Raw genomic sequence first — 57,671 nt, 5'->3', positions numbered from 1 at the left:
ATGTTTCAAATCTAATAAAACCATCCGTTTAAAGAAAAATTTTCATCAAAAATATGTATATTTTATATTATTTTTAATGAAAGTTATTTTTAAATTAAAAGACAATAATTTATATAAGTTTATTTGGTTTGCTTTTACGGAATTATCAACGGTTTATTCCGCCGTATGGACGTAATTTTCCCATTTTTGGATGACTTCTGACATATCCTGCGGGATTTCGGATTCGAAATACATCTCCTTTCCGGTCACCGGGTGGGTAAAACCGAGGGATTGGGCGTGGAGGGCCTGTCTGGGTAAGATTTTGAAGCAGTTTTGGACAAAAGCTTTGTACTTGGAAAACTGCGTCCCTTTGCGGATTTTGTCTCCTCCGTAAAAAGCATCATTGAAAAGCGGATGGCCGATGTGTTTCATATGTACCCTGATTTGATGCGTTCTGCCGGTTTCCAGCTGGCAATTTACCAAGCTGATATACCTCAGTCTTTTAAGTACCGCCCAGTGGGTGACGGCACGTTTGCCCTGGCTACCATCGGCATAGACTTGCATGATTTTCCGGTCTTTAATGCTCCTGCCGATGGGTAAATCCACCGTTCCGGAATCCTCTTTTGGCTCTCCCCATACCAGAGCCAGATAAGTTCTTTTAATGCTATGGTCGAAAAATTGTTTAGCCAGATGGGTCATTGCCTTTTCGGATTTGGCAATCACCAGGAGCCCACTGGTATCCTTATCAATCCGGTGCACGAGGCCCGGCCGTCCGGAATTGCCGGGAAGTTCCGGCAACTGGTTGAAATAGTACACCAGACCATTTACCAAGGTGCCTGTCCAGTTACCATGCGCCGGGTGGGCCACCATTCCCGCAGGTTTGTTCACCACCAAAAGATGGTCATCTTCATAGATGATATCCAAAGGCATTTTCTCAGGAAGCACCTCGGTTTCCTTCCGGGGCTGGGCCATGATCAACGTGATGACATCGAAAGGCTTGATTTTGTAATTGGCTTTTACGGGTTCGCCGTTTACCCGTACAACACCCTCCTCTATACCTTGTTGCACTTTGTTGCGGCTGGCATTGGCGATTTTTTCCGTGATGAACCGGTCCACTCTCAGGGGTTTCTGCCCTTTGTCCACTTCGAGCCGATAATGTTCAAACAGGGATTCCTCCTCGGGTAATTCTCCTTCTATTTCTTCTGACATGACACAAAATTAGGATTTGATTCAAAACTATTTGATATTTTTGGTCAAAATCCAACTTTTGTAGTGTCGAAATATTCAGAAACGGACTGCTATCAGAACATTGAACTGCCTTTGAATGGAGGCAGGGTCATTCCGGTGACCATAAAGCGTTTGGATCTCCTGCATCCGGACATTCAGGGGAACAAGTATTATAAACTGAAATACAACCTTGAAGAAGCCCGCCTCTCGGGGCATGATACCCTGCTGACTTTTGGGGGAGCCTATTCCAACCATATCCATGCCACTGCCGTTGCCGCGAGGGAAGCGGGAATGAAGGCGATCGGCGTGATCAGGGGCGAACCGGCTTTTCCGCTGAATCCCACGCTCTCCACGGTACAGGCATTGGGCATGCATCTGCATTATATCAGCAGAGGGGATTACCGGCAAAAAAAAACCGGAAAGATTTTGGATGCCTTGAAAGCAAAGTTTGGAAGGTTCTATCTGCTGCCCGAAGGGGGAACCAACCATCTGGCCATCAAAGGATGCGAAGAAATCCTCAATCATGAAGACAAGCAGGCCCTCTTTGTAGCTGTCCCCATTGGAACGGGCGGGACATTTTGCGGGCTGGTTTCTTCCGCTGAGCCGGGTCAGACAATAATGGGTTTTTCTTCCTTAAAGGGGGAATTTATCCGAAACGAGGTTCAGGAGCTTCTCCAGGTTTACAGCATCCGGCCCCGATGCCAGTGGGAAATATATACCCGATACCATTTTGGGGGATATGCCAAATTCACCCCGGAGCTGCTTGGTTTTGTGAAAAGCTTCAGGCTAACCACCGGCATCCCGCTGGACCCCATCTACACCGGTAAAATGATGTACGGTATGCTGGATTTGGCCGAAAAGGGCCGTTTCGTAGAAGACAGCCGGATTTTGGTGCTGCATACCGGCGGGTTACAGGGTATACCGGGATTTAACGAGCGATTCGGTACCAACTTATGACAACTGCGTTGCTTCCGCTTAAACTGACCGGACTGCATCCACACGGTTCAGGATGTTTTCAAAATCCAAACTGTCCCATTTGTGGGAGATCATCGGGTCCCGCATGACTTCATCCATGATTTGTTCCTGTAACTTGCCCTGGGCGTAAGCCTCCGAGTAGCTCATATCCGTAAAGGTGACCATGCTGTAAAGCGGAACCCATTCGTCAGGAAACAGCTCATGGAGCTTGGCCTCTATTTTTTTTCTGATCAAAAATTTGGGATCCGCCATGCTGTCGCTCATTTCCACAAAGTTCTCCATGGCCAGTGTGGAAATGGCGTCTGTATCGGGTTTCCTGATTTTCTGGAATTTTTCAAATACGAGATCCCAGGAAAATGTTCCGAACTTTCCGATCAGCTCATCCAAAATATTGCAGTCCTCAAAACCACAGTTCATCCCCTGTCCATAAAAAGGGACGATGGCATGGGCAGCATCGCCAATCAAAAGGCAATTGTTGACTGTCCAGGGATAGCATTCCGTATTGATCAGTGCAGCCGTGGGATTTCTGTCATATTCTTCCGCCAGGTCAGGCATGAGGTGATAAGCATCGTTGAAATAGGTCTGGAATATATATTCAGCATCCTTGCCATCATGAATTTTCTCGAAACACACCTTATATCCCTCAAAAGGCAAAAACAGGGTACAGGTAAATGATTTGTCCAGATTAGGCAGGGCGATCAGCATGAACCTGCCTCTGGGCCATATATGAAGTGCCTCCGGATCCATGGCAAACCCGCCATCGGCGGTAGGGGGAATACGGAGTTCTTTGTACCCGTGGGAGATGTATTCCTGCTTATAGTTGAACCTTGTTTGACATTCAAAAGCATTTCTTAAAGAGGAATGGGCACCGTCTGATCCGATGATAACCTCTGAGGATATGTCTTTGGTGCTGCCATCCGCCAGTAAAAAACGCACCCGCTTGTTTTCAACATCTACGGTCTCCACTTTGTGGTTAAAAAAGATATTAGCGCCACAACGGTCTGCTTCTTCCAACAAAATCTCATTGAAAGTGTTTCTGGAGACGGAGTAGATGGCCTGGTTATCCTTTCCATAGGGCTGAAAATACGTGTTGCCATGCTCATCATGCATTCGCCGGCCATACATGGGTAAGGTGTAAGGCATGACTTTTTCTTTGAGTCCGGCTTTCTCCAGGGCCTTCAAACCCCTGTGGCTTAGCGCCATATTGATGGACCGGCCTTCGGCAGCTAATTTATCTTTTCGCCAGTCCCTTCTTTTTTCATAGATAGCTACATCAAGTCCGCGCTTTTTTAGGTATACCCCCATCAAAGAACCGATCAGTCCAGCACCCAATAGGCTTATTTTGTCATTCATGACGTTCCAGTTTAGTAGGTTTTCAAACGAACTCCCTTAAGGAAATTTCTAAAATCCCGGCAAATTTATAAATATCTGTGAAACTGTTGTAAAGAGGAACAGGCGCCAACCTGATTACATTTGGATTTCGCCAATCTCCGATGATACCCTGCCGGTAAAGTGCATCAAAAACCGCTTTGCCACCTTTATGGATCAGGAGGGAAATTTGACATCCTCTTTCTTTTGGTAATGAAGGAGTTATGATCTCCAATATACCGCCATCTCCACTGATTTTACGAATTAAAAACTCCAAGTAACCGGTTAATAGTTCACTCTTTTTTCTTAAATTTTCCAAACCGGCTTCTTCAAAGATTTCCAGGGAAGCCTGATGAACCGCCAGCCCGAGCACATGGTCATTGCTTAACAGCCACCCATCTGCTCCCGGCATGGCTTCGAAATCCTTATCCATCAAAAAACGGGTTTCCTCATTGTGGCCCCACCACCCTGCAAATCTGGGCAGATCACTGCGATGGGCATGTCTTTCATGTACAAAAATCCCGGAGATGTTTCCGGGTCCTGAGTTCAGGTATTTATAGCTGCACCAGGTAGCAAAGTCCACGCCCCAGTCATGAAGCTGAAGCGGAACGTTGCCAATGGCATGGGCCAGATCAAAGCCGACCGGAATGCCTTTTTCCGCTGCGGCTTCGGTGATGGCCCGCATGTCAAACCACTGCCCGGTATAGTATTGGACACCGGACATCATCACCAGGGCAAGCTCGTCGGCATGAAGGCGGAGGGAACGCAGGACATCTTCCGTACGCAGGATGTGTTCGCCTTTTCTGGGTTGGACTTGAATGATGGTGTCTTTGGGCTGGAGTCCGTGGAAACGGGATTGGGACTCCAGAATGTACCGGTCCGAAGGGAAGGCGCCTGGTTCGGTAAGTATCTTTGTCTTCTTCCCCTTCGGTTGATAAAAAGAAACCAAAAGCAAATGGAGATTCGTGCTGAGGCTGTTCATCGCTACCGTTTCCAGCTCTTTGGCTCCCAACAAACCGGCCAATAGGGGTTTAGAGCGTTTCCTGGCATACAGCCAAGGGTTTTCTCCCATAAAATGCCCCTCAACCCCTTTTTCTGCCCAGGAGCGCATTTCGGATTCCAGAAAGGCAGCCGCTGTTTTGGGCTGCAGTCCGAGGGAATTGCCACAAAAATAAATGGCCGGCTGGCCATTGACTTCCGGAATATGAAAACGTTCTTTGAATTTCCGCAAAGGATCCTCATTATCCATCCGGCCTGCAAATTCCGCCGTGTATTCAAACGGGGTTTCCAATTTGGGTTTAGGATTTTCGTTGATGATCACTTTGTCATCACTGTTCCACATACGCTGCATTTGGTGTTGGCCGGGTTGCTCCAGAAGCGCTCCATGATGGGCGGAAGTTGGTTTACGATATCTGTTATCACCTCATATTCTTCATACAACTTGTTCCCGCAGTTTTCGCAGTGCCAGATAAAACCATCTTTTTCCCCGGGTTTTCTGTACCGCTCGAATACCAATCCGATGGTATTGGCAGGTCTCCGTGGGCTATGGGGCACCCTTGGAGGCAAAAGGAACATTTCCCCTTCTTTTATCGGGATGTCCCGGACCTGGCCTTCGTCTACCACTTTAAGGGTAATATCCCCCTCTACCTGGTAAAAAAACTCTTCCCCCTCATTGTAATGAAAGTCTTTCCGGGAATTGGGTCCGCCCACAACCATGACGATAAAATCATCATTGTTTTTATACAATTGCTGGTTTCCGATAGGAGGCTTCAGCAGGTGCCTGTTTAAACTGATCCATTTGGGGAAGTTGATGGGTGGGGATATGGCCATGACTGTGTTGGTTGATTGTGATACAAATTACACATGAATAGGCCAAAATTATAAAAAAAGGATAAAAGTTTTGGAAAACCCGGGCCAATTTGCCCAACATAAAAAGAATCCGGCCCCCAATCAAAACCGGGACCGGACTCGAAAAAAGTTAGCTTTGGTATCTTTACTCTACTTCTTCTTCCGTAGTTTCCATTTCAAGTTCCACAGGATCCAACACTGTGATTTCACCCCGTACCGCGGGTACATTCAACAGGGTATCCCCCAGGTAAGGTGCTTTGGGATGGATTTCTATCCGGTATTCACCGGCCTCCAGGCCCCTGAGCACAAAATCCCCATTGTCGTCTGTAAAAGTAGCAAGGGTATCTACACCCTTAATGCCATAAATGACCGGTTCTGCTTCGAGGGGAAGTACGGTGCCCTTGATCGTAGCGGACTCTTCCGCCACTACCCTGAGTACCGGCTTAAGAATGTATTGACCGGAATTCCCCGCTTTCACTATGGATTTGGCCGCGTCAAAATCAATAACGAGGTCATACTGAATGCCGGCCATCAGCTCTTTGTTAAGCTGCAGTTTCAGACCACTTTGCTGGGCGCTGGGGGTTTTCAAATCGATCCGGTTTCCGTCCTGCATGATATAATTGTCATCTCCCAGGATCAATCTGATTTGGGAAATTTTGCCGGCAGGAACTTCGGTTGACCCCAAATAGACCGCGTTGCCTCCTGTTAAAGTCAACAAGTCAATTCTTTTTTCATCCGCTTCATTGTTTATGCTGATCCAGGCAGTTTCATTTGCATCATTGCCTTTTCCAGGACGTACTTCTACCGCCAACACCTCTACCCATACCTCATCATAGTCTGCGGGAGCATCGATGAGGGATACATTTAACCGGGCATGCCCCTCCATAATCCCTTCCTGATCATTACAGCTCACCAAAAAAAGAAGGGAAAGCAACCCCGACATCCATAGATTAAAATTCATTAGTTTCATAACTGCAATCATTTAAAGTTTATAGGGTACAAATAAAATACCTGAACATGAAGTTAAAATGAAGAAGCCTTCCGGCCCTCCGGTATTTCCTTCAACTTCTTGATAATCAGCAAATACTTTGCCTCAATGGTCAAGGTTAGAAAAATGGAAGACGACCGCGGTGCCCTTCTTGCCGGAGTGGATCCGCACATCAACACCCAAAAATGAAGCGATTTTATAAATGATCTGAAGGCCATAGCCGGAACTTTCCTTTTGGGCATCCTTTAAAAATACCAGACCGGATTCAACCTGCTCCATCAAAGCCGGTGAAATGCCTCTGCCCTCATCGATGACTTCAACTTTATAGCCTTTGGCAATAGGCGCTCCGGACAAGGTCACCTTCATTCCCTCTTCGGAGTATTTTATCGCATTTGACAGCGCGTTTTGGACCATGATCATGCACAGGGATTTATTGCTGTTTTTAAAGTCAAAACCACCATCCAGTTCCAGCTTCAGACGGATGGACCTGTCATCGGCTATGGCCTCCCATTCTTCAAACAACGCTTTCAGCAAACCGTCCAAGGATACCGTTTCCGATTTTACGTATTGGGCATTGTTGACTTTTGATAAGAGCAGCAGCGCATTGATGGTTTTTTTGAGTTTTTGGATGGTCTGTTGCATGTCCATCAGCCGTTCCATCTCCTGCTGACTGAGGTTTTCATCGCCAAAAAAAGCTTCGATTTTGGTTTGGAGAATGGATACAGGGGTTTTGAGCTCATGGGAAGCATGGGAGATAAACACCCGTTCCTGGTTGAAGGCTTTCTGTATCCGCCAGATCATCTCGCTGATGGCCTCGTCCAGTATTTTGAAGTCCTTGGTAGTTGTTTTGACGGGTTGGTGAACAAACTGCTGCGGCTCCCTGATGTGGGATATTTTGTCCCGGATGATGCGGTTGAAGGGTTGGATCAGCCACTTGTTGAATACGTTGTCCAAAAAAAAGGAAAGCACAATAAATCCCAACAGCAGGGCCAGCATGATCCTGAAAATCAGACCTGAGATGTTGTTGATGGTCTCCAGGCTTTTTCCGATTTCCATGAGGAAGTAGTCGTCCTCAAAGGCAAAAACATAGGCGCAGACCCGGTAGGAGACAGTGATGTTGTCAAGGATTCTTTCCTCATTGAAAATGCTGTCCAATGGGAACGGTTCTTCTAATTTTTCCAGTAGCACATACTCTTCCCGGAGAATGTTGTAGCTGCCAAATCCACTTAAGCTGTCCTCTTCACTGAAAAAGCCACCCATTCCCTCATGGCTGATGATGGTCAGGATCTGGTCCCTTTTATTTATAAGTTCAGCATCGATGTTTTTCAGCGCAAAATGTTTGAGCAGAAAAGGCCCCGTCATTAAAAAGAGCAAAAGGATGATTCCCTTTGCCAGCAAGTTATACAAAAGCATTTTGGTGGACAGGTACATTTTTGCTCAGGTTTTGACTTTATAACCCACTCCTCTTACGGTTTCCAGCCAGTCCACTGAAGCATACCTGCCCAGTTTTTTGCGGATGTTTTTGATATGCACATCAATATAGTTGGATTGATAATCGTCCTCTACGTGGTCCCCCCATATATGCTCAGCAAGCTGGAATCTATTGATTACCCGGTTGGGGTGGATCAGCAGGAAATGGAGCAGGCTAAACTCTTTGTTGGTCAGGCTTATTTCTTCGTTTTTGTGGGTCACGGTCCGGCTGCCGAGGTCCAGCACAAAATCCCCAAGCTTGATTTCTTCTTTGTTCCACCCGCTTTTTCTTCTCAGGATGGCCTGCATCCTGGCTTTTAATTCCAGCAGGGAAAAAGGTTTTGAAAGATAGTCATCTGCCCCTCTTTCCAGACCGAGAACCCTGTCTTTGATATCAGACCGGGCAGTAAGAATGATCGTGATGGACTGTTCTTGGTGGGCTTTGATCTCATCCAGCAGACTTATCCCGTCGCCGTCAGGCAGGCCAAGATCCAACAGGATAAAATCATATTGGTTTACGGCAATTTGCTCTGAAGCGCCTTTATAATCGGCTTCCCAATCACAGATGGTTTGTCCCTCCTCAAGGTAGCCAATGACTTCCTTGGCCAACAGCTTTTCGTCTTCCACTAAAAGTACTCTCATATGGATCTAACGCATTTTTTTTATGGGGAGGGAATAGGTCAGCTGACCGCCAAAGATAAACCTTCCTCCCGATTCATCAAATTCGGGCGTGTTGACGGGATGGACATACCTGTACTGGAATTCCATTCCCCAACCGTTCCATTCCAAATTAAGCGGAAGCATAATTTCCCAAGTCAAAAACCTTAAATTTTCCAGTTCACTAGCAGCATCCAGCAGGTTTTCACCAAAACCGCCCAGGTGGTAAAACCGGCTGGTGCCCCACATGAAGGAGAAGGCGGGTTCAAAAGAGACGGTGATGGTTTTGAACAGTCTTTGGTCAAATTCAAAATACCGGGAATGCTGCGATGAGATAAATACATCGGTTTTGTCGTTGAACAGTCCCTGGAGTTGCAGTGTGGAGTAGAGGTAATCCCAGTCCAAACCGAACGTGCCCTGAAGAAATCCCATATTTTGTATTCCTGTGACTTCACTGCTTCCCGAAACCAGAAACTGCGAATAACTTACATTGAGGTCTGTTTTGGCAGACAGGTCTGTCTGATATCCCAAAGAGAGGGCATACTGATAAGGGATTTCAGGCTCAAGGAATCTGAATGCGGAAACATTAAAATACAAACCCGTATGAAAGTAATACATGACATCCGTGCTGAGGGTAGGAATAGTCTGGCCAAAGTCCCGGCCCATAAAAGTAAACCTGTCATTGAATTTTGCATTGAGAAGGATAAAGTCATAGACCTCCTGCTTTTGGCCGTTGTCTGTGGTATCACCGGTTTGTGACCAAACCTTGGCCGGAACAAGTGGCAGTACCCAGCAAACAATCCAAAACATCGAGCGGTTTTTTCTATATACTTTCCCCAGGGTTCTCCTCATAGGCACTTTTCTATTAGAAATCAGTTGAACTATTTAGAGCCCGCCGGGTTTTCCGGGAGGATTCGGAACATTCCCCGGACCCGGACGGTTAGGCCGGGGCTTGTTGGGCCGCACCACCGGTGGCGTGGGTCGGGCAGACGGGACCGTGATGCCGGGTCTTCCGGGATTGGATGGCCTTCCTGATTGGCTTGGTCGGATATTTCTTGCATTATTGGATACTTCTGCGCCTGTCTGGCCGTTTGCCCTTCCCCTCTCAGCACCCTCCGATACACTTCCAGCCTTGGTATTGACCAATGACCTTCGTCTGGCCGCACTGCTGATACTTATGCCTTTTTGCTTTCCCCCCTCTTGGGTAGTGCCCATGTTACTTATCCCAGCACCTGTTTGGGCTGCTTCAGGATGGGTCTTTTCAACCACAGGGATTTCTTTTTGGGGCTTTTTTTCAGCCTGCCCAAAAGCCAAGGTTGTCGAAAACAGAAGCATGAATAACAAGATCGTCTTGCTCATGTATCAAATAATTTTATCCGCTGTATGTTGCTATAGCAGATTATGTTGTACTTAAAGGTAAAATAAATAACTCAAAATGAAGAATGAATGAAGAAATCCTTCACTTTTTAGCCAACGGATATGTTTGTTGATTCAAGAGATTTTTAATAACCTGTTGTGATGTCCTGAGAGACCGGCAGGAAGCGTCCCGGCTCTTATTGGATCAAGAAGCCGGGATGACTTTTCTTTTTCCAGGATGGCTTCGCGGAGGGAACAGGCGCTATTGCTTTAGCCGTAATGTTGCTGACGAAGTGTGTTCCGGACCATTCAAATGGACATGGCACTTGCAGGGCTCCCGGATGATTATGGACACCATCTTCCCGATACAAAGCGATCTTTGCCATTAAGATCCCCATATATTGTCACCTCCTCATATCCCAGGTTTTCCAGCAGATCTTTTGTCTCTTTTCCTAAAGTCTCATTGATTTCAAAGTAAAGGTAGCCCCCGGGTGTAAGGGAGAAAGGCGCTATTTCTGAAATCCTCCTGTAAAAAAGTAGTGGGTCCTCATCCGGAACAAACAATGCCAAGTGGGGTTCATGCTGAAGCACATTGGGGTGCATTGCTTTTTTTTCGGATTCTTTCACATAAGGGGGATTACTGACGACAATGTCCAGCCCCTTTACCGGTAAATCTTCTTCCAGAACATCCACCTGAAAAAACTTTACCCTGGCTTTCAAATCACTGGCATTTTCTCTTGCTATGGCCAAGGCAATGCCGCTTACATCCATCGCATAGACCTCGGATTCAGGCATTTCCAAGGCCAAAGTGATGGGTATGCAACCGGAGCCGGTTCCTATGTCCAGTACAGAGCAATTCCCCTGATGACGGGTTAAAATAAGATGTACCAGTTCCTCCGTTTCGCGTCTGGGGATAAGGACACCTGTCCCCACTTTGAATGTCCTTCCATAAAAAGGGGCACTTTTCAGGATATATTGCACCGGTATTCCCTGCGACAGTTTCTGAAAGGCGGCATCAAATTCCTGTGTCGCGCTGCTCATCTTAACATCTGATAAGATGTCTTTTCTTTTGATCCCCAGGAAATGATCCAACAGCCATAATACCAGACTTTCCGCCTCTTGTTTGGGATAAAGCGGCTGGAGCTTTTGTGTGTGGTCACGGTAAAACTGTCTGAGCGAAACGCTGTTCATGTCGCTAAATTAACGATCAGCGGGGATTCTTTTTGTTGATCAGATGATAAAAGTAGATCGCACCGAGTACGTAGCAGAAAACATCCCAGATATCCCGGACATAAACATCCGACCAAATGGGCAATAGGATTTCGAATATCAAACTGATGTAGGCCACGGCGACGGCTATCTGCAATTTGGTAAATACCAGGGTCTGCTTCAGGGGATGCAGCCAACGGTAAATCTGTAAGGTAATGCCCAAAATGACCGGCATGGCCAGCAGGTCATCCAGATAGCTGTGGACTATGGGAATGAATGTTCCCTGTGTCTTTTCAAAATATTGGTTAATCCAGAAAAGGAGGCAGGGTAAGAGAAAAAAGGGGTTTTTGATGACTGACATTATCCTGGAAGGGCGGCGATCAGCCAAGCGATAAAGGTAATGATAGAGATGTAGATGGTATAAAAAAAATTACCCACCTTTTTCATGGTTTTCACAAAATCACTGTCAGTTTCTTTAATATAAAATATCCATTGTTCTTCGTTGGCTTTTTTTTGTTCCGCTCTTTTTTTTTGATATTCAAGATCTATTCCTCCCAGGCTTTTTCCGCAATGATCACAGAGATCATTCAGATCTTGATTCCAGCTTGACCATTTTCCGCAGTGTGGACATTTTTTTTCTCCCATGGTCTGAACAATGCCAAAATCCTGCCAAAAACCAGGTTTAAAGGCCTGGAGAAAGATAATGTCTTTTCAAAAACTAAAGAAACAAACAATCGATCCGGCATGTTATTTTCAAGAAGTTAGGGGGCATGCGGATTTCAGGGGCGGCTTTTTTAGCACTTACTCCGCGGGATTCAGGTACAACGTAGTGGGATACGGGGCAGGCTGCGATAGTTGCGGAATGAATCCCTATCGGCGGATAAATTTTCTATATTTGCCCATTCAAATCAAATTACATTCCATGAAGCTTTTCCCGAATACGGTAAGCGGGGTTGTCAGTGCCTTGAATGATATTTTTGAAGGGAAGTATTATACAGACAAGGTAATTGAAAGAACCTTTAAATCCAATCCCAAATGGGGGGCAAGGGACAGGGCCTTCGTTGCGGAGAGTGTCTATGAAATCGTCCGCTGGTGGCGACTGATCCGGGAACTGAGCCCTTCCGGGGACCATTATCATCTTTTTGGGACCTATTGGCTCTTGCAGGGTAACCACCTGCCTGATTGGGAGGAGTTTCAGGGGCTTGAGCGCACCACCCTGATGGAGAGGCACCGGCGCATCCAGGAGAGAGCAGTTTTAGAATCCATTCCTGATTGGCTGGATGAAATGGGGGAGGGATTACTGGGTGAAAAATGGGAAAAGGAACTGGCGAGTCTCAATCAGCAGGCTGACGTTGTATTGAGGGTGAACACCCTTAAAACCAGCAGGGATATCCTCAAGCAGAAATTGGAGGAGCAGGGTATTCAAAGTGTTATACCTGAGGGATATCCTGAAGCGCTTGTGCTTCGGGAGAGAAAAAACGTGTTCAGGACGCCTTTGTTCAAAGAAGGTCTTTTCGAAGTGCAGGACGCCTCATCACAATTGGTGGCGGCTTTTCTGGATCCCCAGCCCGGCATGCGGGTTATCGATGCCTGCGCGGGAGCAGGTGGAAAGGCGCTCCATTTGGCTGCAATGATGCAAAACAAAGGTAAGATTCTTGCTATGGACGTGGAATCCTGGAAACTGAAAAACACCAAATTAAGAGCAAGAAGAGCCGGGGTTTCCATCATTGAAACAAGGCCGATTGAGAATAATAAGATCATAAAAAGGCTCAAAGATTCTGCGGACCGCTTGCTGTTGGATGTTCCATGTTCCGGATTGGGTGTACTCAGAAGGAACCCGGACGCCAAGTGGAAGCTGCAACCAGAAACGCTGCATAAAGTGCAGGAGATTCAGAAAGAGATTTTACAACAATACCCGCTTATGCTAAAACCGGGGGGAATTATGGTATATGCTACCTGTAGCATTTTACCCACTGAAAACGAGCGTCAAGTGGCCGCATTTCTTAAGAGCACAGCCGGAAAGGACTTCTCCCTTTTGGAAGAAAAGAAGGTGCTGTCCCATGAGAGCGGCTACGATGGGTTTTATATTGCCAAAATGATCAAGAAGTAAGTTTTTATTCCAACAAGATCTGATTTAAATGAAGCTGCATGTACTTGTACCCTTCGTAGCGGCAACCGTTTTTGCCGCTTGTCAATCCGCGGGGGAAGATGATGAAGATGTTCTGGAAATAAACCGTGTGCTGGTAATAGGCAACAGCATCACCTACCATCCCATTGCGCCCGATATAGGATGGCATGCGGATTGGGGTATGGCGGCCAGTGCCCGCGAAAACGATTTTTGTTCCCTGCTTGAGGCTTCCCTGCTTGCGGATTTTCCGGAGTTGGCCTTTATGAGGGAAAACGTATATCCGTTTGAACGGCATTACGATGACTTGGACTTCGAGCAGTATGCTTATTTGAAAGAATTCGCCGCGGATCTGCTGGTCATACGCCTGGGGGAAAATGTAAACACGGACAAACTGGAAGGTTGGAATTTTTCTGAGAGATTGCAGGCATTTACGGACTATTTAACAGGAGAAACGGGAGCGCGAATAATAGTCACGACTACTTTTTGGGAGAATGCGGTGGTCAATGAGCAACTGCTCCATGCCGCCGGGGTGGAGGGCTGGGAAACCGTCAGTCTCTCTCATTTAGGTGAAGACGAACAATATATGGCCATTGGAGCGTTTGAAAATCCCGATGTAGCCAGGCACCCGAATGACAAGGGCATGCGTGCCATTGCCAACCTTATCCTGCAATCGATCTTAGCAAGGGGGTAGATATCCTTACCTCCCAAAGAAAATTCCTTAAACAAGACCGATTTTGAATAAAATTATTATATTTTTTTACCATCAAGTTGATTTGCATGTCAAAATCATCGTATCTTTGACGGGCAAATACGGTTACCTAACCCATTTGCCATGAATCCAAACACTGATAAATTTCTCTACGAAGCGCTCACCTATGATGATGTGCTTTTGGTACCCGGCTACTCAGAGGTACTTCCCCGCGAAACCAATACTTCTTCCCAACTTACTAAAAACATCCGGCTCGAAATCCCCTTGGTATCCGCCGCGATGGATACGGTTACCGAAGCGGAGCTGGCCATTGCTATAGCTCTGGAAGGCGGCTTGGGCTTTATCCATAAGAACATGCCCATAGAAAAGCAGGCCGCCCAGGTGCGCAAGGTAAAAAGATCCCAGAGCGGCATGATTCTCGACCCCATTACCTTGGATATCAACGCCAAAGTAAAGGATGCGGAAGGCATTATGACGGAATACAACATAGGGGGGATCCCTGTAGTCGATGAAGAGCGTTTTTTGAAAGGCATCATCACCAATAGGGATCTCAGGTTTATCAAAGACCTGAGTCGGCCCATCAGAGAAATCATGACCAAAGACAATCTGATCACAGCCAAAGCGGGTATCAGTTTGGAACAGGCTGAGGAAATCCTTCAGGAATACAAAATTGAAAAATTACCCATTGTTGATGAGGATTACCGGTTGACCGGGTTGATTACTTATAAGGATATTCTAAAAAGAAAGGACAAGCCCCATGCTTGTAAAGACGAGTTCGGCAGACTAAGGGTAGGTGCTGCAGTGGGAGTGACCCATGACATAGTGGATCGTGTGGAGGCTTTAAAAACTGCGGGAGTGGATGTGGTATCCATTGACACGGCCCATGGCCATTCCAAAGGTGTGATCGAGGCTTGCAGGAAGATAAAAGCCAACTTTCCTGACCTGGATGTGATCGTAGGGAATATTGCCACTCCCGAAGCGGCTTTGGCCCTTGCTGATGCAGGTGCTGATGCGGTGAAGGTAGGTGTGGGGCCTGGAAGTATCTGCACCACGCGCGTTATCGCGGGTGTAGGGGTTCCCCAACTCTCCGCGGTGATGGAATGTGCCAGGGTGTTGAAAGAGAAAGGTGTTCCTGTCATCGCCGATGGGGGCGTGAGGTATTCCGGGGATGTGGTAAAAGCCTTGGCAGCAGGAGCCAGTTCCGTGATGATCGGTTCCATACTGGCCGGTACTGAAGAGGCCCCGGGGGAAATCATCATTTTTGAAGGCAGAAAGTTCAAGTCTTACAGAGGCATGGGGTCACTGGAAGCCATGGAGTCGGGTTCCAAAGACCGGTATTTCCAGGATGCCGAAGAAAACGTCAAAAAGCTGGTTCCGGAAGGCATTGTGGGTAGAGTGGCTTTTAAAGGTTTGGTATCAGAAGTATTGTACCAATTGGTAGGCGGCCTTCAGGCAGGGATGGGCTATTGCGGCACAGCCACCATAGAGGAGCTTAGGGAGAACGGTAAATTTGTGAAAATCACCGCTGCGGGGGCAAGAGAATCCCACCCCCATGATATCAGTATCACCAGGGAGGCCCCGAATTACAGCGCAAAGATGTAGCATCCTAAATGTTATCGGCAACAAACAACATAGCCTGCGGGAAACCCCACAGGCTATGTTGTTTTTGTAAACTGCTAAACAATTTGATCAGTCCATTCCCAAAAACTCCACATCAAACACCAGGACGGAGTTGGGAGGAATTCTTGGAATATTCTCGTTGTCTCTGTAGCCATGAGGTGAGGGGATGATTAAAGTAGCCCTGGCCCCGCTCCTTAACCTTTTAAAGCCAAAATTAAAACCCTCTATCGCCCCTCCTTGACCGGCGGGCACATCCAATAAGAAACTGAATATATCATAGTTTCTTTCTTCATCATGGATGTCATTTTCCTTGGCCACATCTTCCAGATTACTGTCAAAGACAGAACCATCCAGCAGATAACCTATGTAGTTGGCATACACGGTATTCCCGGACTGGGGCCTGGAGCCGGTTCCTTCTTCCTTGACGATCACAACGACACCCGAGGGATCATGTATCCTGGAGATGCTGTCAAAGTCGGCCGTCTGTAGGTATTCATCTATGATGCCCCGGTCTCTGGCCAGGTTGCCTTCGACATCATAAACCGGACCAAACCAGTTGCCCTGGTCATTGCATGCCAAAAAGCCTAACGAGACCACTAGGATCAAGACGCTGTTAAGGTATCTCATTTGCGTGTTTTTTATGGGCTGCGTTTTCTTGCCCATTTTTGGGAGAGAAAGCAGCCCTGCTTTTTTATTGTTGTTGATGTGATCTGACTTCGACCAAATCCAGATCAAAAGCCAAAACCGAGTTGGCAGGAATAGGACCGTTGGCTTGAGATCCATATGCATAGCCTGAAGGGATTAAAGCGATGGCCTTTTCACCCTCCTTCATTTGAGAAAGGGCGATATGCCAGCCTACAATCACATTGGATACGCCAAGTTCGATCCGTAAAGGTTCATAAGTTCTGCTGGCGTTATGGATCCCGTTGTCTTTGGCTACATCCTCATCAGAGGTGTCAAAAACGGTCCCATCCAGAAGATAACCCGTATAATCGACATATAAGGTATCCTGGTTCTTTGGCACCTCCCCCTCCTCATTAACCTCGGTAAACAACAGTACCACGCCGGTATCTCCAATCGTTTCTTTCCGCATATATTCAGTCTCAATGGTCTGAATATATTCCTCAATTTTTTTCACATCCCGGTTGAAGGTAGCTTCCCAGTTTTCATCATCGGAAATACAGGAAAACATCGTCATGGCACTGAAGCATGCCACCAGCAGTATAGTACTTTTTTTCATGGATTGATTGTTTACCGAGCCCCAGGCTTTTTTGGAGCCCGGAGACAATTATTTTACATCTGTTACTTCTACGTCGAAAATGAGGATGGAGTTGGGTTTGATCACCTCTCCCCTCTGAGAAGGTCCGTAGGCCAAGGGAGAAGGAATCAACAGTTTGGCTTTGGATCCTTTTTTAAGGTATTGAAGCCCTTCATCCCATCCGGGGATCACCATGCCCTGACCTACCTCAAAAGAAATAGGTTCATAGGTACGGCTTTCATTATAAGTATTGCTTTCCTTGGCTTTGCTTTCGACACTGGTATCGAATACTGTGCCGTCCAACACATATCCGGTATAATTTACGGAGATGGTATTGCCCTGTTCCACCTGCCGGCCGGCACCTTCATCTTCTATGACGTAGAAAAGACCCGATTCTGTCCTGGTAGCATTTAAATTATTTTCAGAAATATAATTTTCAATGGCCTGAACGTCTTCCTCAAGCTGCTGTTCTGCTTCTGCCTCTTGTTTTTTCTGCTGTTCTGCTACCAGATCATTGAAGTAATCCTGAAAAATCTCTTCTTCCAGTACATTGATTACCCCTATGCTGATGATTACTTTGTCTTCACTTTTCAGGAAAGGAGGCAGGTTGGGGCCGAAGACCTTTTCCGCTTGTGAATTGATGACAATGCTATCACCTTTGTTCAGGTTGAGGAATATCTCATCTATTCCGGTCATGGCTTCCGCAGTGTCACTGTGCTGAAGATAGGGGGGGACAGGCTGGTCATAGCTGGAAATAAAGACAGAGTCTTCAGAAGTTTTCGCAGTGAATTGGTAAAGTACAAAATCACCGTCTTTGGTCTTCTCCTTCCCCTCCTTGATATACTTATATTCTATCCCGTCGGAAGTGGTTTTTGTCTTATTTCCACAGGAGAACATCAGGGCACCGGCAACAATCGCAACAGCGCCAATCATCACATTATTGATTCTTTTCATTGACTAATTCAAGTTGATTAAATAAAATATGTTTGTTTTCTTTTATCAGTTTTTCAAACCGCTCAGTTGTTTCTTTGAGAGGCAGCTTGGAGGTGCCTCCTGAGGCATTTTTATGCCCTCCGCCACTAAAAAACGTTGCGGCGAACTTGTTTATTTCCACTTCTTCAGAAGAACGGAAAGAAATTTTCACCCCGTCTTTTCTTTCTGTAAAAAGCGCCGCGATTTTGATGCCATCCAGGGAAAGCGCGTAATTTACCAGGCCTTCCGTGTCGCCGGTCTGGGACTGGTACTTCTTGAGGTCTTTTTTGCTGATGGCGAAATAGGCCGTATGGAGGTCATTCAATATGGTAAGCCTTCTGGTGAGGGCAAAACCAAGAAACTTTAACCTGTTTACGGAATTCGTATCATAAATCAGCCGCGAAATCTTTGAATTGTCCGCTCCGATGCCAATCAGCTCTGCCGTCACCAAATGGATGTTTTTGGAAGTATTGGGATGTTTGAACCCCCCGGTGTCTGTCATGATCCCGGCATAAAGGCATTCTGCTATATCCTTGTCTATCAGTTTTTTATCCCCTACTTTTACGATAAGTTCATAAAGCAGTTCACAGGTTGCAGCCGCCTCTGTACTCCAAAAGCGGAAATCCGCAAAATCCTTAGGATCCTGATGATGGTCTATATTTACCTTGTAGGCTTTGGATTGCTTAACCATCTCCCCCATCTCGCACAACCTGTTGAGACAGGAAAAGTCAAGGCAGAAGACAATATCGGCCTCTTTGATCTTTTCAGCTACAATTTCAGCCTTGCCGGGTTCTTCAAAATTGATTACTTCGTCATTGCCTTTCATCCAGCTCAAAAAGGAAGGATAATCCGAAGGTGTGATCACCGTCACGTCATGGGACTTCTTTTTGAGATAATTGGCCAGCGCCAGGGACGAACCCAGGGCGTCGGCGTCAGGTTTATGATGGGTGGTAATAACGATCTTTTTGGGCGAAGCTGATGAAATTTGTTCTTTAAATAGATCTAATTCCTGCATTGAGTATATTTTAGCATATTGTGTTTTTTGAAAAACACAAGACACAAAGTTCTATATAATTTTCGGAAATTCCCAATAGCGCCTGCGGGCCATATTTGGTGACAGTCATACATTTGCCGGAATAATCTCGGAGTTTATGGCAAAAGCTTTAATTTTGCCCCGAATCAAAACTATAACTAATTACCAAATTGATATGGCGACCAACAGAACATTTACTATGATTAAGCCTGATGCTTTCGGTGCAGGCCATTCAGGGGCAATTTTGAAGATGATGGAAGAGGCAGGTTTTAAAATCATTTCACTCAAATCTACCAGGCTTACCCCCGAACTTGCCGGAAAATTTTATGAAGTGCATAAAGAAAGACCGTTTTATAAGGATCTCTGTGCGTATATGTCATCAGGTCCGATCATCGCGGCCATTCTTGAAAAAGAAAACGCCGTGGAGGATTTCAGGAAACTCATCGGTGCGACCAACCCCGCTGAGGCCGCCGAAGGAACCATCAGAAAACTTTTTGCCAAATCCATAGAGGCGAATGCCGTGCATGGCTCTGATTCCAATGAGAATGCTGCCATAGAAGGCCGGTTCTTTTTCAATGAGTTTGAAAAAATACGCTGAGATTTTCCTGTCCGCACCGGATATCACCCCGGGCGGACCGGTTTGGTTTCCTGACTTTTTAATATGGAGATTATTTCCTTATTTTTAGACAGAAAAAAATATCACCCAAAAACCATTGTTTAAATAAGATGAAATCAAGCATGACGGGATCGTCACAAACTGGGATGATTATAAAACATGCGAGATTCCCCCGAAACAAGTTCGGGGCAGGCTATATGGCCTATTAAGAAAAAATTATAATCATATGAAAACATATCCCACGATTCTGTCTTTTTTCTTTTTGGCCATGTTGGCCGGAAGCCCTGTTTTTGCCCAACTCCCCCGGCTTAAAGTTTCCGACAACCAGAGGTTTCTGGTGACAGAAGAGGGAAAACCTTTCTTTTGGCTCGCGGATACCGCCTGGGAGCTCTTTCACCGTTGCGATAGGGATGAGGTGGGTTATTATTTGGATAAAAGAGCGGAACAGGGCTTCAATGTAGTGCAGGCAGTGGCTTTGGCTGAAATTGACGGTCTCAACACCCCGAATGCTTATGGTGAAAGGCCACTGGTGGAAAACGATCCTGCCCGGCCAAACCCCGCTTATTTTGAACATATAGATTATGTATTGGACAAAGCGGCGGAAAAAGGAATATACATCGCCCTGCTTCCCACCTGGGGAGACAAGGTTTTCAAAAACAACTGGGGAGAGGGACCTGAAATATTCAATCCTGAGAATGCAAAGGAATTCGGTAAATGGATGGGCGACCGGTACAAGAACAGAACCAACATCATCTGGGTGATAGGGGGTGACCGTAATCCCAGAGAGAACAGCGACGATGTCACCATATGGCGTCAACTGGCGGCCGGCATAGGAGAGGGTATCGGAGGGCTTGAGAAGGGGTTAATGACCTTTCATCCCCAGCCTGCTAAGCCCGGGGGCTCCAGCAATTGGTTTCACCAGGATGAATGGCTGGATTTTAATATGCACCAGACGGGTCACTGTCCCAATCAACCTACCTATAAGATAATAAGTCATGACTACAACCTGAAGCCCACCAAGCCTACTTTAGACGGAGAACCACTGTATGAGGACCATCCCAATTGTTTTAATGCAAAGGAACTGGGGCATAGTGTACCGGATGATATCCGGAGGATTATGTATTGGAACGTTTTTGCCGGGGCATTTGGGCAAACCTATGGCTGTCATGCGGTGTGGCAGATGTACACCAACGAGAGGAAGCCTATCAATATGCCGCTCAGACCCTGGAAAGTAGCCCTGGACTTGCCCATGGCCAGCCAGGTCATCCATTTGAAAAACCTGATGCTGTCGAGACCCTTCCTCACACGGGTACCTGCCCAGGAGATGGTTAGGACTGTACAGGAAGATGATCAGCATTATGTCATCGCCACCAAGGACAGTGCGGGAACCTATGCCATGGTGTATTTTCCTACTGGAAAGGCGGTGGACCTGGACTTGAGCCATTTGTCAGGCAGCCGGATAAAGCTTTCCTGGTACGATCCCAGAACAGGGAACTTATATACAGATGGTACTACTGCGGAAAAATCCGGGAGCATCACCGTAACCCCACCCACTTCGGGAGGAAAAGGACATGATTGGGTATTGGTGTTGGACAGTGAATGAACAACTTTATGAATCAAAATGCGAGGTGCACTTTCACCTGCAGGTTTTGTAAGCGAAAATCCATTCTTCCGGAACCCTCGTTGGATGTATAATCGTATCCAATTTTCTGCGGACTGTAATCAAAGGCCAACCCAACTGCCCTGTACCTTAAACTTAGACCAAAATTCGGATTAAAATAGAGGGCGGACGGTGATTCAAACGGTTCTCCACTTTCATATCCAAAAGAAAAATATTCGTCATCATCGGCATCAAAATAATAGATGCCAAGTGAATGTAACCCGAAGGCCACTTGAACCCTTGTGTCCAAAATGATGTCATCCGTGAGGGCTATTGTGGCCGCCGGACCTAATCTGCCCGTAAATGAAAAGGCATCAAATTTTTGCTCGTCACTTAAGGCATTGTTTCGTTCTCTCGCGTAATGGGACCAGTCCAGTTGATTATAGGAAAAGGAAATCATCGTCCAATCCAGACCGTACCGCACTGGCATGTGGCTTTTATAGTTAAAATAAAAATGTCTGCCGACTTCTACCATGAAACCTGTGGAGGCACCGATATTCCCGCCCTCTATATTCGCCGCTACAGATTCAGAAGGGGAAAGTGTACCCGGGAAATTGTTGATGCCAAATCTTAAGTAAGCATTTCTGAAATCAGCAGGGTGTATACCCCGTAAATTGGCATAGTTGTCTCTGAGAGGGTTTTGGGCCATGACGGCGTTGAACAGTCCCCCGATCCCCAATACCATAAAAAGCATGTATATTTTTTTCATAATAATTTTATAATGAAATGGCATAATGAAGTATAGCCGGCTTGCTGACCCGCACAAGGTCATGTGATATCCTGTCAAGCAAGTGGGTGCCAAAAGACGCGCTATATTTCTTTTACTTGGGCAAATAAAACAAAAATTCTGTTTTTAAAGAAAAAAAATATATTTTGCAGCAATATTATAAGAAAAAACGAACATTTTTTTGGTAATGATTGGCATTTATTTTATTACGTAATAGGACGGTTTTATATTTTTCGGGGTATTTTTCGTTAATTAATGCTGTATGGTTAATATTTTTAATGTATAATTCCCTCTTATCAATCCCGAAACCATCCCATGTTACATCCGGGTAAAGATAACTGTTTTGGAAACCCACCAACGGGCTTCTGATTAACTGTCTTGGTCACACTCACCTTCTGTCCAGCTTTTAAGGCCTGAAGCTCCGGCGACGCAGGCATTGCTGTAGGTTTTGCCGTCACAGCCGCATACCGGCCGGTAATCCATGGTGCAGATGGCTGCCGGGTTGGCCTTTTCGGGGTCAATGCAATCCACTGTAACCGGTCCCCTGGGCTGAAAATCCTCGCATTGAAATCCCAGCATCAGAGAGACCACAAATGCCAATACTGTTTTTTTCATGGCGCCTGTTTTTTGGATGAAAATGAAATTTTATCCTAGACGGGTAAAATTGGTAGCGTGCTACAATTTTTCCAGGGATTTGCAGATTTATAGGATCAGGAAAAGGGCCACCATGCCTACCTAGTTGCCGTAGAAGCAGATATGGTGGCCTTTTCCGGGGAAATGGATCATTCACATTCTCCTTTTACCCACTTCGTCACGCCGGAGTTTTCAGCGATGCACTCGTTGGCATACGTGACGCCGTCACATCCGCAGACAGGATCGTAAATCATCGGGCATGGTGCATTGGGGTCTATTTTCTCCGGATCAATGCAGTCACCGGTGACATCCTTTTCTACGCTTGGATTTGCCATTTCACCAGAAAGTCCCAATGAAAACACAAAAGCTAAAACCAAAATTAAACTTTTCATAACAATGATATTTTGGGTTAAACAAATAGGTTTCCCATCTCTACGAATGAAAAATATAAAATGCTACAATAGATGATGAATATTTATTATAAATAATAAAAAAAGTCTTATTAATAGCTACATGGATATTATTTTTTTGATTTTTTCTTTATAAAAAATACTTCTCTTATCCATTTTGGTAAGAAAATGGCGCCTAGAATCAGGTAAGGATAATAGGAAAGCATACGCCATAAAATACTGGTGACGAAAGTGTAACCGCCGAGAAATTCATTAAAAAACTGTGCGAAGAAAAATTCGGCTGTACCGCTGCTGCCCGGTGTAGGGCTGATCATCATCACGATCCACATGATGATCTGCCTGGCAAAAATGACAATATGTTCAAAGACATCCAGATCTTCATAGGCGGAGATCAGCGCATTGAGCATCCAGTACCGGGAAGACCATATGAATACGGTGGACAGGATAATAATGAACCAATATTTGAAACCCTTACCCTTGAGTTTTTTGCTGGCATCTATGATCTGGTCTCCATAGACGTGAGCCTGATATTTCCACTTCCGGAACCACTGAATGGAAAAAATTTTCAACAAAATCCACTTGAAGACCCTGGGCCTGTAAAACAGCGCTCCGGCCATCAGCAGCGAATAAAAGGTATAAAGGGAATAACTTACCCAAAACAGGTACTGAAGACTGGAACCTAAGCGCATTTCGAGCACACGGCTTTCGGGAAAGATGTGTCCCTGGGCCAAAAACAGGATGATTGGGGCCCCGATGACAAAGAAAAGGTTGTCCATGATGGCCGTCAGCATCACATAGGCAAGTGATTTGCCCAATTCTATGCCTTCCTTGTGCAGGATAAATACTGCCACGGCGGTCCCTCCTACGATAGAAGGGGTTACAGCCGACGCAAATTCCCAAAGTATGATCACATAGATGGCCCTCACCCAGGTAAGGTGCTTGTCGGTCACTTCCCTGATTCGAAAGATATAACCGGCATCCCTAAGGAAAATAAACAAAATGGCCAGTAACAAAGCCGGTGTGGACGCATCAAATACACCCCGTAAAGTCCGGGCATTGATAGATGGGTCCATGTAGAACATAAAGAATACGATTCCCAGTCCGATCAAAACAGGCACCCAAACCTTATTGGGGTTTAAGGTTTCGAAAATCTTCTTATTGTCTAACTTCATACGTTTTGAACTGGTATTGCCTCTAATTTTTCAACCCAAAAATTATTGAACCCCTCCCCTATCCTTATGGTAACCAGCGCCAACTGTAATAATTCCAAAATGGCCAAAAATGTATACACTATAAAAATTTTATCCGGTTTCAAATCTATGAAATCCGTAAACGGAATTTTCGATTTATCCCTTAATTTATCCAAAACCAGTTCCTTTTGCTGCTCAATGGTATACGGATACTGTATGACGGTATGTTTTGTGTCATCACTTCTGGACACATATTTTGCCAATACTTTTTGGTAAACCTTCAGCAATCTGTAAAGGTCCAGATCCTGCATTTCCGCATCTACATTGTCTGCTTTGGCCAGTCCCTTGAGTTCCTCCTCCACATTGCCACGGTTCCATTTGGACATTCTTTCTTCCTCCATATTCGCAAGTGTCCCTAATACGGATTTATACTTTTTATATTCCAGCAGATGCCGGATCAGCTCCTCCCTTGGATCTATCTCTACTCCGTCTTCATTGAGTTCCGGTCGGGGCAGCAGCATTTTGGATTTTATTTTCATCAGTGTGGCGGCAAAGAGGATAAATTCACTTGCCACCTCTATCTCCATTTTCTCCAATTGGTGGATATAATCGAGGAAGTCGTTGGTGATTTTGGAAATGGGAATATCATAGATATCAAGCTCATCCCGCTCTATAAAGAACAGCATCAGGTCAAATGGTCCCTCAAACAGAGGCAATTTGATTTCAAAACTCACTGGATACTATAATTTTTTGCTAATTTTGTGATTCTTATTGAATTCAAAGATATTATATATCTTGTTAAATATATACCGATACCGATTAAATTCCTCGCTGGCCCATGGGATGTTAAATAATTATTCCTATAATTAAACATTCTTTCGTGTCAGGAGTTATAAATTTTTACAAAGATAAAATACAAATGCAAATAGAACCCGGAAAACTGCTCGCGCAAATCCAGAACCCGCAGGATTTGAGAAAGTTTGACAAGGATAAGCTGGTTCAGATTTGTGATGAACTCAGGCAGTTTATCATTGACCACGTGTCCGTGTATGGAGGACATTTTGGTGCTGGACTTGGCGTGGTGGAGTTGACCGTGGCGCTGCATTATGTATTGAAGACCCCTGATGATCAACTGGTATGGGATGTGGGTCATCAGGCTTATGGCCATAAAATCCTGACAGGCAGAAGGGAAATATTTCATACCAACCGAGTTTATAAGGGGCTTTCCGGTTTTCCAAAAATAAAAGAAAGCGAATACGATGCTTTTGGGGTGGGACATTCCAGCACCTCCATTTCTGCGGCTTTGGGCATGGCCATGGCCTCAAAATACAAGGGAGAAAAGCACAGGCAGCACGTGGCGGTGATCGGGGACGGTGCGTTGACAGGGGGTATGGCTTTTGAAGCCATGAACCACGCCGGTGTATCAGATACCAACCTGCTGATTATCCTTAACGATAACTGCATGTCCATAGACCCCAATGTGGGGGCTCTCAAGGATTATCTTACCGATATTACTACTTCCCATACCTATAATAAGGTGAAGGATGAAGTCTGGCATCTTTTGGGGAAAATCAGCAAATTCGGCTTTAGCGCGCAAGATGTTGTTTCTAAAGTGGAAGGTGCCATCAAATCCGCCCTCTTAAAACAGAGTAACCTCTTCGAGTCCCTTAACCTTAGGTATTTTGGACCTATAGACGGACATGATGTCAACCATTTGGTGGAGGTTTTGAATGACATGAAGGACATTCCCGGACCGAAAATCCTGCATTGTGTAACTGTAAAAGGAAAAGGATATGGGCCGGCCGAAAGGGACCAGACCAAATGGCATGCCCCCGGAAAATTTGACAAAATCACGGGAGAGATTGCCAAAAAAATCACTACAGGTCCCCAAGCCCCCAAGTACCAAGACGTATTTGGCCATACATTAGTGGAATTAGCAAAAAAAAATGAGAAAATCGTGGGCGTCACCCCCGCCATGCCTTCCGGCTCCTCTATGAATATCATGATGAAAGCCTTTCCTGACCGGTCTTTTGACGTGGGCATTGCGGAGCAGCATGCGGTTACATTTTCGGCTGGATTGGCGACACAGGGGCTCAAACCCTTTTGTAACATATACAGCACCTTTATGCAGAGAGCCTATGATCAGGTAATCCATGATGTCTGTCTGCAGGATTTGCCCGTGGTCTTTTGTCTTGACCGGGCCGGATTCGCAGGAGCAGACGGCCCTACTCATCATGGAGCGTATGATCTCGCTTTTTTCAGGTGTCTCCCAAACATGGTAGTCAGTGCGCCGATGAATGAGGAGGAATTGCGTAACCTGATGTATTCCGCCTCTTTATATGAAGGCCCGTATTCCATCCGTTATCCAAGAGGACAAGGTGTGATGTTGGACTGGAAAAAAGAGCTGAGAGCGGTTCCCCTTGGCCAAGGGAGGATCATCAAGGAGGGCGAGGAACTGGCTATCCTGACCATAGGCCATATTGGAAATTATGCCAAAGATGCCACCGGAATGCTTAAAGCGGAGGGATTAAATCCGGCACATTACGATATGCGGTTTGTAAAGCCGTTGGATGGAGCCTTGTTGCATGAAATCTTTGGCAAATTCAAGAAAGTAATCACTGTCGAAGACGGCTGTTTGATGGGAGGATTTGGCAGCGCCGTATTGGAATGGATGGTTGACCATGGCTACCACAGTGAGGTGAAAAGGCTGGGTATACCGGATGAAGTGATTGAACACGGCGAGCAGATACAGCTTCACCGTGAATGTGGTTTTGATCCTGAAGGAATTGCTAAGGCCGTCCGGGAAATGATGGGGATAACCTACGCCAAACGATAAGCGACAGGCATTTTTGCTATAATTTTGCCGGTTAAACCAGATTTATGCCTTCTTTTACCTTTCGATGATTTTTTTACGGTATAATTTTTTATTTTGACATGGATAAACCGGAAGGTTTACTATGGAGCAGATATGCCTCCAGTTATTATCAGAACCTAATAAACCGATTAAAATGAATCCTAAAATGAACCAAAGGCGGGATTTTTTAAGAAAAACCGCTTTGATCACTGCAGGTGTGGGCCTGGGTGTAAGCAATCCGCCCTTGGCAGCGGGCCTCAACAAAACCAAAAATAAACTCCCTAAATGGAGAGGGTTTAATTTGCTTGATTTTTTTAATCCCGAAGCAGACAAAGGGAGAAAAAACAAGGCTGAATATTTCAAATGGATGGAGGATTGGGGCTTTAACTTTGCCAGGATTCCCATTTCCTATCCCAGCTATCTGGATTTTGACCGTTCCAAACCTATTACCCCCGATGAGGTGCTGCAGTTTGACGAACGCCGACTCGAGGAGATAGACGATTTGGTGGACAAATGCCATACACATGGATTACATGTAAGCCTAAATTTACACCGCGCACCCGGTTTCTGTATCAATGCAGGCTTTCAAGAACCCTATAACCTTTGGGAAGACCAGGAAGCATTGGACGCCTTCTGTGCCCATTGGGAAATGTGGTCCAAGCGCTATAAAAATGTTTCTTCCAAAAAGCTGAGTTTTGATCTTGTCAATGAACCGTACAAGCGGGAAGATCCCAATAACCAGCATTCGCCGGGAGGACCTGTCCCGGTGGAAGAATACAGAAAAGTGGCCGAAGCAGCTTTGAAGACCATAAAGAGTGTCAACAAGAAGAGACTGGTGGTAGCGGACGGCAACGGAGGTGGAGGCATTGCGGTACCCGAACTGGCAGACCTTGATCTGCACCAAAGCTGCAGAGGGTACTTCCCTATGCATATATCCCATCACAAGGCTCCCTGGGTTTATACAGACCCCGATATTCTGCCGGAACCTACCTGGCCCGGCACCTACAATGAACGCTATTATAGCCGCGAGGACCTGGTAAAACATTATGAGCCATGGGTGGAATTGCTCCACAAGGGAGTGGGGGTACACTGCGGGGAGTTGGGTTGCTATAACAAGACACCCCATCCAGTATTTCTGGCCTGGTTCGGGGACATACTGGATATTTTACACGAGAATGGCATCGGATTTGGTTTATGGGAATTCTCAGGGACATTTGGAATTCTCAACTCCGGCAGGACAGACATTGAATATGAAGACTGGTATGGAGAGAAACTTGACCGAAAATTGTTACAGTTGTTGATGAAATATGCTTGATATCGCTTATACAGATATGGGCCAAGGCGGGCCAGTGGTGTTGATCCACGGGTTTTGCGAGACCAAGGAAATCTGGGCAGACTTCCAGAAGGCGCTTTCGGGAAGCCATAGGGTAGTATGCCCGGATCTCCCCGGCTTCGGGGAAAGCCCCTTGCCCAAAACTTCTTTCGACCTGGAATACATTGCCTCAAAGCTCTATGATTGGATGAAGGCCATCGGGTTGCGGTCACCCACCGTCATCGGACATTCTCTCGGAGGGTATGTGGCCCTTGCTTTGGCCAAAAAAGCAGGTGATGAGCTGCATGCATTGGGTTTATTTCATTCCACAGCTTTTGCGGACAGTGAGGAAAAAAAAGAAAGCCGGAACAAAACCATCGCTTTTCTGGAGAAAAACGGGACAAAACCGTTTGTGAAATCCTTTATTCCCCAACTGTTTGCGTTCCCTCAGCTAGAGCAGCATAAGGCACGGATAGATGGGCTTGTTGATATAGGGTTAAAAATCCCTGTTGATACCTTGATAGCCTATACCAAAGCCATGCGGGACAGGAAAGATCACATGGATGTGTTGCAAGCATTTCCCGGAAAGAAATTTCTGATAGCCGGCAGGCTGGATCCCGCTATCCCCATAGAAGCCAGCAGTGCACATAAGGTCGTGGTGGATGAATACCTGGAACTGCCCGATGCGGCTCATATGGGGATGTTTGAGGTCGAAACAGATACATTGACTTTTATCAGGAGATTTTTACAGCCGCCTGTCCCGCATCCTGACGATCCATCTTAAGAGGATTGGTCGCATATACCGGCTATAGATCAGGACGGTTTAGATCGGACCATATTGGGGTCAGTGTTTCCCCAAAAAAGACCACGCCAAAATCTAATTCCACCCGCTATGTGGATTTTGCCACCGTTTAAAATTTTCAATAACAGCGTCGAGTCAGGTTAATAGGTTGCTCTTCCTCCCGAAAGGTCAAAAACAAAGCCTGTATTGAAGCTGGCTTCTTTGGAAAGTATCCAGGCTGCCAGAGATGCCGCTTCCTCTACCGTTCCCAGGCGCTGCATGGGGATCCTGGAAGTCATGTAAGCCAGTTGCTCCGGGCCCGTATCTTCATTCATCGGCGTTCGGATGACGGCCGGTGCCAAACCGTTGATGGTGATTCCTTTGTCGGCATACTCCTTTCCCAGCGCTTTGACCAAGCCGATTACTCCGGCCTTGGTGGCGGAGTAGCCCACCATGTTGGGATTGCCTTCCTTGCCGGCAATGGAGGCGATGAGCAGAATCCTTCCATATCTGGTTCCCTCCATCCATTTTAAGGCATACTTCGAAACCAAAAAAGATCCCCTTAAATTGACCCGGTAAATCTGATCAAACTCCTCCGTGGGATAATCGGTGATTTTGATTTGGGTGGGACCTACGATTCCCGCGGAGTTGGCGACCATATCCAACTGGCCAAAATCATTGATGACCTGCCGATAACCTTCTTCCACTGCCCTTTCGTCGGAAATGTCCACTTTATAAGCTTTCACTTTCCATCCTTTTTCCTCCCATTGTGTCTGCAGGTCCAAGAGCTTTTTGTCCCGGATATCCCATAATGCCAGTGATGCGCCTTCCGCGCCCAGCCTTTCGGCAATCCCCTTGCCTATGCCATCGGCAGCCCCTGTGATTACGGCTACCTGGTTTTGAAATCTTTGATGTGGGTTCATTGGTTCATTTTTTCAATATGCCTAAAATCCTAAAATAATGAATTTCAAGTATTTTCCCTTCCTATCCCCGTGGCTTTTGGTTAAATTTAATCATCTCGAAAAATTAACAGGATAAAACCCAACTGATTATGAAAAACCGAAGCCTTACAGGAAACAGGAGGAAATTTCTAAAAACAATGGCACAAAACGGCTTGCTCATAAGTGCGGGGTCAATGCTTCCCGCTGGCAGTGCCTTTGCCTATGGCGGTGAAGCTGTTGCTTCCGACCACACAAAAAGACGCGAGGGCCCGCTTAGGATCTGGCTCTCTTCTGGCTTGGATCCGGACCTGGAACAGCAGGTTCGCAGCATTTCGAATGAAATCATACTCGTCAAAGCGGCAGGAAATGCTGAGAAAGCAAGTTTTCTTCCTGAGATAGAGGCCTGTTTTGGATTCATCAACGAAGCAGACCTCAAAAAGGCCGGCAATATGAAATGGGTGCACAGCATGTCGGCGGGCGTGGAAAACTACCTTTATCCGGAAATGATACACAGGGATGAAATCATGCTTACCAATGCAAAGGGTTGCTACGGGCCAGCCATTGCTGAACATACTTTTGGATTGCTGTTTTCCTTGACCCGGGGGATCAAAGAACAGTCGCTGAACATGACCTCCAGCCGCTGGAAAGGAGTGGACAGGCAGGTGGAAATGAGGGACCTTACCATGGGGATCGTAGGCTTTGGGGGAATAGGCAGGGAAATCGCCCGCAGGGCCAAAGCCATGGATTTGAAAGTGGTGGCTGCCGATATCAGGCCTTTAACCCAGGAAACGACGGGAAATATGGTTGATGAGCTGTACGACATGAATTTCGGTGGCTTGGATAAAGTTCTTGAGCAAGCCAATATCCTGGTGTCTGCCGTACCCCACACCCGCAAAACAGAAGGGATGTTTGATTGGGAAGTGTTCAAAAAATTACCGGAAGATGCCTATTTTATCAACATCTCCAGGGGAAAGGTAACCAACACCAGGGACCTGATGAGGGCTTTGGACGAAGGTAAATTGGCAGGGGCAGGTTTGGATGTAACGGATCCGGAGCCTTTGCCCGCAGACCATGCGCTTTGGAAATACCCCAATGTCATCGTGACATCACACATCTCTGGAAGGTCCCAATATTCGCATGTCAGGAGTCAAAAGGTATTTGTAGAAAATGTACGGCGTTATTACCATGGCCTGCCCCTGATTAATCCTGTAGACAAAGCGGCGGGATTTTGACCGACAAATCCCAGGGAATCATAGTGATCCGATTTTCGGTATTTGTGTCAAATTCCGTTGGGGATAGGGAATTACTTGTGGTTGCAGTTGAGCTGGGTGTGGCCTCTTCTTTTGAATATGGTTGAACAGGTCTCCCGTTACTTTTATTTTTATATTTTTTACCCCTCCCCTTTCTATTCAATGTCATCCCTTATGTAAAATACAATGAAGGTATCTGGGGACCATGTTGCCTTATTTTATCCATTAAAATATATTTATTTGTATTTAACATTTAATAAAAAGCGTTTTATTTGAATAATTTATTCAAAAGGTATTGTAATTGCCAAAAGCCTTATTTACTTTTAACTGGGTTTTAAAGGATCATAAAAGCGATAGTTGATACTTGTGGGTATTATTATCCGGTGCGGAAAAAGTTTTTTGACACGGGCAGTTTTGCCGGTCAAGAATGGTGCAGCGGGGTCACCTTTTTCCCTAACAAAAAGCCAGAAATTTATCTTTACTAACCAAATACCAATCCTACATGAGAAAAATGTACACCAACCCCTTTAGGTGGAGTAAAGCCTTTTACTTCATTTCTGGTTTGTTTTTAGCCCTTACCGGATGTATTCAGGAAGAAACGGCAGAGATGCAAGAACCTTTGCCGGATTTTGATGTGGAACATTGGGCTTCCGGATTGAAGCCATTTGAATTGACGGATCCGGTCTTTACGGACCCGGATTATGACAGTCTTTTTATTCCTGACTTTTCCATAACGCTGATGGAAAAAATATGGGATGCGGAAAAGCTGGAAATCACCCCGATGTCTTCGGCGGCTTGGCAGATGATCAAAGAGAAAGCGGGGCAGGCAGGCCCCGGTGTTGCTGAGCTATTGGTAAACATTGACTGGCATTTGCTCAGGGAAATCCTTGACCGCGATACAGCGCTGGATCCTTTGTTTGAGGCATTTTTGGTGGGATTATTGGAGACGGAGGAGCTGGGTCTGCATTTGCCGGAACTACCTGAGATAGCTTTGGACAATCTCACCTTGGATAGAGAAATGAGCAGAAAAGCGCAAATGGAAGCCTCTTTAAGGAAGATGACAGCTATGGAATTTGATGATTCCTGCGAGGGCATGGTTTACTTTTATGCGGATGGTATGAGAAAAGGCAACAGCGAATTTCGTGAACAGGGCTTGGAGGCCATATTCACAGATTTCCTCAATGCGTATGACAAAGCCGACGGGCGGTTTCAGCAGAGGAACCTGTTGATCAACGAGTTGTACGGGGAAAGATTGGCGCTGGTAAGCGTGTTGATAGAAAAGGGACTGGCCCTTGCCCACAAGGCAGCAAATATAGATACCTGTGAAATCCGGGATCAACTTAACCATCTCAGCGTGCTCTATGCCTATTATATCCGCAAACAGTTCGATGCCTGGTACCTCACGGCCCTGAACCTGAACAGGTATTTTTATGAGAAGGAATTGGGGCAAATCGATGAACTGAGAGCTGAGAGGGAAGCGGAACTGGAGCAAATCTTCCAGGAAAGGGGTGACGCCATAAGTGAGTGGGAAGAAAATGCCCTGAAGGCGTGCGAGGATACCGGCACCTTCGCTTTGCCGGAGATATTTTAAAGGCATCTGCCTGAACAAAAAAGCAGGGAGATTGCTCCCCGCTTTTTTGTCAATAGATTTGGATGGTCTATCATGTGAGTTTTCTTTTCTCACCGAAGAATTGGAGGTACTTTTCAACCTGTGTCACTTTTACAACCCAAAGCATCCGTTTTTGACTTTTTTGGTCTTGGTAGAGGTGGGCGGATGATGATCTTTCATAATGACAGATCATGCCTTGAAAATCGCTTTTAATGGCTCTCAACGCACTTTTTTCAAGAGAATCTGCAAATTCTCAAAGGCGAGGGTAATTGCAAATCATCTTAAATACTGATTTCCGTCATGTTTGTTGAGAAGGTCCAGAACTACCTTTGATCTGTCAACAAATTATTACAGCCATGATTAATTTAACTCTAAAAATCAGCACGTTATTTTTCTTCTTGTTACTGTTTCAGCCCATACTTGCCCAGTCAAATTTTGTACTTAACGGGAATACGGAGATGGTGGTAAGCGGGACTTCTACCCTTCATGATTGGAAGATGACATCCAGCCAGGCGGAGGGAAAAGCAGTAATGGTGACAGAAAACGGATCATTGAAAAAAGTAAACCACATCCAACTCCGGTTACCGGCGGAGAGTCTAAAGAGCGGCACCAATGGGTTGGATAAAAATGCCTATGGTGCCTTGAAAACCAAATCCCATCCTGATATTCAGTATGAGGCAAGCAATTTAGAGGTAACAGGCAATGAAATCCTAGCCAAAGGCAAACTGACCATCGCGGGAAAAAGTGTCGATACGGAATTTCCTGTTAAGGTAAAGAAAGAAAATAATGCCTTTGTATTCAACGGGGTATATTCCTGCAAATTATCTGATTTTGGAATAAACCCACCCACAGCAATGTTGGGAACCATCAAAACGGGTGATGATATCAATTTGTCATTTCAAGCCAGTTTTGCAGCCAAATAAACATGAAACAAATTTCCACTCTATCAATTTAAAATTATGAAACCTTTAATTATTTGTTTAAGCTTATTGTTGATCATATCCCAGTCCCTTACCGGACAGACGCTCCAATCCGACATGCAATTTTGGAGACCTTATGATCAAAGGGGGATCAACGTTTTTGAAACCGGAAAAGCGGATACAGTAGCTTTTGACGGAATCAAAGTCCGCGTGGGCGGTGCTTTCGCCCAACAGTTCCAATCTTTGAGCCACAGCAATTCAGCCACTGCCCGGTTCAATGAGGGGGGAGTTAACCTCAATCAGCTAATGGATATCGGCTCAGGCTTTAACCTGGCCACCGCCAATTTAAACCTGGATGTGGCTTTGGCTGATGGAATCAGGCTGAACCTGGTCACTTATCTGTCTTCCCGCCATCACCCTGAGTCCTGGGTGAAGGGAGGTTACCTGCAGTTCGACAAGCTGAAATTCCTGAACAGCGAAGTCTTCGACCAAATCATGGAACGGGTGACCATCAAAGTAGGTCATATGGAGATCAATTATGGTGATGCCCACTTCAGAAGGTCAGACAACGGCAATGCATTTTACAACCCCTTTGTAGGCAATTACATCATGGATGCCTTTACCACCGAAATCGGAGGTGAGGTGATTTACCAACACGAAGGGTTGCTCGCTGTAGCCTCGGTAACCGGCGGTGAAATCCAGGGAGGGATCACCAATCCGGGAAGAAGAAAGCCGACTTTTATCGGTAAACTGGGTTATGATAAATATGTAGCCGATGATGTGCGGGTCCGTCTTACCGGATCAGTTTACACCACTTCCGGCTCTGTCAGCAACACCCTATGGGGCGGAGACCGCGCAGGTTCAAGGTATTACCTGGTGATGGAAAACACACTGGCCACTACGGCCGGAAATTTCACCTCAGGAAGGTTTAACCCCGGCCAGAGAGATAATGTGACCGCTTTTGTGCTGAACCCGTTCGTTAAAGTAGGTGCCCTGGAGTTTTTCGGAAACCTGGAGCAATCGAAGGGCAAAGCTGCCAACGAGACCGTGGACAGGAAATGGAATCAAGTGGGCGCGGATTTGCTTTATAGATTTGGAGCGCAGGATAAGTATTATATGGCTGCCAGGTACAACCAAGTCAGCGGGGAGCTTACTGCGGACGTGGACGCTTCCATCAACAGGGTACAAGTAGGCGGGGGATGGTTTATTACTAAAAATGTCCTTGCGAAAGTGGAGTACGTCAATCAAAAATATCAGGACTTTCCAGGATTGGATATCCGGAACGGAGGCAAATTCAACGGCCTCATGATAGAAGGGGTTATAGGATTCTAAAAAAACAAATCCATGTTACAGGTCTGGTTTTTAGCGGTTTACTTTCTGATGGCGTCATCTGCGGAAAACAGAAACGTGCATTTGGTAGTCCATGAGAAACAGATCATAGTCAAAGGCAACACATCCATTGGGACCTTCAGCTGTGATTATTGTGCCAAAGGCATCAAAGACACACTCGCTATAGGCAATGGAGGCAAGATGGATTTTGAAATTCCCGTAGGAAAATTTTCCTGCGGGAACTTCCTGCTCAACCGTGACTTTAAGAAGACACTTCAGGCCGAAGTTTACCCCAAAGCTTGGGTGAGGGTTCGCAACATTTCTCCGGGAATCAGGGGCCTGAGATGTGACCTTGATGTCAACCTTGCAGGAAAGACTTTTGAATTCAAAGATTTCGAACTGGATTACGAAAATGAGGTACTAAAAGGCAGTTTAAAATTACAATTCGACCAACTTGGTTTGGAACCGCCGAAGCGGATGGGAGGCCTGATCGCTGTAGACCGGGAGCTCCTCCTTCAGATTCAATTGAGCACCGAATGATTTTAGAATGCTGTTTTAGTGAAGGTCAGGCTCCGGGCGATTTAAGCCCGGGGCCTGTTGTGTATTCAGCAATAGGTGTTATTTTTTTCCAAAAGTAATCCCCTGCCAGTCGTCTGTACGAAACGGGTTGGCCGGAAGCCCTTCTTTATTGTATACATTGAGATCATCGGGATTGTCTGCCCAACCATACCGCACGGCAACGGGATTGGTGATTTCACCAATCGACAGGATGATATCGTTGCCATCCTGATATCCTTTTACCCAATGGAAGACCTTATCGTTGCCCGCCACTGAAAAACCTTTTACGTAACCGTATTTATCCTTCACCACCAAGCCGCTGCCCAGGTGGTCGAAACTGATCCTGATTTTGTCTCCTTCGGTGGTCATGGATTTATAAGTGGGGCCGCTATAGACCACATCCATCCCGTATGCTATTTTTTTGGCAGCTAAGGCCAATCGTTCCCCTACTGTCCATTTGTCGCGCGGGTGGATGTCCCCGGCCTCCCCTCTGTCAATGATCACGGCTTGCGCGGTATGGGGCAATGCCAAAGCCATCGTCTGGGCTTCTCTCAACTCTGCCCAGTCGCTGTCTTCCGGCTTTTCCTTGGGCTGCTTGTAGTTGGCCAGTTGCACCCAAAGAAAGGGAAAATCTCCCTGCCCCCATTGTTTTCTCCAATCCGCAATCATCAGCGGAAATATCTCCCTGTACTGATAAGCCCTGCCCGCGTTGGATTCCCCCTGATACCAAAGTGCACCCTTGATGGCAAAAGGAATCACAGGTTCCAGCATGCCAAAATACAGGCTGGTGGGCCAGCTGTTGGGTTTTCTGTCATCCGGGTTGGAAAAATCCTTTGGGCCGTTGGTTTGGTTGTTTTTGACCTTTTCGCTGAAGTCGGCGTGGGTCAATAGAGCATCCGGGCTGGTCCATGCCTCGGAGACGGTCCCTCCCCAGTTGATATCCAACAGGCCAACCGGAACATCCAGGTCACGATGGATGTTTTTTCCGAAGTAGTATCCGATGGCGGAGAAGTTGGCCACCGCTTCGGGACTGCACAAGGACCAGGTTGCCTCTGGTACATCATCCATGGGACTTAAGCTCATGTTCCTACCCACTTCAAACAACCGTATCTGCGGGAAATCCGCCACTTTTATGCTGTCCTCCCCGTGATTGGTGTTTTTCAAGGCCCATTCCATGTTGGACTGCCCCCCTAAAAGCCATACATCCCCGACAAGCACATCACGGAAAACCAGGGATGTGCCTTTGGTACTCACAGTGAGTTCATAAGGCCCGCCGGCTGCCGAAGGCGCAAGCTTCAATGTCCATTTGCCTTCTTTATCGGCCCTTGTCCTGTATCGTTTGTCCTGAAATTCAATGGTAACGGCTTCCCTGGGTTCCGCCCAGCCCCAAATGGGAATATCAAGTTCACGTTGTAATACCATGTGGTCAGCAAATACTTTGGGGAGCTTTAGCTCCGCCCGGGCAGCGGCTGCCAGTAAAATCAGCAGTCCTAAACATAAAATTTTTTTCATCTTTTTTGGGAATTGTATAATGGACAAAAAACGATCGAAAAGATAATGTTTTTTAAAGGAAAGATTATGGTTTAAACCGGGGAAAGGTTAAAAAATTTCATAATGATATTTTTTCTGTGCCGTTTTCTATGCGGACCTCATATGTTTTCAGGGGCTGGTTGAATTTTTCCGCATAAGCCCAGGTCATATTTTCCACAAAATGTTCTTTTTGGGATTTTTCCAGCAGGTTGAGCGTGCAGCCTCCGAATCCCCCGCCCATCATCCTGGCGCCCAGCACATAAGGCATGTCCAAGGTTTTTTCCACCAAAAAATCCAATTCCTCGCAACTGACTTCATATTGGGTGGAAAGGCCATGATGAGATGCGTACAGCCATTTGCCGAGGTCCGTCAGGTTTCCGCTTTCCAGCGCAAGGCAGCTTTTCAGGAGTCTTTCATTTTCGGAAATCACATAATGGCATCGGTCATATACTTTGCCGGGAAACTCAGGTTTTAATGCCTCCAGCATGAATGGTTCTACATCCCGCAGGTTTTTCACCTCAGGATAATTTTTTTTGATGATTTCCACACCGGTTTGGCACTCCTCTCTCCGGGTATTGTAAGCCGAATCGGCCAGAGAGTGCGCCACCTGGGTATCACAGAGCAGTAATTGGTAGTCACCCAGGTTGACAGGAACATACTCATAGTCCAAGCTTCTGCAATCCAATCGGATGGCCTGGCCTTGTTTGCCCATCATGGAAGCAAACATATCCATGATTCCACATTTGACACCTGCAAATTCATGTTCCGCCATCTGGGAAATATTCACCAATTCCAGCTTATCGATGTTTAATTCAAACACCGCGGATAGTCCCATGCCCACGCCGTTTTCGAGGGCGGCCGAAGAAGAAAGACCGGCACCAATAGGGATATCCCCTCCAAATACACAATCGAATCCTTCTACGGCATATCCTTTTTTTACCAGTTGGTCTGTGACGCCCATAATAAAATTGATCCAGCCGGAACGTGGGGTCAGGGATCCCAGGTCAAAAGCTTGCCCTTCCTCATAATCCATACTGTAGACCCTACAGGTATTGCTGCCGTTTTTAGCGAAACCCAGGTAGATGGATTTATCTATGGCCGCCGGTAACACAAACCCATCATTATAGTCGGTATGTTCACCGATCAGATTGATCCTTCCCGGAGAGCGGATGATCAGGGGATTCGTATGGTAAATTTCTTTGAATTTCTGCTGTATCAGTTGATGGATCATTTTTAAGGATTTTAGATTCCGGATATAGGTAGCTTGAATTCAGGATGTCAGCTCATTCCTGATAAATTGTAAAAAGCACCGTTTCCCCGACGACCTGTAACGTTTTTCGGTCGATCAGTTCCATATTATCGGCATGGGTATGATGGTAATGGCCAAACCCATAATCCGGGCTGTATTCAATGATATTGATCATGGGAATATTGGCGTTTTCGTTTACAAAAAGGTGGTCATCGGTAATGGCTTCCGCCCTTCGCATGGGGAAGAAATCGCTATGGCCCAAATCATGGGCATATTTCCATACCTTATCCACGACGTTTTTGGCATACTGCACCGAATAACCTTCCTTATAAAACCTGGCACCTTTGCCGCCTACCATATCCAGCAATATGCCAAAATAGGCGGTGTAACCACTTCTATGGGGGGTCTTGGACCAGTGCTGTGAGCCCAGGCACCACCATATCTGCGAATGGTCCCGTTGTCTCCTGTATTCCGGTTCGCCGTCATCTTCGCCGTCAAACAGAATAATGTCCACCCCCACATCGGGTTGCAGCGCATCTGAGGCGAGTATTCTCGCAATCTCCAACAGTATACCCACGCCGCTGCCGCCGTCATTGGCGCCGTCAATGGGTTGATCTATCCTCTCCGTGTCTTTATCGGCCATTCTGCGGGTATCCCAGTGGGCTGCCAGCAGGATTCTCTTGCTCGCCTCCGGGTTATGGGAAGCGATGATGTTGGTCAGTTCAAGGACTTTTCCATCGTAGGCTTTTGCGGTGAACTCCTGGGTTTCTACCTGCCAGCCAAACCCTTCCAGGGTTTCCACTAACCAGTTAGCAGTAAGCCTGTGGGAAGGTGTATTGGGAACCCGGGGGCCAAAATCGACCTGTTTCTGAATGAAAGCAAAAGCGGAATCCGAACTGAAAGCGGGTACCGGCTTGTAAGTTTTCTCTTCAGACTGGCGGTCTATCCTTTCTGAAGCAGGCCTGTCGCCGCATGCCCAGAATAGATAAAGAAAGGCCCACAGCCATAGTTTATTCCTCATATGCCCAGTCAATTTGATGCTTCATGTCTTTAACGATGATCCCCATGGCCTTCAGCGCGGCACGGATTTCATCCACTTTTTTATAATCCCTGGCTGTTTTGGCTTTTGAATAAATGTTCAATATGATTTCCAGCAACTGGTCCTGATTACTTGTTTTTTCTTCGGTCAGCCCAAGAATCCCGTCCAGGAACCTCACATAGGTTTGGATCATTTTATCAAAGGTTTCCTTACCGAAAACGGCGGGGTTCAATTGTCCTGTATAGAGACTGTTGATCTTTTTTAGCAGGTTAAAGAGATGGCCGATGGCTTGGGCGGTGTTGAAATCATCATCCATAGACCCCAAAGCGGCTTCTATGCTTTTGTTCACCTGATCCACCTGGTCAGGCTGTACGGCTATTTCAGGGTCTTCTGTATACTGCAGTCTTTTTGCAATCCGGTATCCGTTGATCAGTTTTTTATACCCTTTCTGGGCCGCCTGGAGCGCCTGATTGGAAAAATCAAGCGTGGATCTATAGTGCGCGGTCAGGATAAAATAACGGATGGTCATCGGGCTGTACGCTTGCTCAAGCTTTTCATGGTCTCCGTGAAAGAGTTGCTGCAAGGTGATGAAGTTGCCCAGCGACTTCCCCATTTTTTGCCCGTTGATGGTAATCATATTGTTATGCATCCAGTATTTGGCAGGATCTATATGGTTGCAGGCATTGCCTTGGGCAATCTCACATTCGTGGTGGGGGAACATCAGGTCCATCCCGCCGCCATGGATGTCAAAATGGTCTCCCAGGTATTTGCCGCTCATGGCGGTGCATTCCAGGTGCCAACCCGGGAAACCCACGCTCCAAGGAGAATCCCATTTCATAAGATGTTCCGGCGAAGCTTTTTTCCAAAGGGCAAAGTCCAAGGGATTCCTTTTTTCAGACTGTCCATCCAGCTCTCTGCTCCCGCTCATCAGTTCCTCGATCACACGGCCGGACAGCCTGCCGTATTTTTTCTTTTCGTTGTATTTCAGGACGTCGAAATACACGCTGCCATTGACTTCATACGCGAGCCCCTCTTTCAGAATGCTTTCCACAAGCTTGATCTGTTCGGGAATATGCCCAGTGGCACGGGGTTCTATGCTCGGCTTTAGCGTGTTGAGCAGGTCCATATCCCTATGATAGGATTCTGCAAACTGCTGGGCCACCTCCATGGGCTCTAACTGTTCCAGTTTGGCCTTTTTGGCAATTTTGTCCTCACCATCATCAGAATCGGCCTCTAGATGGCCAACATCAGTAATGTTTCTGACATATCTTACCTTATAGCCTATAAAAGAAAGGTACCGGTAGACGACGTCAAAGGTGACTGCAGCACGTGCATGGCCCAGATGGGCGTCACCATACACTGTGGGTCCGCATACATACATGCCGACGTGTGGAGGGCGAAGGGGTTCGAAAAGTTCTTTTTGTCTGGATAGGGTATTATAAATCTTTAAATTTTTTGAAAGCATGTCGCAAATTTATCAAACTTTCAATATTTTTTTTAGGAAAATAATTTTATTACCTTTGTGATTGTATAAGTTAATGATTCAAGAGGGGACAAGCAGTCCCCTCTTTCGTTATGGACAAAATTAGTAAAGTTTGACGAGGGTGCTGGTAAGAAGAAAATAAAGATATGAATTTGAAGCAGACGATCGAGGAAATTGTGGAAAAGCATCTCCCGGATGATTCCCATTTTATCGTGGAGATTCAAATCAAGGACAAGGGTCCTAAAAAAGTGCTGAACATCCTGATTGACGGAGATCAGGGCGTCAATATTGAGAGTTGCGCTGCGGTGAGCCGGGCGGTGGGGGAGGAGCTGGAAGCTAAACAACTGATAGACGGCGCTTACGTGATGGAGGTTTCTTCCCCCGGGTTGGATTATCCTCTGGGTTCAAGAAGACAGTATCAGAAAAATGTCGGCAGGAGTATGAGGGTGCACCTTCAGGACGGAAAGGAGCTTGAAGGAAAATTGGCCAAAGTGGGCCAGACGGAAATCGTGTTGTTGGTCAAAAAAAAGGAAAAAGGAAAGAAAGCTGCTGAAGAGGAAGTCAGCGTAGCTTTTGAACAAATAAAAAAATCAATAGTGTTAGTCTCTTTCAAATAAAAATATGGATGCTAAAGTTCTGATTGAATCATTTGCAGAGTTTGCAAGATCAAAAAATGTGGATCGTCCGACAATGATCCGTATTCTGGAGGATGTGTTTAGGGCAATGATTCGTAAAAAATACGAAACAGATGAAAACTTCGATGTGATCATCAATGCCGATAAAGGGGATCTTGAGATTGTGCGGATAAGGGAAATTGTGGATGACAATTCCGAGGATATTTGGGATCACGACAAGATCAGTCTTACTGAAGCCAGAAAAATCGAACCTGACTTTGAGATAGGGGAGGAAACCTATGAAAGGATAGAACTGGAGGATTTCGGCAGGAGAGCGGTGATGATGGCCAGGCAAACGCTGATACAGCGCATCAAAGATCTGGAAAAAGACCTTCTTTTCCAGCAATATGAGGAGCTTGTGGGTGAGATCGTCACTGCAGAAGTTTACCAGATTCTGGGAAGGGAAACGCTGTTGATGGATGCAGAGGGCAATGAGCTTATCATGCCAAAATCAGAGCAGATTCCCAAAGACCGTTTCAGAAAAGGAGATACCGTGAGGGCGATTGTCCATAAAGTGGAAATGATCAACGGAAACCCGAGAATCATCTTGTCCAGAACTTCTCCCATCTTTTTGGAGCGGTTGTTCGAAAATGAAGTACCGGAAGTTTATGATGGTTTGATCACGATCAAGAAGATCGTACGCGAACCGGGTGAAAGGGCAAAAGTGGCGGTGGAATCCTATGATGACCGTATCGATCCGGTGGGAGCTTGTGTGGGAATGAAGGGAAGCAGGATCCATGCTGTCGTGCGTGAATTGCAGAATGAAAACATCGACGTGATTAACTACACGGATAACCTCGATTTGTATGTTTCCAGGGCGCTTAGCCCAGCCAAGGTTTCCTCGATCCAGGCAAATGAGATTGAAAAAAGGATCTCTGTTTTTCTTAAACCGGATCAGGTATCATTGGCGATCGGCAAGGGGGGGTTTAATATTCGACTGGCCAGCAGGTTGGTTGGTTATGAAATTGACGTGTTCCGTGAACTCTCTGATTATGAAGAGGAAGAGGATGTGGATCTGACAGAATTTTCCGATGAAATAGAGGAGTGGGTGATCAATGAACTCAAAAAAACAGGCCTGGATACCGCCAAAAGCGTATTGGCATTGACCAAGGAGGACCTTTTGAGAAGGACTGAGCTGGAAGAAGAGACGATCGATGAGATATTTAAAATATTAAAACAAGAATTTGAACAGTAAAAAACGATAGATTATTCGTTATCCCCTTTATATTTGCATTATAAAAAAATACAGGAATAGGTTTTGAGTATGTCAGAAGAAAAAATGATGCGATTAGGCCAGGTAGCCAGGAAACTCAACGTTGGTATTTCTACCATCGTGGAGTCAATGGCGAAGAAGGGCTTTGAGGTAGAAAGCAATCCGAACTCTAAAATTAGCTTGGAGCACTTTAACATGCTGGCCAAGGAGTTCAGATCTTCTGCCCAGGAGAAGGAAGAGGCCTCCCATCTGTCTATAGGCAAGCGACACAATGAGACTTTTACCATAAAAGCCGAATCAGAGTCAGAGCCTGAAAAACAAATCAAAAAGCAGGAACCGGAAAAACCTGCTGCGCCTGCGGAAGAAAAGAAAACAACCGATAAGCAAGCTGATAAAATTTCCACTGAAGCCCCCAAACTTCAGGGTATAAAAGTTTTGGGAAAAATTGACCTCGAAGGGAAAAAGCCCACCGGGGAAAAAGCGGAAGCCCCGAAAGAGCGGCCCGAGGAGAAACCCGTGCCCAAACAAGAGGAGCCCGAGGCAAAAAAAGCAGAAGCCAGGGAAGAAGAAAAGCCTTCAGTTTCCCCGCCTGCTGAAAAAGCCCCCTCCAAAGCTGAGGAGGCGCCTTCTGCCAAAGAAGAAAAGGAAATCCCACCCAAAACCGAATCCCCTGTAACCCCGGAAGTTGCTTCGGACAAAACAGCCCCTGGGCACCAAACACCTACTGAAAAACCTGCTGACAAAAAAGAACCTGTTCCTGAAAAGCAAGAGGCTCCTGAACGCAAACCCGATTCCCCTAAAAAAGAAACTCCTGAGGAACCCACTAAAGGGGAAGTTATCGCTGCTAAAGCTGACTCCCTGAAAGGGCTTACCGTTTTGGGAAAAATCGAATTGCCTAAAGACAAGCCAAAGAAGAAATCCAAGCCGGTTGCATCTTCTGACGAGCGGAGTAAGGAAAAAAAGAAAAGACCGAGAAAGCGGATAGAAAACCGTCCCAGAACGGCGGAAGGTGGGCCGAGACCTGCGGGGGGTCCGGGCAGTAAACCCGGAGGTCCGATGCCTAAAAAAGGAGGAGCAAGAGGACCAGCAGCCGGTAGAGGGGGACAACACGGCGGAGGCACCCGTTACCAAAAAGAAGAACCTTCTCAGAAAGAAATACAAGAACAAATCAAACAGACCCTGGCGAGACTACAGGGAGGCGGAAAAGCTGGCGGCAAAGCCAGAAACAGGAGGGATAAAAAATCCGAAAGAGGCAAGGAAGCCAGTGAGGAGCTGGAAAGCAGCCGCATACTAAAGGTGACTGAGTTTATTTCTGCCAACGACCTGGCCTCGTTGATGGATGTTTCGGTTAATGAAGTCATTTCTGTCTGTATGGGATTGGGGATGTTTGTTTCCATCAATCAAAGACTGGATGCGGAAGCCATTACCATCATTGCTGATGAATTCAATTATGAAGTGGAATTCACCAAAACCGATGAAGAGGAAAGTGAAATAAAAGAAGAGGAAAATCCGGAAGTGCTTGAAGACAGGGCTCCTATTGTGACGATAATGGGGCATGTCGACCATGGTAAAACCTCACTTCTTGATTACATCCGCAGGTCGAAGGTTACCCATGGGGAAGCGGGTGGAATCACCCAGCATATAGGAGCCTATGATGTGGAAACATCGGATGGGCATAAAATCGCTTTTTTGGATACACCGGGGCACGAAGCGTTTACCGCGATGCGCGCCAGGGGTGCCAAGATTACGGATGTGGCCATCATCGTGATCGCCGCTGATGACAACGTCATGCCGCAGACCAAGGAAGCCATCAACCATGCCCAAGTCGCAGGTGTGCCGATGATTTTTGCCATTAATAAAATCGATAAGCCCAATGCCAATCCTGACAAAATCAAAGAGGAATTGGCCAATATGAACCTGCTGGTGGAAGATTGGGGAGGTAAGTACCAATCCCAGGAAATTTCCGCGAAAACCGGCGTAGGGGTGGATGAGTTGCTGGAGAAAGTGCTTTTGGAGGCGGAAATCCTGGAACTGAAAGCCAACCCCAACAAGAATGCTGTGGGTACCGTGGTAGAAGCTTCTTTGGACAGAGGAAGGGGTTATGTGTCCACCATCATGGTGCAGGCTGGTACCCTGCGGGTGGGGGACGTGATCCTTGCCGGACAGCATTACGGCCGGGTGAAAGCCATGTTTGACCATATCGGTAAAAAGGTGGAAGTGGCGGGTCCTTCCACACCGGTTCAGGTGTTGGGCCTCGGCGGTGCTCCCCAGGCCGGCGATGTTTTCAAAGTATATGACACTGAGCGTGAAGCCAGGGAGATTGCCAACTCAAGAGAACAAATACAGCGTGAGCAAAGCCTCAGAACCAAGAAACATATTACCTTGGATGAGATCGGAAGAAGGTTGGCCATCGGAAGTTTCAAAGAACTCAATATCATCATCAAGGGTGATGTGGACGGTTCGGTGGAGGCCTTGTCAGATTCCCTGTTGAAACTCTCCAAAGACGAAGTGAAGGTGAATATCATTCACCAAGGTGTAGGGCAGATTTCCGAATCGGATGTCTTGTTGGCCTCTGCCTCCGACGCCATCATTCTGGGATTCCAGGTGAGACCGTCTGCGAATGCCAAGAGGCTGGCGGAGCAGGAGGAAATCGAGATCAGGCACTATTCCATCATCTATGATGCCATCAACCAGATCAAGGATGCCATTGAGGGCATGCTGGAGCCTGAGTTTGAAGAAGTCATTACCGGCAATATAGAGGTGAGGGAAGTCTTTAAGATTTCAAAAATAGGTACTGTAGCCGGTTGCTATGTGACCGATGGGTATATCCACAGAAAGAACAAAATCAGGGTGATCCGGGATGGTATCGTGATCCATGAAGGGGAGATCAGCGCCTTGAAGCGATTCAAGGACGATGTGAACGAGGTGAAATCCGGCTATGAATGCGGTGTTTCCATCAAAGGTTTTAACGATATTCAGGTGGGAGATACCTTTGAAGGGTATATGATGCAGGAGGTTAAAAGGAAAAAATAATTCTATTTTAAAGCACAGATAAAGGGACAGTTGTAAAACTGTCCTTTTTTAGTTAAGCGCCTTTATAGATAAGGATTCCATTACTTTTTTTTCCTATTGCTCTTCCCTATTTTCACATTGCAAAACCTTCATTCCCTATAATGTTAGAAGCCGCTACCCTGATAACCGAGTTTTTGTTTTACCTGTCCCTACTGGGAGTGATTTCAGGTATGATTAATCCGGTTACCGTGCTCTGGTTTTTGCCCCGATGTAATCGGTTCCTGGTAATAAAAATATACGGTACCCTAAGCTTGCTGTTCTTTTTCCTTTACAAGCTTTTGGATTATTTGCATTAAATACCCTTTACCTGGATGGTCCATGCTTGCTTCTGAATCGAGCCAGTTCTATAATCTCTTTTTCTTGGTGTTCAATAATCCTTTTAGCTTCCTCAAGAGCCATTTCTGCTTCTCCGTATTTAAATTCCACTCTAGACATATCGATTGCTCCCTGATGATGATGGATCATCATCTCTGCAAAATCATAATCGGGATCGATGGTATAATGCATAGCTTTCATTGATTCATCCATTTTCATCATTACTATGTCCATCTCTTCCATAAAATCATGAACAGCTTGGGGGACTGGATCTCCATGTTCTTCCAAGAATTGCCTGAGGCGGTTTTGGCTTTCCTGATCTGCTTCCATGGCACCTCTTGCAAGTTCCAATGCTTCTGGATGCTCTCCAAATTTCAATAGAATATTGGCCATGTCAATGGACCCTTGGTGATGCGGGATCATCATGTTGGCAAAATCTACATCAGGATCCATAGTCATAGTAACTGCATTCATGTCTTCCATCATTTTCACACGAGCAGCTTCCATTTCGGCCATAAAAGCATTATTTATAGCAGGATCATTTTCTCCCAAATCATTACAGCTGGTAACTATGCAAAATAAAACAACTACCAATTTTAATGTAGAAAAACGCATTAAAAATGGCAAATCCAGAACTCCAAATGATATTTTTCTCATAGTGGTATTTTATTAAAATTTATATAAATGGTTAAATTAACACGTAATTAACATCTAATTTTTAAATTATGAACAAATATCATTCCAATGGAAGTAATATTAGGCTATTCTTCCTTATTAAATTCTTTCTCAGTTTTATTTATGAATGCATATTTAGTTTTTATGATTTTTCCACAATTTTATTCGTATAAAAAAGAAGACGAAACCGATTATCGGAATTGAACTTTTGCTAAGTTTTTTTACCTGAGATTTATTACTCAATGGTATTTTTTAAAAATAAATGAAGGTGACCGGATTTTTAAAAAGTTATTTCCTGCCCATCATAGGCACATTCCAACTCAAGATCGGAAATTCGGCTGAGCATCTCCCCGCCCAGGTGGTTTAAAAGGATTCTTTTATAAGTAAAACGGCCCCTGTTGGCTACCAATGTGCGATAATCCAAGTGATTCGGGCCTACTGGGTTGTAATAATTCGATTCGCATATGAAAAGGTCTGCGTTCCGGGAAATATCAAAAAGACTTTCGGTCCATTCCGTATCTCCTGAATAAGCAAAAACCTTGTCATTCCGGGTAATTCTCAGGCCATGAGGTTGGGATTCCGCTGAGTGGATTACGGAGAATGCCTCTATTTCCAATTGTTCTATTTCTACTTTTTGACGGGACTCATATTCCTGGAAATCAACGTTAAATCCCAGCGCATCAAAGTCAGTTCCCGGGTACAATAGCGCGGTGAGTTCTTTGGTTTTTTGAGCCGTTCCCTTTGGACCCATAATCGTCAAAGCCTCGGTTCTTTTTTGAATATTTTTCGCATCCAATAGAAAAAACGGGATTCCTCCAAAATGATCCCCGTGTAAGTGGCTTAAAAGGATGAAGCTGATTTTTGAAACGGGAACAGCATGTTGCTTCATGGCGACTAACGAGGAGGCCCCGCAATCCACCAGAAAATGCACATTGCCGAAATCCAGATAGAAACAGGTGTTGAACCTTCCGCCACTTGCAAAAGCATCTCCACAACCTACTATGGTTACTTTAAAATGATTTTCCGGACCTTCCATTAGCCTAAGTTTTTGTTGGTTTTAAACAGCAAAAACTTGGCTAGAAACATGCCTTAGCGTAAAATGCTAACTAGGATTTATATGTTTTCGGTTACTGGATTAAAAAGCAGCGGTTTTGTTTTCCTGACCAGGCTCAAAGAAAAAGACTCACAATTCCACTCCCACCTTTTTTCCCTCAGCCCGGATATATTCAGCAGCTTTGTCATATTCTTCCTCAGTGCTCAGGTGTTCCATCATCAGGGGAATATCCTTCAGCTTACTGACTTCTGTCAAAAATATGCCATAATCCAACACGCCCAGACCGGGTCTCACCTCAGTGAACTGAGGCATGTAAGTGTCTTCCTTGATGACGATATCCTTGCCATGGCAACTCCTGATATGGGGACCCAGTTTCTGAAAACATTCCTTGATCAGTTCAGCATTGTTATAAAACAGCTTGGGGCTGACAATCAGGTTCATCGGATCCATATGGACCCCGAATTGCTTACGGTCGATGGCTTTGATTAGATCCAGGTAGCTGTCCGCGGAGTCGGGAAAGGCCCAGGGCATGGGTTCCAGGGCGAAAAAAGTCCTGCGGGGCTGTACTTCATCGATGATTTTCCGGGTGACTTCCACGATTTGGTCAAAGGTTTCCTGGGTGAGGTTGTCTTTGTGTGGACCGGCCCAGTGCTCGGGATTTTTTGACCCGCTGATGTTCACACAGCAGTTGGCGCCGATGGCCTCTGCCAGTTGCAGGGATTGGGTGCATTTGTCGAATGCCTCCTGGGCCATGTTGCCGTCCGGGCTGATGGGGTTGCTCCAGGCGCCCACTTCGGCGATGATGATGTCCGCTTTTTTGGCTGCGTTTTCATAAGCCCTGATCTCCTCGGTACCGGCTGTGGTATTGAGGGGGCAATAGGCAGCCCGGAAGTTTTTGCTTTTCAGCGCGGCGATCCATTCCTCAGGGCTTTTGGGTTTGGTATAAATGGGTCCTCCCAAGCGTACATGGGATCGGGCTTGGGAAGTGGCAGAAGCAGGCATATAAGGGGCCATCCCGGCCAAAGCCATACCTTGGAGGGCTTTTTTGGAAAAGGTTCTTCGGTTCATAATAGGTTTATCGATTGAGAGAGGGAAGATAATAAAAATGATTGAAATGCAGGTGAAATTAAGTTGATCAAGTGTACCCGGATTGTCGGGCTGACTAAAAACTGAGAAATGTTTATGATCACTTTATCCGCTTACACCAATAAGCCCTCGGCCTTCCGTCCGCGGGGGTGCAGGCGATCAGGTAATCCTCCCCCCCGTCCTTCAGACGGTACCGGCTTTTAAGTTCGGCGGCGTTGAGCGGATGGTTCCTGACCAGGACATTGACCTTGCCGTCCGGAAAAGCTGTCTGAATGGTTTTGCGGTTCAGTTTGATCTCCCCCATTACCTGAAAGATCCTGCCGGGAATGTCTGCCGGTAGATCCCCACAGGTGTAAAGATGCGTGTGAGGATGGAGTTTCGCCAGTCCATGCCTCAGCGCAAAGGTCTTAAAAGCACCGGCTTTCAGCACCGCCGCCGGAGGCAGGATAAGGTAACCGAAAGGCCCTTCTATCCTGGGTTGTGCGGCTGATTCTTCTTCAAAGGTAAAATCAAAGGTATGCGTTCCCGTAGGATCCAACTCATGGGCGAATATCCTTGTGGATGTGGCGGGGAGATTCGACTTATAGAGAAGCAATACTTCTCTGACCTCGTTTTTTACAGACAGGATATGCATCTCCTGAATATCCGGGATTTCCGTTTTGGCCATGCTGAGGTCGAGCATAGGGGAAGCTTTTATCAGTATCTGTCTGGCCTTTTGTTGTAAGAGGGCCCAGTTGGAAACCACATCGGGTTCGCAATCCTGTAATTTATAAAGTTTTTGATCACCGCGCCCTCTTCTGGCAGGATCTACAAAAAGGCAGTCATAATTCGCAGACCTAGCGGCCAGATAATTCAGGCCATCCCCATGTATGATGGTGTAAGTGTTGGCTTCAAACAGCAATGGAAAATTGTGGAGGGCAATGTTTACCAGCTCCTCCTGTTGCTCCACATAGGTGATTTTTTCGAAGGCCCGGCCCATAAAATAAGTGTCCACACCGAATCCACCGGTGAGGTCTATAAAGGTTTTTCCGGCAACAAGCTGTTTTTTAAAAATGGCCGTCATCTCGGAGGAGGATTGTTCCAAAGAGAGGCTTGGAGGGAAAATCAATCCGGGTTCCCGGCAAAATGCGGGGAGCTTTCCGGCTGCTTTTTGCCGCATGGCAATCTGATGGACGGCAGCCTTCAGGTCAAATTCAGGACCGGGTTTGCGGCTTAAAAGCAAATGTGCAGGATCATCATGGAGATGGTCCTGCACAAATTGTCTAAAGGCATCGTTGTATGGATGTCTATTTTCCAAATCAAGCCATGCTGTGTTCAGCAAGGTACTCCGCGATCTGTACGGCATTGGTGGCCGCTCCTTTCCGAAGGTTATCGGCCACGATCCACATGTTCAGCGTGTTGGGCTGGCTTTCATCCCTGCGAAGTCTTCCCACAAATACCTCATCCTTTTTATGGGCATGGATAGGCATGGGATACACATTGCTGGCAGGATCATCCTGTACCACCACACCAGGGGTGTTGGAAAGAATTTTCCTCACCTCATCCAGATCAAAGTCATTTTTAAATTCCACATTTACCGACTCCGAGTGTCCTCCCATCACGGGGATTCTTACCGTGGTGGCGGTGACCTGTATGGACGGATCATCGAAGATCTTCTTGGTCTCGTTGATCATCTTCATTTCTTCCTTGGTGTAGCCGTTTTCCTGAAAGACATCAATGTGGGGCAATACATTGAGATCGATTTTGTGGGGATATACCCTTTCGGCTTCCCTGCCCTCACGTTCGGCCATCATCTGATCCACGGCTGCTTTTCCGGTTCCGGTTACCGACTGGTAAGTAGAAACAACTATCCTCCTGATACCGTATCTTTCCTTCAATGGCGCCAAAGCCAGTACCATCTGAATGGTAGAACAGTTGGGGTTGGCAATGATGCGGTCATCGATACGGAGTGACTTGCCGTTGATCTCAGGAACCACGAGTTTTTTAGTCGGATCCATCCTCCAGGCCGAGGAGTTGTCGATAACGATGGTCCCTGCTTCTGCGAATTTAGGAGCCCATTCCAATGAAGTGCTTCCACCCGCCGAGAAAATGGCGATGTCCGGTTTTTCAGAAACAGCCTGGGATAAACCGATAACAGTGAATTCTTTGCCCTTGTATTTAATCTTCTTACCCACGCTTCTTTCACTTGCTACCAAAAGCAGTTCATCATAATCGAAATTGTGCTCATCCAGCACTTCCAGAATTTCCGAGCCGACCAAACCGGTGGCTCCCACTACGGCTAGTTTCATATATTTATTTGGTTACTGATTTGTTCAATAATTGTCTTTTGAACGGTCATTGCAGCGGGTGAATTTTACCATGCACCGCAAAATTTACAGTCAATATTTTTTTATTTCTAAGTTTTTACTAACTTAAACGCATGAAAACCTGCATTTTTGTATGGGGTTTCATTGCTTTTTCCATACTAGGTTTTGCACTTTTCGAAGAAACCGAAACTTTTATCGATCAGGATTTTGAAAGCAATTTTATGATCACTAACCATCCTGAAGAATTTTTGCCCAACTGGTCTGCCAACGACGTACGGGCCAGTTCCATGAGGGTCTTCCAAGCCAGTGGGGAAGGTATCAACGGCTCCCAAGCCCTGGGTATCCAGACCATCGGCTCTTTCGACGCGCAAATTTACATAAAAACATCCACTATTGGACTGAAAAACAGCAGAATTTCCTTTCAGGCGAAAACCGGAAAAAATGGCTCGGGAAACAGGCCTGTGGAGGTCTATTATTCCTTTTCGGAAGACTCCCCGGAAAATTTTGGGGAAATGCAGCCCATAGGCACTCCGGAAAGTTTTCCCAATGAGGACACTCCTTATCAGGAATATCTTTTTGAGATGCCCTCAAATTTGCTGGGTAAAGAGGTGGTATTTATCAGACTGGATGTGCGTTATGGCCAGGGAAGCGGCACTGCCGCAAGGCTGTTTATAGATGATTTTATAATACATGGAGAAGCCGGCGAGCCGGATCCGAGAGAAGAAGATCCAGGTAGCGAAGACCCGGATATAGAAGATCCCATACAAGGAAAAGACAGTCTTAAAATAGAACAGATTGAAAGATATGATGACAAGGGCTGGGCTATTTCCTTTGGAAGAAATGACCTGAAAGAGGCGTTTGATATCAAAAACATCGGCTTAAATCATGGTTATGGAGAAGCCGTCAATTGGGCGTTAAACGACAGTCTCCTTTGGGTGGAATTCGGGGACTACTTGTATCCTAACCATTATGAGTTGACTATTGAGTACCATGAAAAATCAGAAGAGGATACTGAAATGTGGCTGGCCCACGATTTGGAATGGGTAAGTCCCGTTCCTTTTGGCACCATCGTCATCAATGAATTCATGGCCGATCCCAATCCTAAAGGATCGGTCCCGCCCGATCCCGTTTTGCCCACAGCCACCAATGATGAATACATAGAACTCTATAACCGGTCAGACAAGCCTATTCTTTTAACAGGTTTTACCTACAATGACGGTGCCGTAGAGCCTGTTACTTTGGAGGGAGGGGGCTATGTACTGCTGGTCCCGGCCAGCAAGACAACGGAGTTCAACCAGTGGGGACCCACTACGGGTGTAAGCCCTTTTAGGGCTCTTTCCAATAATTCCGGTCAGATTCACATTGCCGATGCCTTCGGGGTGATCGACAGTCTGAACTACGACACTTCCTGGTACCAGGACAGCGACAAGACGCGGGGAGGCTGGTCGCTCGAAAGGATGGATCCCTATATTTCCTGTCAGGGAAGTTTCAACTGGAAGGCATCGGTTTCCGACCAGGGCGGCACCCCGGGAATGAGGAATTCCGTGTATGAAACCGGCCCCTCGGAATTGTCCCTTGTTGAGGTAACTGTTTTGGAAGCGAGCCATATAGAAGTTTGGTTTTCGGGAAACATTGATCCGGCGTTCCATGACGGAATCCAGGTCCTGCTGGAGGGTAAGGCAGTGCTGCCTGAAAAAATTACCGCGCAAAGTATCCATTTCAGTAGCCCGGTTCCCCTGACCTCCGGGAACAGCTATTTGCTGGAAATCAAAAACCTGAGGGACTGTTATGGCAATCCACCAACGGATTTTTCTTATGTGCTGGAGTTGAGCGGAGAGGAAGATGGGAAAGATCCGGGGCCGGATCCTGGAGATCCCATAGAGGAGCCGGATGACCTTTCCATAAACCGGGTGGAAAAACATGGGGAAAACAGCCTGGCCGTTCATTTTAACGAGTTGATCGACGGCATCGAGTTTACAAGTGCAATGCTTAGCCCAGGCTATGGGTCCCCTGAAAATTGGGAAATCCAGGACAGCGTTTTGGTGCTGGACTTCGGAGAGTACCTGTACAGCAACCGGTTTGAGCTCACGCTCAACTACGGAGAAAGGGGCGGGATTGATCCGGAAGTGAAATTGTTGGTGCATGATTTCGACTGGAGCAGCCCCACGCCTTTTGGCGCGGTCATCATCAACGAGTTCATGGCGGACCCAAACCCAAAAGGACTGGCTCCTCCCGACCCTGTGTTGCCCACTGCCTCTACGGACGAATACATAGAACTGCATAACCGGACCGACAAACCCATCCGCTTGGCAGGATTCACTTACAACGGAGGAATCATCTCCGACCTGACCCTGGAGGCAGGTGGTTTTGCGTTGCTGTGCCCGGCTTCCAAGACCGAGGTATTCAGCCAGTGGGCATCTGCAGCGGGCGTCAGTCCCTTCAGAGCCCTTCCCAATGGTTCCGGGGAGATTTTGCTGGCCGATGCTTTCGGAGTGATCGACAGCCTAAGCTATGACACTTCCTGGTACCGGGATGCCCAGAAATCACAGGGAGGCTGGTCGCTGGAGCGAATCAATCCGTATGTCTCCTGCACGGACCGGTATAACTGGAAAGCCTCGGTTTCCAGCCAGGGAGGCACACCGGGAGCTGTTAATTCCGTTTTCAGCGAAGAGCCGGACCCACGTCCATTTATTATCCGTGAGGTTCGTCTCAATGACGAAAACCAAATAGAGGTGTTGTTTTCCAAAATCCCCGATTCGAAATCCCGGGACAGCATAAAAGTATATTTTGAGGACACGTTAGCGGAATTGCAGAGCATGGATACGGAGATGCTTACTTTGACGAACCCGCTCGAACTGGTTTCGGGAGAATCCTACTTGTTGGAAATCACAGGGGTGAGGGACTGCTATGGCCTTGGCCTTGATGAGCGATATTATACCTTTACCTATGACACCGAACCACCGGTGCTCATTGGAATTTCCGCTTTGGCTGATGATGAATTCAAACTTTATTTTGATGAACCCCTGGACCTTTACCGTTCCCTGCATTCGGACCAATTCGGGATTGTACCTTATGAAGGTCAAATCAAAAATCTTCAGGCGCTTGACTCCCAAACCATACAGATGGCGTTGGATCCACCTTTGGAGTTGGGACAAGCCTATCAATTCTATGCCCGGAACATTTTGGACCTGACAGGAAACCGGGCAGATAAAACCGCTTTGGAATTTTATTTGGACGATCAATTGGACACGTTGGTTTTTTCAGGCCCTACCCATTTGCAGGTTCAGTATAAAATACCGGTAGACAGTGTGGCAGCTGTGCAGCTTCATTCCTATTTATTGAACAAAAATCCGGTACAGCCGGAAAGGGTTTACCGGGATGCAACATCCCCATTGTACTTTCACCTGCTTTTCAGGGAGGAACTTCCAGCCAACACCCCTCTAGAACTGAGAGTCGAAGGCATAAAAGACATGGATGGTAATCCGATCAATACCCTTAAAAAATCCTTTATCTGGGATACCAGGAGTATTGCTATTACTGACGTGGATGTCCGTAACGACAGCACGCTGTGGGTGACATTTAACAAATCGATGGATGAAAAACATGCCTTGATCCATCAGAATTACACCGTAAATGAGGGGATCGGAAATCCGGAGAAAATTCATTTCAAAGCGCCCAATGCGGCAGAACTACAGTTCCGGAAAAAGTTTGCAAACCGCGTGGACTACCAGCTGTCCATCAGAAACCTCCGGGATGTTTATGGGGTGGAGATGCCCCGCACCATCAACAGGGCTTTTGTGTATGATGTCATTCCGCCCGAAATCATTTCGGCCTCATTGATCAGCCCATTTGAGGTCAGGATTGATTTTGATAAACCGGTGATGTTTCCGGAAAACGTGGCCGTGGGGGGTCTTGTCCACTTAGACTGGGAGATGGATGGTGAGAAAAGCCTCCTTGTTAAGTCCCAAATCGCCCTTAAAGAAGATGAGATAAGGATAAAATTTCCCGAACTCCAGGATTTATTGGGAAATACCGCCTACGATCTGGAATACAGACTGGACAATTCCCTGCCGCAGATTGGTCAAGCTTATTTATGGGATGCCCATCACCTTGTGCTGTGCTTCTCACATTTTCTTGATCCCTCCCTGTCCATATTGCCTGATCGGTATCTGGTTAATCATAAGGGTATAAAATATGCGAGGCTAAAGGAAAACGGGTTTGAACTGGAGTTGGAACTTTTTGATGGCCTGCGGCTTGGGGATAGTGTGGCTGTCGAAGTGTTGGAAGTAAAAAACAAACGTGGCTCCTCTGGCCATAAACTTGAGACTTCCTTGACATACGATGACGGGATCACAGCGGTCTGGCCTGAAAATTCACAAATGATCCAGGTTTACCATGAGACCGCATTGGACTTAAATACGCCTTTGTTGGGATCGTTTAAATTGGCGGATGACCCCCAAAACATAGAGGCCATCCATAACCAGAGTAACCCGGCCCATTTAAAATTGGTGTTGGAAAGTCCCCTGTTGGAGGGACAGGTATACCAACTACAGGTACCGCCAAGGTTAGGGGAAAATCAAAAAATCCATCCGGGTTCCATAAGGTTATTGGAATGGGACACAATTCCCCCAAAATTGGTAGAAGTGGAGGTCATCACGGAATACGAATTGCGTTTACATTTTGATGAGCCGCTTGATCCGATCCTCGCAGTGGTTCCCGGGTTTTATGAAATCAACGGCACACATCCCATGGAGGTACTGCCGCTTTCCCATCCCAATCAGGTTTTGTTGGTGTTTGAACAGGCGTTTCATTCAGGCATGCCTTACGAGTTGAGTATCCAACATATTGAAGACCGGCATGGGAATTCTGTCAATGAGACGGTTTTGTCTTTCATCATGGATGAAATCGCTTATCCGAATTTCAGGGACATCGTGATCAATGAAGTGATGGCGGCACCCCGGCCAAGTCAGACTTTGCCTCATGTGGAATATGTGGAGATTTATAATGCCAGCGATAAGACCTATTATTTAGGGGGCTATCTTTTGGCCAATTCCAGGACAACCACTGTTTTTCCGAGGGAAACCATTGACCCAAAAGAACACGTTATTTTATGTCCGATCAATCAGGTCCAAAATTTCATGCCATATGGCAGGGTCATCGGCCTGAATCACTGGCCAACTTTGTTGAATGAAGAGGATGAGGTGAGCATTTCTGATCGCCGGGGGACTTTGATCGACCGGTTTGTTTATAATACCGGAACCTATGGCTCCGGCACCATTGCCCAGTCAGGTTATAGTCTTGAACTGGTGAATCCTTATTACCCTTGTATATCAGATCAAAATATAAGGCCCTCGCAAGATGCAAAAAGGGGAACGCCCGGGAAAATGAATTCTGTATTCGATGATAGCCCGGATAGAACAAGGCCGCAGTTGTTAGCTGTGGAAGTAAAATCGCTGGATAAGCTTTCTCTCGTTTTTTCAAAACCCTTGGCCCATGTAGATATCCCCGGCATCCTGTTGGTGCCCAGGCTCAATGTGTCTGAAGTGTACCAGGATACTGCTGATCTGTCCCGGGTATGGGTAGTCTTGGGAGAAAACCTGAAAGACAATCAGGCTTATACCCTTCAGATTTCCGGCTGGAAAGACTGTGTAGGCAACAACACGGATCCGTTGTTATCCCAAGCCGAATTTAAAATCCCCGGCAAACCCGAAGAAGGGGATATTGTCTTGAACGAGGTCCTTTTCAATCCCCGGACCGGCGGGCCCAAGTTTGTGGAAATTTATAACCAATCAACCAAATACCTGAACCTAAAAAACTGGAAACTGGCCAACTTCGCCAACGAGGAGATCAGTAACCGCCGGGTCATTTCAGGGCAGGACCTTATCCTGGAACCCTTCAGCTATTTGGTGCTCACCACGGATGCTGACAGGCTTTTGCAGCATTACCCCAAAGGGAAATTCGAGAATTTTCACCAGATGACCAGTCTCCCCAGTTACCCCATCACTTCCGGCACCGTGATTTTGCTGGATCCGGAAGAGCAATGGGTTGAAAGATTTGACTATCATGAGAGAATGCATCACAGCTTTTTGAGGGACCTTAAAGGCATTTCATTGGAGCGATACGGGGTTCATGCTGAGGTAAACAACCCCCACAATTGGCATTCTGCGTCAGCGGATGCAGGCTATGCCACGCCGGGGTATAAAAATTCCCAAACCTATGGGGAAAAACAAGCCCAGGACATGATCGTGGTGGATCCTCCCGTTTTTGTACCCAATGCACCGGGGGAAAGGCCGTTTGCCACCATTCACTATCAACTGGAAAGACCGGGATACATGGCATCCTTAAAGATTTTTTCCAGCACAGGTATTCAGGTAAAGGCCATTTGTGA

49 protein-coding genes (1 of these 49 cut by a window edge) are annotated in these 57,671 nt (G+C 46.4%); 18 read left to right on the top strand and 31 right to left on the bottom strand.

Annotated features, from left to right (window positions below):
- Positions 1-153 precede the first annotated feature (153 nt).
- Entirely contained in the window at positions 154-1,188 is a 1,035-nt protein-coding gene (locus tag ACFPFU_RS01650) for an RluA family pseudouridine synthase (RefSeq protein ID WP_377060847.1), read from the bottom strand.
- Positions 1,189-1,251: 63 nt separating this feature from the next.
- On the opposite strand from ACFPFU_RS01650, the gene ACFPFU_RS01645 reads away from it, so the two are divergent.
- Entirely contained in the window at positions 1,252-2,163 is a 912-nt protein-coding gene (locus ACFPFU_RS01645; RefSeq protein WP_377060845.1) for a 1-aminocyclopropane-1-carboxylate deaminase/D-cysteine desulfhydrase, read from the top strand.
- Between the two features lie 18 nt (positions 2,164-2,181).
- Here ACFPFU_RS01645 and ACFPFU_RS01640 read toward each other — a convergent pair whose 3' ends face one another.
- The 11 genes from ACFPFU_RS01640 to ACFPFU_RS01590 form a co-directional block, all read right to left on the bottom strand.
- A complete protein-coding gene (locus ACFPFU_RS01640; protein ID WP_377060843.1) occupies positions 2,182-3,534 on the bottom strand; it encodes an FAD-dependent oxidoreductase in 1,353 nt (450 codons plus the stop codon).
- A gap of 22 nt (positions 3,535-3,556) precedes the next feature.
- Complete coding sequence (gene kynU, locus ACFPFU_RS01635) at positions 3,557-4,798, bottom strand: kynureninase (protein WP_377061391.1); 1,242 nt, start codon at positions 4,796-4,798, stop codon at positions 3,557-3,559.
- 68 nt (positions 4,799-4,866) lie between these two features.
- Complete coding sequence (locus ACFPFU_RS01630) at positions 4,867-5,379, bottom strand: 3-hydroxyanthranilate 3,4-dioxygenase (RefSeq protein ID WP_377060841.1); 513 nt, start codon at positions 5,377-5,379, stop codon at positions 4,867-4,869.
- A gap of 163 nt (positions 5,380-5,542) precedes the next feature.
- Entirely contained in the window at positions 5,543-6,367 is an 825-nt protein-coding gene (locus ACFPFU_RS01625) for a DUF4382 domain-containing protein (protein WP_377060839.1), read from the bottom strand.
- A gap of 123 nt (positions 6,368-6,490) precedes the next feature.
- Positions 6,491-7,816: a sensor histidine kinase gene (locus ACFPFU_RS01620; RefSeq protein WP_377060838.1), complete on the bottom strand. Its 1,326-nt coding sequence runs from the start codon at positions 7,814-7,816 to the stop codon at positions 6,491-6,493.
- Between the two features lie 6 nt (positions 7,817-7,822).
- On the bottom strand, positions 7,823-8,497 hold the full coding sequence (locus ACFPFU_RS01615) for a response regulator transcription factor (RefSeq protein WP_377060836.1): 675 nt from the start codon (positions 8,495-8,497) through the stop codon (positions 7,823-7,825).
- A 6-nt stretch (positions 8,498-8,503) separates the two neighbouring features.
- Positions 8,504-9,364, bottom strand: a complete 861-nt coding sequence (locus ACFPFU_RS01610; protein WP_377060834.1) for a hypothetical protein — start codon at positions 9,362-9,364, stop codon at positions 8,504-8,506.
- A 33-nt stretch (positions 9,365-9,397) separates the two neighbouring features.
- Positions 9,398-9,871 carry a hypothetical protein gene (locus ACFPFU_RS01605; protein ID WP_377060832.1) on the bottom strand — a complete coding sequence of 158 codons (474 nt, stop codon included), beginning with the start codon at positions 9,869-9,871 and terminating at the stop codon, positions 9,398-9,400.
- 342 nt (positions 9,872-10,213) lie between these two features.
- Positions 10,214-11,059: a peptide chain release factor N(5)-glutamine methyltransferase gene (prmC, locus tag ACFPFU_RS01600; protein WP_377060830.1), complete on the bottom strand. Its 846-nt coding sequence runs from the start codon at positions 11,057-11,059 to the stop codon at positions 10,214-10,216.
- Positions 11,060-11,075: 16 nt separating this feature from the next.
- Positions 11,076-11,438: a magnesium citrate secondary transporter gene (locus ACFPFU_RS01595; RefSeq protein WP_377060828.1), complete on the bottom strand. Its 363-nt coding sequence runs from the start codon at positions 11,436-11,438 to the stop codon at positions 11,076-11,078.
- Positions 11,438-11,722, bottom strand: coding sequence for a hypothetical protein (locus ACFPFU_RS01590; protein ID WP_377060827.1), 285 nt, complete (start codon positions 11,720-11,722; stop codon positions 11,438-11,440). Before ACFPFU_RS01590 ends, ACFPFU_RS01595 begins: the two co-directional genes overlap by 1 nt.
- 277 nt (positions 11,723-11,999) lie before the next feature.
- Between ACFPFU_RS01590 and ACFPFU_RS01585 the strand changes: the two genes are divergently transcribed.
- From ACFPFU_RS01585 to guaB, 3 genes are all read left to right on the top strand, one after another.
- Positions 12,000-13,187, top strand: coding sequence for an RsmB/NOP family class I SAM-dependent RNA methyltransferase (locus ACFPFU_RS01585; protein WP_377060825.1), 1,188 nt, complete (start codon positions 12,000-12,002; stop codon positions 13,185-13,187).
- A gap of 28 nt (positions 13,188-13,215) precedes the next feature.
- Positions 13,216-13,896, top strand: coding sequence for a hypothetical protein (locus ACFPFU_RS01580; protein WP_377060823.1), 681 nt, complete (start codon positions 13,216-13,218; stop codon positions 13,894-13,896).
- 141 nt (positions 13,897-14,037) lie between these two features.
- Complete coding sequence (gene guaB, locus ACFPFU_RS01575) at positions 14,038-15,516, top strand: IMP dehydrogenase (protein ID WP_377060821.1); 1,479 nt, start codon at positions 14,038-14,040, stop codon at positions 15,514-15,516.
- An 87-nt stretch (positions 15,517-15,603) separates the two neighbouring features.
- Here the strand turns inward: guaB and ACFPFU_RS01570 are convergent, their stop codons facing one another.
- From ACFPFU_RS01570 to ACFPFU_RS01555, 4 genes are all read right to left on the bottom strand, one after another.
- Positions 15,604-16,161 (bottom strand): FKBP-type peptidyl-prolyl cis-trans isomerase, encoded by a 558-nt coding sequence (locus ACFPFU_RS01570; RefSeq protein ID WP_377060819.1) that lies wholly within the window; start codon positions 16,159-16,161, stop codon positions 15,604-15,606.
- Positions 16,162-16,225: 64 nt separating this feature from the next.
- The gene (locus ACFPFU_RS01565; RefSeq protein ID WP_377060817.1) at positions 16,226-16,774 is read right to left on the bottom strand and encodes an FKBP-type peptidyl-prolyl cis-trans isomerase; all 549 of its coding nucleotides are present in this window, start codon (positions 16,772-16,774) and stop codon (positions 16,226-16,228) included.
- Positions 16,775-16,822: 48 nt separating this feature from the next.
- Entirely contained in the window at positions 16,823-17,746 is a 924-nt protein-coding gene (locus tag ACFPFU_RS01560; protein ID WP_377060815.1) for an FKBP-type peptidyl-prolyl cis-trans isomerase, read from the bottom strand.
- Positions 17,730-18,779 carry a DHH family phosphoesterase gene (locus ACFPFU_RS01555; RefSeq protein WP_377060813.1) on the bottom strand — a complete coding sequence of 350 codons (1,050 nt, stop codon included), beginning with the start codon at positions 18,777-18,779 and terminating at the stop codon, positions 17,730-17,732. Before ACFPFU_RS01555 ends, ACFPFU_RS01560 begins: the two co-directional genes overlap by 17 nt.
- A 193-nt stretch (positions 18,780-18,972) precedes the next feature.
- On the opposite strand from ACFPFU_RS01555, the gene ACFPFU_RS01550 reads away from it, so the two are divergent.
- Together ACFPFU_RS01550 and ACFPFU_RS01545 are read left to right on the top strand one after the other, a co-directional pair.
- On the top strand, positions 18,973-19,395 hold the full coding sequence (locus tag ACFPFU_RS01550) for a nucleoside-diphosphate kinase (RefSeq protein WP_377060811.1): 423 nt from the start codon (positions 18,973-18,975) through the stop codon (positions 19,393-19,395).
- A 244-nt stretch (positions 19,396-19,639) separates the two neighbouring features.
- Positions 19,640-21,016: a glycoside hydrolase family 140 protein gene (locus tag ACFPFU_RS01545; RefSeq protein WP_377060809.1), complete on the top strand. Its 1,377-nt coding sequence runs from the start codon at positions 19,640-19,642 to the stop codon at positions 21,014-21,016.
- A gap of 13 nt (positions 21,017-21,029) precedes the next feature.
- Here ACFPFU_RS01545 and ACFPFU_RS01540 read toward each other — a convergent pair whose 3' ends face one another.
- From ACFPFU_RS01540 to ACFPFU_RS01520, 5 genes are all read right to left on the bottom strand, one after another.
- Positions 21,030-21,782 carry a hypothetical protein gene (locus ACFPFU_RS01540; RefSeq protein WP_377060807.1) on the bottom strand — a complete coding sequence of 251 codons (753 nt, stop codon included), beginning with the start codon at positions 21,780-21,782 and terminating at the stop codon, positions 21,030-21,032.
- 387 nt (positions 21,783-22,169) lie between these two features.
- Positions 22,170-22,415 carry a Kazal-type serine protease inhibitor domain-containing protein gene (locus ACFPFU_RS01535; protein WP_377060805.1) on the bottom strand — a complete coding sequence of 82 codons (246 nt, stop codon included), beginning with the start codon at positions 22,413-22,415 and terminating at the stop codon, positions 22,170-22,172.
- Between the two features lie 167 nt (positions 22,416-22,582).
- Positions 22,583-22,825 carry a Kazal-type serine protease inhibitor domain-containing protein gene (locus tag ACFPFU_RS01530; RefSeq protein ID WP_377060803.1) on the bottom strand — a complete coding sequence of 81 codons (243 nt, stop codon included), beginning with the start codon at positions 22,823-22,825 and terminating at the stop codon, positions 22,583-22,585.
- 128 nt (positions 22,826-22,953) lie between these two features.
- Positions 22,954-24,015 (bottom strand): lysylphosphatidylglycerol synthase transmembrane domain-containing protein, encoded by a 1,062-nt coding sequence (locus ACFPFU_RS01525; protein WP_377060801.1) that lies wholly within the window; start codon positions 24,013-24,015, stop codon positions 22,954-22,956.
- Entirely contained in the window at positions 24,012-24,767 is a 756-nt protein-coding gene (locus ACFPFU_RS01520) for a segregation and condensation protein A (RefSeq protein ID WP_377060799.1), read from the bottom strand. The genes ACFPFU_RS01525 and ACFPFU_RS01520 overlap by 4 nt, the downstream gene beginning before the upstream one ends.
- 185 nt (positions 24,768-24,952) lie before the next feature.
- Between ACFPFU_RS01520 and dxs the strand changes: the two genes are divergently transcribed.
- The 3 genes from dxs (at position 24,953) to ACFPFU_RS01505 (ending at position 28,983) form a co-directional block, all read left to right on the top strand.
- On the top strand, positions 24,953-26,869 hold the full coding sequence (gene dxs, locus ACFPFU_RS01515) for a 1-deoxy-D-xylulose-5-phosphate synthase (RefSeq protein WP_377060797.1): 1,917 nt from the start codon (positions 24,953-24,955) through the stop codon (positions 26,867-26,869).
- A 184-nt stretch (positions 26,870-27,053) separates the two neighbouring features.
- The gene (locus tag ACFPFU_RS01510; protein ID WP_377060796.1) at positions 27,054-28,202 is read left to right on the top strand and encodes a glycoside hydrolase family 5 protein; all 1,149 of its coding nucleotides are present in this window, start codon (positions 27,054-27,056) and stop codon (positions 28,200-28,202) included.
- Positions 28,195-28,983: an alpha/beta fold hydrolase gene (locus ACFPFU_RS01505; RefSeq protein ID WP_377060794.1), complete on the top strand. Its 789-nt coding sequence runs from the start codon at positions 28,195-28,197 to the stop codon at positions 28,981-28,983. The genes ACFPFU_RS01510 and ACFPFU_RS01505 overlap by 8 nt, the downstream gene beginning before the upstream one ends.
- A 158-nt stretch (positions 28,984-29,141) precedes the next feature.
- Here ACFPFU_RS01505 and ACFPFU_RS01500 read toward each other — a convergent pair whose 3' ends face one another.
- Positions 29,142-29,903: an SDR family NAD(P)-dependent oxidoreductase gene (locus tag ACFPFU_RS01500; RefSeq protein ID WP_377060792.1), complete on the bottom strand. Its 762-nt coding sequence runs from the start codon at positions 29,901-29,903 to the stop codon at positions 29,142-29,144.
- 128 nt (positions 29,904-30,031) lie between these two features.
- On the opposite strand from ACFPFU_RS01500, the gene ACFPFU_RS01495 reads away from it, so the two are divergent.
- From ACFPFU_RS01495 to ACFPFU_RS01475, 5 genes are all read left to right on the top strand, one after another.
- The gene (locus ACFPFU_RS01495) at positions 30,032-31,153 is read left to right on the top strand and encodes a D-2-hydroxyacid dehydrogenase (RefSeq protein WP_377060790.1); all 1,122 of its coding nucleotides are present in this window, start codon (positions 30,032-30,034) and stop codon (positions 31,151-31,153) included.
- Positions 31,154-31,673: 520 nt separating this feature from the next.
- Entirely contained in the window at positions 31,674-32,762 is a 1,089-nt protein-coding gene (locus tag ACFPFU_RS01490) for a hypothetical protein (protein ID WP_377060789.1), read from the top strand.
- Between the two features lie 374 nt (positions 32,763-33,136).
- The gene (locus ACFPFU_RS01485) at positions 33,137-33,703 is read left to right on the top strand and encodes a YceI family protein (protein ID WP_377060787.1); all 567 of its coding nucleotides are present in this window, start codon (positions 33,137-33,139) and stop codon (positions 33,701-33,703) included.
- Between the two features lie 36 nt (positions 33,704-33,739).
- The gene (locus ACFPFU_RS01480; protein WP_377060785.1) at positions 33,740-35,032 is read left to right on the top strand and encodes a hypothetical protein; all 1,293 of its coding nucleotides are present in this window, start codon (positions 33,740-33,742) and stop codon (positions 35,030-35,032) included.
- A 12-nt stretch (positions 35,033-35,044) separates the two neighbouring features.
- Positions 35,045-35,569, top strand: a complete 525-nt coding sequence (locus ACFPFU_RS01475) for a hypothetical protein (protein ID WP_377060783.1) — start codon at positions 35,045-35,047, stop codon at positions 35,567-35,569.
- A 78-nt stretch (positions 35,570-35,647) separates the two neighbouring features.
- Here the strand turns inward: ACFPFU_RS01475 and ACFPFU_RS01470 are convergent, their stop codons facing one another.
- The 4 genes from ACFPFU_RS01470 to cysS form a co-directional block, all read right to left on the bottom strand.
- Positions 35,648-37,099 carry a sialate O-acetylesterase gene (locus tag ACFPFU_RS01470; RefSeq protein ID WP_377060781.1) on the bottom strand — a complete coding sequence of 484 codons (1,452 nt, stop codon included), beginning with the start codon at positions 37,097-37,099 and terminating at the stop codon, positions 35,648-35,650.
- 97 nt (positions 37,100-37,196) lie between these two features.
- On the bottom strand, positions 37,197-38,348 hold the full coding sequence (gene galK, locus ACFPFU_RS01465; RefSeq protein WP_377060779.1) for a galactokinase: 1,152 nt from the start codon (positions 38,346-38,348) through the stop codon (positions 37,197-37,199).
- 52 nt (positions 38,349-38,400) lie between these two features.
- Positions 38,401-39,387 (bottom strand): M28 family peptidase, encoded by a 987-nt coding sequence (locus tag ACFPFU_RS01460; protein ID WP_377060777.1) that lies wholly within the window; start codon positions 39,385-39,387, stop codon positions 38,401-38,403.
- Positions 39,377-40,870: a cysteine--tRNA ligase gene (gene cysS / locus ACFPFU_RS01455; RefSeq protein ID WP_377060775.1), complete on the bottom strand. Its 1,494-nt coding sequence runs from the start codon at positions 40,868-40,870 to the stop codon at positions 39,377-39,379. The genes ACFPFU_RS01460 and cysS overlap by 11 nt, the downstream gene beginning before the upstream one ends.
- Positions 40,871-41,034: 164 nt before the next feature.
- Between cysS and ACFPFU_RS01450 the strand changes: the two genes are divergently transcribed.
- From ACFPFU_RS01450 to infB, 3 genes are all read left to right on the top strand, one after another.
- Complete coding sequence (locus tag ACFPFU_RS01450) at positions 41,035-41,505, top strand: ribosome maturation factor RimP (RefSeq protein WP_377060773.1); 471 nt, start codon at positions 41,035-41,037, stop codon at positions 41,503-41,505.
- A 4-nt stretch (positions 41,506-41,509) separates the two neighbouring features.
- Entirely contained in the window at positions 41,510-42,757 is a 1,248-nt protein-coding gene (gene nusA, locus ACFPFU_RS01445) for a transcription termination factor NusA (protein ID WP_377060771.1), read from the top strand.
- Between the two features lie 69 nt (positions 42,758-42,826).
- Complete coding sequence (gene infB / locus ACFPFU_RS01440; protein WP_377060769.1) at positions 42,827-45,808, top strand: translation initiation factor IF-2; 2,982 nt, start codon at positions 42,827-42,829, stop codon at positions 45,806-45,808.
- A gap of 342 nt (positions 45,809-46,150) precedes the next feature.
- Here infB and ACFPFU_RS01435 read toward each other — a convergent pair whose 3' ends face one another.
- The 5 genes from ACFPFU_RS01435 to ACFPFU_RS01415 form a co-directional block, all read right to left on the bottom strand.
- Positions 46,151-46,819: a DUF305 domain-containing protein gene (locus ACFPFU_RS01435; protein ID WP_377060767.1), complete on the bottom strand. Its 669-nt coding sequence runs from the start codon at positions 46,817-46,819 to the stop codon at positions 46,151-46,153.
- A 298-nt stretch (positions 46,820-47,117) separates the two neighbouring features.
- Positions 47,118-47,873 carry an MBL fold metallo-hydrolase gene (locus tag ACFPFU_RS01430; RefSeq protein ID WP_377060765.1) on the bottom strand — a complete coding sequence of 252 codons (756 nt, stop codon included), beginning with the start codon at positions 47,871-47,873 and terminating at the stop codon, positions 47,118-47,120.
- Between the two features lie 147 nt (positions 47,874-48,020).
- Entirely contained in the window at positions 48,021-48,959 is a 939-nt protein-coding gene (locus tag ACFPFU_RS01425; RefSeq protein ID WP_377060763.1) for a sugar phosphate isomerase/epimerase family protein, read from the bottom strand.
- Positions 48,960-49,077: 118 nt separating this feature from the next.
- Positions 49,078-50,274: a THUMP-like domain-containing protein gene (locus ACFPFU_RS01420; RefSeq protein WP_377060761.1), complete on the bottom strand. Its 1,197-nt coding sequence runs from the start codon at positions 50,272-50,274 to the stop codon at positions 49,078-49,080.
- A gap of 1 nt (position 50,275) precedes the next feature.
- Positions 50,276-51,265, bottom strand: coding sequence for an aspartate-semialdehyde dehydrogenase (locus ACFPFU_RS01415; RefSeq protein ID WP_377060759.1), 990 nt, complete (start codon positions 51,263-51,265; stop codon positions 50,276-50,278).
- 131 nt (positions 51,266-51,396) lie between these two features.
- On the opposite strand from ACFPFU_RS01415, the gene ACFPFU_RS01410 reads away from it, so the two are divergent.
- Positions 51,397-57,671, top strand: partial view of a lamin tail domain-containing protein gene (locus tag ACFPFU_RS01410; protein WP_377060757.1) — the 5' portion only. 163 nt of this gene lie beyond the right edge of the window; the window shows 6,275 of its 6,438 coding nt (coding positions 1-6,275); it begins with the start codon at positions 51,397-51,399; its stop codon lies beyond the right edge, outside the window.

The organism is Negadavirga shengliensis, assembly GCF_042652345.1.
GTDB classification, from domain to species: domain Bacteria; phylum Bacteroidota; class Bacteroidia; order Cytophagales; family Cyclobacteriaceae; genus Negadavirga; species Negadavirga shengliensis.
This window is presented reverse-complemented; position numbering and strand designations above follow the sequence as displayed.

Bases quoted from the DNA above. Each gene is read 5' to 3' on its own strand.
- ACFPFU_RS01650 (WP_377060847.1), bottom strand. From the start codon at position 1,188: ATGTCAGAAGAAATAGAAGGAGAATTACCCGAGGAGGAATCCCTGTTT.
- ACFPFU_RS01640 (WP_377060843.1), bottom strand. From the start codon at position 3,534: ATGAATGACAAAATAAGCCTATTGGGTGCTGGACTGATCGGTTCTTTG.
- kynU (WP_377061391.1), bottom strand. From the start codon at position 4,798: ATGGATAATGAGGATCCTTTGCGGAAATTCAAAGAACGTTTTCATATT.
- ACFPFU_RS01630 (WP_377060841.1), bottom strand. From the start codon at position 5,379: ATGGCCATATCCCCACCCATCAACTTCCCCAAATGGATCAGTTTAAAC.
- ACFPFU_RS01625 (WP_377060839.1), bottom strand. From the start codon at position 6,367: ATGAAACTAATGAATTTTAATCTATGGATGTCGGGGTTGCTTTCCCTT.
- ACFPFU_RS01620 (WP_377060838.1), bottom strand. From the start codon at position 7,816: ATGTACCTGTCCACCAAAATGCTTTTGTATAACTTGCTGGCAAAGGGA.
- ACFPFU_RS01615 (WP_377060836.1), bottom strand. From the start codon at position 8,497: ATGAGAGTACTTTTAGTGGAAGACGAAAAGCTGTTGGCCAAGGAAGTC.
- ACFPFU_RS01610 (WP_377060834.1), bottom strand. From the start codon at position 9,364: ATGAGGAGAACCCTGGGGAAAGTATATAGAAAAAACCGCTCGATGTTT.
- ACFPFU_RS01605 (WP_377060832.1), bottom strand. From the start codon at position 9,871: ATGAGCAAGACGATCTTGTTATTCATGCTTCTGTTTTCGACAACCTTG.
- prmC (WP_377060830.1), bottom strand. From the start codon at position 11,059: ATGAACAGCGTTTCGCTCAGACAGTTTTACCGTGACCACACACAAAAG.
- ACFPFU_RS01595 (WP_377060828.1), bottom strand. From the start codon at position 11,438: ATGTCAGTCATCAAAAACCCCTTTTTTCTCTTACCCTGCCTCCTTTTC.
- ACFPFU_RS01590 (WP_377060827.1), bottom strand. From the start codon at position 11,722: ATGGGAGAAAAAAAATGTCCACACTGCGGAAAATGGTCAAGCTGGAAT.
- ACFPFU_RS01585 (WP_377060825.1), top strand. From the start codon at position 12,000: ATGAAGCTTTTCCCGAATACGGTAAGCGGGGTTGTCAGTGCCTTGAAT.
- ACFPFU_RS01580 (WP_377060823.1), top strand. From the start codon at position 13,216: ATGAAGCTGCATGTACTTGTACCCTTCGTAGCGGCAACCGTTTTTGCC.
- guaB (WP_377060821.1), top strand. From the start codon at position 14,038: ATGAATCCAAACACTGATAAATTTCTCTACGAAGCGCTCACCTATGAT.
- ACFPFU_RS01570 (WP_377060819.1), bottom strand. From the start codon at position 16,161: ATGAGATACCTTAACAGCGTCTTGATCCTAGTGGTCTCGTTAGGCTTT.
- ACFPFU_RS01565 (WP_377060817.1), bottom strand. From the start codon at position 16,774: ATGAAAAAAAGTACTATACTGCTGGTGGCATGCTTCAGTGCCATGACG.
- ACFPFU_RS01560 (WP_377060815.1), bottom strand. From the start codon at position 17,746: ATGAAAAGAATCAATAATGTGATGATTGGCGCTGTTGCGATTGTTGCC.
- ACFPFU_RS01555 (WP_377060813.1), bottom strand. From the start codon at position 18,779: ATGCAGGAATTAGATCTATTTAAAGAACAAATTTCATCAGCTTCGCCC.
- ACFPFU_RS01550 (WP_377060811.1), top strand. From the start codon at position 18,973: ATGGCGACCAACAGAACATTTACTATGATTAAGCCTGATGCTTTCGGT.
- ACFPFU_RS01545 (WP_377060809.1), top strand. From the start codon at position 19,640: ATGAAAACATATCCCACGATTCTGTCTTTTTTCTTTTTGGCCATGTTG.
- ACFPFU_RS01540 (WP_377060807.1), bottom strand. From the start codon at position 21,782: ATGAAAAAAATATACATGCTTTTTATGGTATTGGGGATCGGGGGACTG.
- ACFPFU_RS01535 (WP_377060805.1), bottom strand. From the start codon at position 22,415: ATGAAAAAAACAGTATTGGCATTTGTGGTCTCTCTGATGCTGGGATTT.
- ACFPFU_RS01530 (WP_377060803.1), bottom strand. From the start codon at position 22,825: ATGAAAAGTTTAATTTTGGTTTTAGCTTTTGTGTTTTCATTGGGACTT.
- ACFPFU_RS01525 (WP_377060801.1), bottom strand. From the start codon at position 24,015: ATGAAGTTAGACAATAAGAAGATTTTCGAAACCTTAAACCCCAATAAG.
- dxs (WP_377060797.1), top strand. From the start codon at position 24,953: ATGCAAATAGAACCCGGAAAACTGCTCGCGCAAATCCAGAACCCGCAG.
- ACFPFU_RS01510 (WP_377060796.1), top strand. From the start codon at position 27,054: ATGAACCAAAGGCGGGATTTTTTAAGAAAAACCGCTTTGATCACTGCA.
- ACFPFU_RS01505 (WP_377060794.1), top strand. From the start codon at position 28,195: ATGCTTGATATCGCTTATACAGATATGGGCCAAGGCGGGCCAGTGGTG.
- ACFPFU_RS01500 (WP_377060792.1), bottom strand. From the start codon at position 29,903: ATGAACCCACATCAAAGATTTCAAAACCAGGTAGCCGTAATCACAGGG.
- ACFPFU_RS01495 (WP_377060790.1), top strand. From the start codon at position 30,032: ATGAAAAACCGAAGCCTTACAGGAAACAGGAGGAAATTTCTAAAAACA.
- ACFPFU_RS01490 (WP_377060789.1), top strand. From the start codon at position 31,674: ATGAGAAAAATGTACACCAACCCCTTTAGGTGGAGTAAAGCCTTTTAC.
- ACFPFU_RS01485 (WP_377060787.1), top strand. From the start codon at position 33,137: ATGATTAATTTAACTCTAAAAATCAGCACGTTATTTTTCTTCTTGTTA.
- ACFPFU_RS01480 (WP_377060785.1), top strand. From the start codon at position 33,740: ATGAAACCTTTAATTATTTGTTTAAGCTTATTGTTGATCATATCCCAG.
- ACFPFU_RS01475 (WP_377060783.1), top strand. From the start codon at position 35,045: ATGTTACAGGTCTGGTTTTTAGCGGTTTACTTTCTGATGGCGTCATCT.
- ACFPFU_RS01470 (WP_377060781.1), bottom strand. From the start codon at position 37,099: ATGAAAAAAATTTTATGTTTAGGACTGCTGATTTTACTGGCAGCCGCT.
- galK (WP_377060779.1), bottom strand. From the start codon at position 38,348: ATGATCCATCAACTGATACAGCAGAAATTCAAAGAAATTTACCATACG.
- ACFPFU_RS01460 (WP_377060777.1), bottom strand. From the start codon at position 39,387: ATGAGGAATAAACTATGGCTGTGGGCCTTTCTTTATCTATTCTGGGCA.
- cysS (WP_377060775.1), bottom strand. From the start codon at position 40,870: ATGCTTTCAAAAAATTTAAAGATTTATAATACCCTATCCAGACAAAAA.
- ACFPFU_RS01450 (WP_377060773.1), top strand. From the start codon at position 41,035: ATGAATTTGAAGCAGACGATCGAGGAAATTGTGGAAAAGCATCTCCCG.
- nusA (WP_377060771.1), top strand. From the start codon at position 41,510: ATGGATGCTAAAGTTCTGATTGAATCATTTGCAGAGTTTGCAAGATCA.
- infB (WP_377060769.1), top strand. From the start codon at position 42,827: ATGTCAGAAGAAAAAATGATGCGATTAGGCCAGGTAGCCAGGAAACTC.
- ACFPFU_RS01435 (WP_377060767.1), bottom strand. From the start codon at position 46,819: ATGAGAAAAATATCATTTGGAGTTCTGGATTTGCCATTTTTAATGCGT.
- ACFPFU_RS01430 (WP_377060765.1), bottom strand. From the start codon at position 47,873: ATGGAAGGTCCGGAAAATCATTTTAAAGTAACCATAGTAGGTTGTGGA.
- ACFPFU_RS01425 (WP_377060763.1), bottom strand. From the start codon at position 48,959: ATGAACCGAAGAACCTTTTCCAAAAAAGCCCTCCAAGGTATGGCTTTG.
- ACFPFU_RS01415 (WP_377060759.1), bottom strand. From the start codon at position 51,265: ATGAAACTAGCCGTAGTGGGAGCCACCGGTTTGGTCGGCTCGGAAATT.